At 71.7% G+C, this 54,946-nt stretch carries 50 protein-coding genes, 4 pseudogenes and 1 riboswitch (2 of these 55 cut by a window edge); of the genes and pseudogenes, 27 read left to right on the top strand and 27 right to left on the bottom strand.

The genetic code is table 11. The features are described 5' to 3' along the window. Positions 1 to 623 carry the 3' portion of a precorrin-4 C(11)-methyltransferase gene (gene cobM, locus ACFYU0_RS18205; protein WP_389302231.1) on the top strand. 127 nt of this gene lie to the left of the window's left edge, so 623 of the gene's 750 nt are visible here — the last part of the coding sequence; its start codon lies off the left edge, out of view; it ends in the stop codon at positions 621 to 623. Between the two features lie 46 nt (positions 624 to 669). Here cobM and ACFYU0_RS18200 read toward each other — a convergent pair whose 3' ends face one another. Continuing rightward, positions 670 to 1,791 (bottom strand): cobalt-precorrin-5B (C(1))-methyltransferase, encoded by a 1,122-nt coding sequence (locus ACFYU0_RS18200; RefSeq protein WP_389302229.1) that lies wholly within the window; start codon positions 1,789 to 1,791, stop codon positions 670 to 672. A gap of 72 nt (positions 1,792 to 1,863) precedes the next feature. On the opposite strand from ACFYU0_RS18200, the gene ACFYU0_RS18195 reads away from it, so the two are divergent. Continuing rightward, positions 1,864 to 2,631 carry a cobalt-precorrin-6A reductase gene (locus ACFYU0_RS18195; protein WP_389302786.1) on the top strand — a complete coding sequence of 256 codons (768 nt, stop codon included), beginning with the start codon at positions 1,864 to 1,866 and terminating at the stop codon, positions 2,629 to 2,631. A gap of 110 nt (positions 2,632 to 2,741) precedes the next feature. Further along, positions 2,742 to 3,905 (top strand): HoxN/HupN/NixA family nickel/cobalt transporter, encoded by a 1,164-nt coding sequence (locus ACFYU0_RS18190; RefSeq protein WP_389302227.1) that lies wholly within the window; start codon positions 2,742 to 2,744, stop codon positions 3,903 to 3,905. A gap of 41 nt (positions 3,906 to 3,946) precedes the next feature. Here ACFYU0_RS18190 and ACFYU0_RS18185 read toward each other — a convergent pair whose 3' ends face one another. From ACFYU0_RS18185 to cobG, 3 genes are read right to left on the bottom strand one after another with little or no spacing between them, the layout of a single operon-like run. Next, positions 3,947 to 5,434 (bottom strand): precorrin-2 C(20)-methyltransferase, encoded by a 1,488-nt coding sequence (locus ACFYU0_RS18185; protein WP_389302224.1) that lies wholly within the window; start codon positions 5,432 to 5,434, stop codon positions 3,947 to 3,949. After that, entirely contained in the window at positions 5,431 to 6,072 is a 642-nt protein-coding gene (locus tag ACFYU0_RS18180) for a precorrin-8X methylmutase (protein ID WP_389302221.1), read from the bottom strand. Before ACFYU0_RS18180 ends, ACFYU0_RS18185 begins: the two co-directional genes overlap by 4 nt. Then, positions 6,065 to 7,336, bottom strand: a complete 1,272-nt coding sequence (cobG, locus tag ACFYU0_RS18175; protein WP_389302218.1) for a precorrin-3B synthase — start codon at positions 7,334 to 7,336, stop codon at positions 6,065 to 6,067. The genes ACFYU0_RS18180 and cobG overlap by 8 nt, the downstream gene beginning before the upstream one ends. A 66-nt stretch (positions 7,337 to 7,402) precedes the next feature. Next, a riboswitch (cobalamin riboswitch) is annotated at positions 7,403 to 7,551 on the top strand. Positions 7,552 to 7,579: 28 nt separating this feature from the next. Between cobG and cobN the strand changes: the two genes are divergently transcribed. After that, the gene (cobN, locus tag ACFYU0_RS18170) at positions 7,580 to 11,176 is read left to right on the top strand and encodes a cobaltochelatase subunit CobN (RefSeq protein WP_389302215.1); all 3,597 of its coding nucleotides are present in this window, start codon (positions 7,580 to 7,582) and stop codon (positions 11,174 to 11,176) included. A gap of 167 nt (positions 11,177 to 11,343) precedes the next feature. On the opposite strand, the gene ACFYU0_RS18165 is transcribed toward cobN, so the two are convergent. Continuing rightward, positions 11,344 to 11,787: a Fur family transcriptional regulator gene (locus ACFYU0_RS18165; RefSeq protein WP_389302782.1), complete on the bottom strand. Its 444-nt coding sequence runs from the start codon at positions 11,785 to 11,787 to the stop codon at positions 11,344 to 11,346. A 180-nt stretch (positions 11,788 to 11,967) separates the two neighbouring features. Between ACFYU0_RS18165 and ACFYU0_RS18160 the strand changes: the two genes are divergently transcribed. Next, positions 11,968 to 12,615: a superoxide dismutase gene (locus ACFYU0_RS18160; protein ID WP_389302212.1), complete on the top strand. Its 648-nt coding sequence runs from the start codon at positions 11,968 to 11,970 to the stop codon at positions 12,613 to 12,615. Between the two features lie 368 nt (positions 12,616 to 12,983). On the opposite strand, the gene ACFYU0_RS18155 is transcribed toward ACFYU0_RS18160, so the two are convergent. From ACFYU0_RS18155 to ACFYU0_RS18135, 5 genes and pseudogenes are all read right to left on the bottom strand, one after another. Beyond that, a complete protein-coding gene (locus tag ACFYU0_RS18155; RefSeq protein ID WP_389302209.1) occupies positions 12,984 to 14,363 on the bottom strand; it encodes a sensor histidine kinase in 1,380 nt (459 codons plus the stop codon). Beyond that, positions 14,360 to 15,021: pseudogene (locus ACFYU0_RS18150) on the bottom strand (response regulator transcription factor). Before ACFYU0_RS18150 ends, ACFYU0_RS18155 begins: the two are co-directional and overlap by 4 nt. Next, positions 14,975 to 15,787, bottom strand: a complete 813-nt coding sequence (locus ACFYU0_RS18145) for a phosphatase PAP2 family protein (protein ID WP_389302206.1) — start codon at positions 15,785 to 15,787, stop codon at positions 14,975 to 14,977. Before ACFYU0_RS18145 ends, ACFYU0_RS18150 begins: the two are co-directional and overlap by 47 nt. After that, positions 15,784 to 16,389, bottom strand: a complete 606-nt coding sequence (locus tag ACFYU0_RS18140; protein ID WP_389302202.1) for a phosphatase PAP2 family protein — start codon at positions 16,387 to 16,389, stop codon at positions 15,784 to 15,786. The genes ACFYU0_RS18145 and ACFYU0_RS18140 overlap by 4 nt, the downstream gene beginning before the upstream one ends. Further along, positions 16,386 to 17,054, bottom strand: coding sequence for a DedA family protein (locus tag ACFYU0_RS18135; RefSeq protein ID WP_061915605.1), 669 nt, complete (start codon positions 17,052 to 17,054; stop codon positions 16,386 to 16,388). Before ACFYU0_RS18135 ends, ACFYU0_RS18140 begins: the two co-directional genes overlap by 4 nt. A 131-nt stretch (positions 17,055 to 17,185) precedes the next feature. On the opposite strand from ACFYU0_RS18135, the gene ACFYU0_RS18130 reads away from it, so the two are divergent. The 6 genes from ACFYU0_RS18130 (at position 17,186) to ACFYU0_RS18105 (ending at position 23,171) form a co-directional block, all read left to right on the top strand. After that, entirely contained in the window at positions 17,186 to 17,557 is a 372-nt protein-coding gene (locus tag ACFYU0_RS18130; RefSeq protein WP_189923322.1) for a BlaI/MecI/CopY family transcriptional regulator, read from the top strand. Further along, positions 17,554 to 18,483 (top strand): M56 family metallopeptidase, encoded by a 930-nt coding sequence (locus ACFYU0_RS18125; protein ID WP_389302197.1) that lies wholly within the window; start codon positions 17,554 to 17,556, stop codon positions 18,481 to 18,483. The genes ACFYU0_RS18130 and ACFYU0_RS18125 overlap by 4 nt, the downstream gene beginning before the upstream one ends. A 940-nt stretch (positions 18,484 to 19,423) precedes the next feature. Continuing rightward, complete coding sequence (locus tag ACFYU0_RS18120) at positions 19,424 to 20,362, top strand: ABC transporter ATP-binding protein (RefSeq protein ID WP_389302195.1); 939 nt, start codon at positions 19,424 to 19,426, stop codon at positions 20,360 to 20,362. Next, positions 20,359 to 21,198, top strand: coding sequence for an ABC transporter permease (locus ACFYU0_RS18115; RefSeq protein WP_389302192.1), 840 nt, complete (start codon positions 20,359 to 20,361; stop codon positions 21,196 to 21,198). Before ACFYU0_RS18120 ends, ACFYU0_RS18115 begins: the two co-directional genes overlap by 4 nt. 27 nt (positions 21,199 to 21,225) lie before the next feature. Then, complete coding sequence (locus tag ACFYU0_RS18110) at positions 21,226 to 22,506, top strand: sensor histidine kinase (RefSeq protein WP_389302190.1); 1,281 nt, start codon at positions 21,226 to 21,228, stop codon at positions 22,504 to 22,506. Beyond that, positions 22,503 to 23,171 (top strand): response regulator, encoded by a 669-nt coding sequence (locus ACFYU0_RS18105; protein WP_389302188.1) that lies wholly within the window; start codon positions 22,503 to 22,505, stop codon positions 23,169 to 23,171. Before ACFYU0_RS18110 ends, ACFYU0_RS18105 begins: the two co-directional genes overlap by 4 nt. A 63-nt stretch (positions 23,172 to 23,234) precedes the next feature. Here ACFYU0_RS18105 and ACFYU0_RS18100 read toward each other — a convergent pair whose 3' ends face one another. The 5 genes from ACFYU0_RS18100 to ACFYU0_RS18080 are packed head-to-tail and all read right to left on the bottom strand — an operon-like array spanning position 23,235 to position 28,688. Continuing rightward, positions 23,235 to 23,963 carry a response regulator transcription factor gene (locus ACFYU0_RS18100; protein WP_389302185.1) on the bottom strand — a complete coding sequence of 243 codons (729 nt, stop codon included), beginning with the start codon at positions 23,961 to 23,963 and terminating at the stop codon, positions 23,235 to 23,237. A gap of 52 nt (positions 23,964 to 24,015) precedes the next feature. Continuing rightward, positions 24,016 to 26,658, bottom strand: a complete 2,643-nt coding sequence (locus ACFYU0_RS18095) for an FtsX-like permease family protein (RefSeq protein ID WP_389302182.1) — start codon at positions 26,656 to 26,658, stop codon at positions 24,016 to 24,018. Continuing rightward, positions 26,655 to 27,344 carry an ABC transporter ATP-binding protein gene (locus ACFYU0_RS18090; protein WP_389302179.1) on the bottom strand — a complete coding sequence of 230 codons (690 nt, stop codon included), beginning with the start codon at positions 27,342 to 27,344 and terminating at the stop codon, positions 26,655 to 26,657. The genes ACFYU0_RS18095 and ACFYU0_RS18090 overlap by 4 nt, the downstream gene beginning before the upstream one ends. Beyond that, positions 27,331 to 28,062 (bottom strand): ABC transporter ATP-binding protein, encoded by a 732-nt coding sequence (locus tag ACFYU0_RS18085; RefSeq protein ID WP_389302177.1) that lies wholly within the window; start codon positions 28,060 to 28,062, stop codon positions 27,331 to 27,333. The genes ACFYU0_RS18090 and ACFYU0_RS18085 overlap by 14 nt, the downstream gene beginning before the upstream one ends. Positions 28,063 to 28,067: 5 nt before the next feature. Then, positions 28,068 to 28,688 (bottom strand): hypothetical protein, encoded by a 621-nt coding sequence (locus ACFYU0_RS18080; protein ID WP_389302175.1) that lies wholly within the window; start codon positions 28,686 to 28,688, stop codon positions 28,068 to 28,070. A gap of 158 nt (positions 28,689 to 28,846) precedes the next feature. On the opposite strand from ACFYU0_RS18080, the gene ACFYU0_RS18075 reads away from it, so the two are divergent. Next, positions 28,847 to 30,166, top strand: a complete 1,320-nt coding sequence (locus ACFYU0_RS18075) for a histidine kinase dimerization/phospho-acceptor domain-containing protein (RefSeq protein ID WP_389302173.1) — start codon at positions 28,847 to 28,849, stop codon at positions 30,164 to 30,166. A gap of 7 nt (positions 30,167 to 30,173) precedes the next feature. Here ACFYU0_RS18075 and ACFYU0_RS18070 read toward each other — a convergent pair whose 3' ends face one another. After that, entirely contained in the window at positions 30,174 to 31,208 is a 1,035-nt protein-coding gene (locus ACFYU0_RS18070) for a sodium-dependent transporter (RefSeq protein WP_389302172.1), read from the bottom strand. 92 nt (positions 31,209 to 31,300) lie between these two features. Here ACFYU0_RS18070 and ACFYU0_RS18065 point away from each other — a divergent pair, with 92 nt between their 5' ends. The 4 genes from ACFYU0_RS18065 to ACFYU0_RS18050 all read left to right on the top strand — a co-directional run bounded on the left by ACFYU0_RS18065 (position 31,301) and on the right by ACFYU0_RS18050 (position 33,960). Further along, the gene (locus tag ACFYU0_RS18065; RefSeq protein WP_389302169.1) at positions 31,301 to 32,140 is read left to right on the top strand and encodes a hypothetical protein; all 840 of its coding nucleotides are present in this window, start codon (positions 31,301 to 31,303) and stop codon (positions 32,138 to 32,140) included. A 156-nt stretch (positions 32,141 to 32,296) separates the two neighbouring features. Next, positions 32,297 to 33,226 (top strand): hypothetical protein, encoded by a 930-nt coding sequence (locus ACFYU0_RS18060; RefSeq protein WP_355073590.1) that lies wholly within the window; start codon positions 32,297 to 32,299, stop codon positions 33,224 to 33,226. A gap of 157 nt (positions 33,227 to 33,383) precedes the next feature. Then, positions 33,384 to 33,524, top strand: coding sequence for a hypothetical protein (locus ACFYU0_RS18055; RefSeq protein WP_355073588.1), 141 nt, complete (start codon positions 33,384 to 33,386; stop codon positions 33,522 to 33,524). A 34-nt stretch (positions 33,525 to 33,558) separates the two neighbouring features. Beyond that, positions 33,559 to 33,960, top strand: a complete 402-nt coding sequence (locus ACFYU0_RS18050; RefSeq protein ID WP_389302166.1) for a hypothetical protein — start codon at positions 33,559 to 33,561, stop codon at positions 33,958 to 33,960. Positions 33,961 to 34,080: 120 nt separating this feature from the next. Here the strand turns inward: ACFYU0_RS18050 and efeB are convergent, their stop codons facing one another. Together efeB and efeU are read right to left on the bottom strand one after the other, a co-directional pair. After that, the gene (gene efeB, locus ACFYU0_RS18045; RefSeq protein WP_389302779.1) at positions 34,081 to 35,364 is read right to left on the bottom strand and encodes an iron uptake transporter deferrochelatase/peroxidase subunit; all 1,284 of its coding nucleotides are present in this window, start codon (positions 35,362 to 35,364) and stop codon (positions 34,081 to 34,083) included. A gap of 56 nt (positions 35,365 to 35,420) precedes the next feature. Then, complete coding sequence (gene efeU / locus ACFYU0_RS18040) at positions 35,421 to 37,451, bottom strand: iron uptake transporter permease EfeU (RefSeq protein ID WP_389302163.1); 2,031 nt, start codon at positions 37,449 to 37,451, stop codon at positions 35,421 to 35,423. Positions 37,452 to 37,712: 261 nt separating this feature from the next. On the opposite strand from efeU, the gene ACFYU0_RS18035 reads away from it, so the two are divergent. The 4 genes and pseudogenes from ACFYU0_RS18035 to ACFYU0_RS18020 form a co-directional block, all read left to right on the top strand. Then, positions 37,713 to 38,366, top strand: coding sequence for a response regulator transcription factor (locus tag ACFYU0_RS18035; protein ID WP_389302160.1), 654 nt, complete (start codon positions 37,713 to 37,715; stop codon positions 38,364 to 38,366). Continuing rightward, entirely contained in the window at positions 38,357 to 39,625 is a 1,269-nt protein-coding gene (locus ACFYU0_RS18030; protein ID WP_389302157.1) for a sensor histidine kinase, read from the top strand. The genes ACFYU0_RS18035 and ACFYU0_RS18030 overlap by 10 nt, the downstream gene beginning before the upstream one ends. A 38-nt stretch (positions 39,626 to 39,663) precedes the next feature. Then, positions 39,664 to 40,935, top strand: a complete 1,272-nt coding sequence (locus ACFYU0_RS18025; protein WP_355073578.1) for a hypothetical protein — start codon at positions 39,664 to 39,666, stop codon at positions 40,933 to 40,935. Positions 40,936 to 41,061: 126 nt separating this feature from the next. Further along, positions 41,062 to 41,178: pseudogene (locus tag ACFYU0_RS18020) on the top strand (carbonic anhydrase); the annotation flags it as partial. A gap of 343 nt (positions 41,179 to 41,521) precedes the next feature. Here the strand turns inward: ACFYU0_RS18020 and ACFYU0_RS18015 are convergent. Continuing rightward, positions 41,522 to 41,680, bottom strand: a pseudogene (locus ACFYU0_RS18015) (Sua5 family C-terminal domain-containing protein); the annotation flags it as partial. 761 nt (positions 41,681 to 42,441) lie between these two features. Between ACFYU0_RS18015 and ACFYU0_RS18010 the strand changes: the two are divergent. The 3 genes and pseudogenes from ACFYU0_RS18010 to ACFYU0_RS18000 all read left to right on the top strand — a co-directional run. Beyond that, positions 42,442 to 42,687, top strand: a pseudogene (locus ACFYU0_RS18010) (DUF302 domain-containing protein); the annotation flags it as partial. A 94-nt stretch (positions 42,688 to 42,781) separates the two neighbouring features. Beyond that, the gene (locus ACFYU0_RS18005; RefSeq protein WP_389302154.1) at positions 42,782 to 43,204 is read left to right on the top strand and encodes a DUF6153 family protein; all 423 of its coding nucleotides are present in this window, start codon (positions 42,782 to 42,784) and stop codon (positions 43,202 to 43,204) included. Positions 43,205 to 43,309: 105 nt separating this feature from the next. Then, entirely contained in the window at positions 43,310 to 43,978 is a 669-nt protein-coding gene (locus ACFYU0_RS18000; protein ID WP_389302151.1) for a DUF305 domain-containing protein, read from the top strand. A 119-nt stretch (positions 43,979 to 44,097) separates the two neighbouring features. Here ACFYU0_RS18000 and ACFYU0_RS17995 read toward each other — a convergent pair whose 3' ends face one another. Next, positions 44,098 to 44,964 (bottom strand): class I SAM-dependent methyltransferase, encoded by an 867-nt coding sequence (locus tag ACFYU0_RS17995; protein ID WP_389302149.1) that lies wholly within the window; start codon positions 44,962 to 44,964, stop codon positions 44,098 to 44,100. A 135-nt stretch (positions 44,965 to 45,099) separates the two neighbouring features. On the opposite strand from ACFYU0_RS17995, the gene ACFYU0_RS17990 reads away from it, so the two are divergent. After that, positions 45,100 to 45,696, top strand: a complete 597-nt coding sequence (locus ACFYU0_RS17990; RefSeq protein WP_389302146.1) for a TetR/AcrR family transcriptional regulator — start codon at positions 45,100 to 45,102, stop codon at positions 45,694 to 45,696. A 109-nt stretch (positions 45,697 to 45,805) separates the two neighbouring features. On the opposite strand, the gene ACFYU0_RS17985 is transcribed toward ACFYU0_RS17990, so the two are convergent. The 6 genes from ACFYU0_RS17985 to ACFYU0_RS17960 form a co-directional block, all read right to left on the bottom strand. Beyond that, entirely contained in the window at positions 45,806 to 46,042 is a 237-nt protein-coding gene (locus ACFYU0_RS17985; protein ID WP_389302144.1) for a hypothetical protein, read from the bottom strand. A 548-nt stretch (positions 46,043 to 46,590) separates the two neighbouring features. Further along, complete coding sequence (locus tag ACFYU0_RS17980) at positions 46,591 to 47,262, bottom strand: ABC transporter ATP-binding protein (protein WP_389302142.1); 672 nt, start codon at positions 47,260 to 47,262, stop codon at positions 46,591 to 46,593. Beyond that, the gene (locus ACFYU0_RS17975; RefSeq protein WP_389302141.1) at positions 47,255 to 48,220 is read right to left on the bottom strand and encodes an ABC transporter ATP-binding protein; all 966 of its coding nucleotides are present in this window, start codon (positions 48,218 to 48,220) and stop codon (positions 47,255 to 47,257) included. The genes ACFYU0_RS17980 and ACFYU0_RS17975 overlap by 8 nt, the downstream gene beginning before the upstream one ends. Beyond that, a complete protein-coding gene (locus ACFYU0_RS17970) occupies positions 48,217 to 49,104 on the bottom strand; it encodes an ABC transporter permease (protein ID WP_389302138.1) in 888 nt (295 codons plus the stop codon). The genes ACFYU0_RS17975 and ACFYU0_RS17970 overlap by 4 nt, the downstream gene beginning before the upstream one ends. Next, a complete protein-coding gene (locus ACFYU0_RS17965) occupies positions 49,094 to 50,062 on the bottom strand; it encodes an ABC transporter permease (RefSeq protein ID WP_389302136.1) in 969 nt (322 codons plus the stop codon). The genes ACFYU0_RS17970 and ACFYU0_RS17965 overlap by 11 nt, the downstream gene beginning before the upstream one ends. Before the next feature lie 23 nt (positions 50,063 to 50,085). Then, on the bottom strand, positions 50,086 to 51,669 hold the full coding sequence (locus ACFYU0_RS17960) for an ABC transporter substrate-binding protein (RefSeq protein ID WP_389302133.1): 1,584 nt from the start codon (positions 51,667 to 51,669) through the stop codon (positions 50,086 to 50,088). Between the two features lie 152 nt (positions 51,670 to 51,821). On the opposite strand from ACFYU0_RS17960, the gene ACFYU0_RS17955 reads away from it, so the two are divergent. Further along, entirely contained in the window at positions 51,822 to 51,971 is a 150-nt protein-coding gene (locus ACFYU0_RS17955) for a hypothetical protein (RefSeq protein WP_389302131.1), read from the top strand. A 305-nt stretch (positions 51,972 to 52,276) separates the two neighbouring features. Then, a complete protein-coding gene (locus ACFYU0_RS17950) occupies positions 52,277 to 53,251 on the top strand; it encodes an L-threonylcarbamoyladenylate synthase (protein ID WP_389302128.1) in 975 nt (324 codons plus the stop codon). Positions 53,252 to 53,357: 106 nt separating this feature from the next. On the opposite strand, the gene ACFYU0_RS17945 is transcribed toward ACFYU0_RS17950, so the two are convergent. After that, entirely contained in the window at positions 53,358 to 53,999 is a 642-nt protein-coding gene (locus tag ACFYU0_RS17945) for a carbonic anhydrase (RefSeq protein WP_389302125.1), read from the bottom strand. 656 nt (positions 54,000 to 54,655) lie between these two features. Between ACFYU0_RS17945 and ACFYU0_RS17940 the strand changes: the two genes are divergently transcribed. Next, positions 54,656 to 54,946: the 5' portion of an IS110 family transposase gene (locus ACFYU0_RS17940; protein ID WP_389302122.1), read on the top strand. 807 nt of this gene lie beyond the right edge of the window; 291 of the gene's 1,098 nt are visible here — the first part of the coding sequence; it begins with the start codon at positions 54,656 to 54,658; the stop codon falls past the right edge of the window.

The following is a 54,946-nucleotide window of genomic DNA, read 5'->3' as shown; positions in this document are numbered from 1 at the left end:
CCGAATGCCCGCCGGACGCACGCCTGGTGGACACCGCGCAGCTCAACCTCGATCAGATCACCGCCGAGTTGGTCCGCGCCCACGAGGAAGGCCATGACGTCGCCCGGCTGCACTCGGGCGACCCGTCGGTGTTCAGCGCGGTCGCCGAGCAGATGCGGCGGCTCGACGCGGCCGGTGTGCCGTACGAGGTGGTGCCGGGCGTGCCCGCCTTCGCCGCGGCCGCCGCCGCGCTGAAGCGGGAGCTGACCGTGCCGACCGTCGGCCAGACCGTCATCCTCACCCGCGTCGCCAACCGCGCCACCGCCATGCCGGAGGGCGAGGACCTGGCCACCCTCGGCCGCAGCGGTGCGCTGATCGTGCTGCACCTGGCCGCCAAGTACGTGGACCGCGTGGTGGAGGAACTCCTCCCGCACTACGGCGCCGACTGCCCCGCCGCCGTGGTCGCCCTGGCCAGCCGACCCGACGAGCTGATCCTGCGCGGCACTCTCGACGACATCGCCGCCCAGGTGAAGGCCGCCGGTGTGCTGCGCACCGCGGTCATCATGGTGGGCCGCACGCTGGGCGCCGAGCAGTTCCGCGACAGCCACCTGTACTCGCCGGAGCGGGAGCGGCACGCGTGCTGAGTCGGTCCCTGACGGTCACGCGGTGACGGCCGTTCCCGCTCGGCCGTCAGCGGACCGCGCTGCGCCCCACGACCGCCCCCGCCCGGTCGATGCAGATCACGTCGACCGCGACGGGCGCCCCGCGCAGGACGGCCAGGGCCTCGTCGCGGGCGGCCACGGCGACCAGGTCACCGAGCGGTACTCCCGCGGCCCCGCACAACTGGAGCGCGGCCAGGCCGGTGTTGGCGTTCGCGACCTCTGCGGTGAGGGTCTCGTCCGCGCCGCCCCGGCGGGCGAGTTCCGCGAGGAAGCCCTTGTCGACCTGGGAGCGTGCGGAGTGCAGGTCAAGGTGGCCGGCCGCGAGTTTCGACAGTTTGGCGAAGCCGCCGCAGATCGTGAGGCGGTCGACGGGGTGCCGGCGTACGTACTTCAGGACCGCGCCCGCGAAGTCGCCCATGTCGAGCAGCGCGTCCTCGGGGAGGCCGTAGACCGCGGTGACGGTCTTCTCCGAGGTCGAGCCGGTGCAGCCCGCCACGTGTGTGCGTCCGGCCGCCCGGGCCACGTCGACCCCGCGCCGGATGGAGTCGATCCATGCCGAGCACGAGTACGGGACCACGATGCCGGTCGTGCCGAGGATGGACAGCCCGCCGAGGATGCCGAGGCGGGGGTTCCAGGTGGAGCGGGCGATCTCCTCGCCGTGGTCGACGGAGATCGTGATCTCGACGTCGCCTCCGTCGCCGTGGGCCCGGGCGACGGACGCGACGTGGTCGCGCATCATCTGCCGGGGGACGGGATTGACGGCCGGTTCGCCGACCGGGAGGGGCAGCCCTGGGCGGGTGATGGTGCCGACGCCGGGCCCGGCCCTGAAGACGACGCCCGAGCCTGCGGGCAGGCGCCGCACGGTGGCTCGTACCAGCGCGCCGTGGGTGACGTCGGGGTCGTCACCCGCGTCCTTCACTATGCCCGCCATCGCGAAGGAACCGGTCAGCTCCTCGGCGGCGAGTGCGAACGCCGGGGTCTGCCCCTTGGGCAGGGTGATCGTCACCGGATCGGGAAAGTCGCCGGTCAGCAGTGCCGTGTACGCGGCGGTGGCCGCGCCGGTCGCGCAGGCGCCGGTGGTCCAGCCGGGGCGCAGGCCGGTGTGCTTCAGTTGGGCGCTGCGGCCGCCCTTCGCCTCGCTGCTGCTCATACCTCACTACTTGGTGGAACTACTCGGTGGAACTACTCGGTGGAACTACTCGATGAACGGGACGGAATCGCCGTGCACGTGCTGATCCTCGGGGGAACGACCGAGGCCCGCCACCTCGCCGAGATCCTTGCCGCCGAAGAGCCGGATGTGAAGGTGACCTCCTCCCTGGCCGGCCGGGTGGCCGCGCCACGGCTGCCACCGGGTGAGGTGCGCATCGGCGGGTTCGGCGGCGCCGACGGGCTCGCACAGTGGCTGGGAGCGCACCACGTGGACGCGCTCATCGACGCCACCCACCCCTTCGCCGGAACGATCAGCTTCAACGCGGCCGCGGCCGCCGCCACCGCCCATGTTCCCCTGCTCGCCCTGCGCCGCCCCGGCTGGGTCCCCGTCGAGGGCGACCGGTGGCATGAGGCCGGCTCGCTGGAGGACGCCGCGCGGCTGCTGCCCGCGCTCGGGCGGCGCGTGTTCCTGACCACCGGACGCATGGGCCTGGCCGCCTTCGCGGACCTGGACGAGCTGTGGTTCCTCGTGCGGTCCGTGGACGCCCCCGAGCCCCCGCACCCGACCCGCATGGAAGCGCTGCTCGACCGCGGCCCCTTCTCCCTCGACGGGGAGCGCGAGCTGTTGCGCCGCCACCACATCGACGTGATCGTGACGAAGGACAGCGGAGGAGCGGCCACCGCGCCGAAGCTGGTGGCTGCCCGGGAGGCGGGGCTGCCGGTGGTCGTGGTGCGTCGGCCGCCTGTCCCGGACGGCGTTCCGGTCGTGCCTGATCCCGGGCAGGCGGTCCGCTGGATGCGGGAGCGCGTTGAGCTGGCGACTTTTCCAGTGAGTGACTGAATCCTGACCCTGGCTTTACTGCGGCCCTCTTGTTGTTGCAACCTATTGGCAGAAACTTGGAAGGCGCGGCTGAAAACAGTCGCTCGCCAAGCAGTAAGGCTCGCGTCTCCATGACCACCGCTCCTGATTCCGCTTCTCCCCGCCCTGCCCCTCCAGGCACCGGCCGCGGCATCTCGTGGCACCGCATCCGCACCTCGATGACCCGCAAGGAATGGGCCAGCGCCGGTGGGATGGCCGCCTTCATCCTGGCTCTGCACGTCATCGGCTGGTTCACGCTCGTGGTGATCGTCGCCCCCGAGCACTACAGCCTGGGCACCAAGACCTTCGGCATAGGCATCGGCATCACCGCCTACACGCTCGGCATGCGGCACGCTTTTGACGCCGACCACATCGCCGCGATCGACAACACCACCCGCAAGTTGATGAACGAGGGGCAGCGCCCACTGTCCGTCGGCTTCTGGTTCTCCCTCGGCCACTCCACCATCGTCTTCGCCCTCGCCTTCCTGCTCTCCCTGGGCGTGAAGGCGCTGGCCGGGCCGGTCGAGAACGACAACTCCTCGCTGCACGACATCACCGGCTGGATCGGTACGACCGTCTCCGGGACGTTCCTCTACGTCATCGCGATCATCAACATCGTGATCATGGCCGGTATCTGGAAGGTCTTCCGGGACATGCGCTCCGGCCACTTCGACGAGGCCGCCCTGGAGGAGCAGCTCAACAACCGCGGCTTCATGAACCGCATCCTGGGCCGCCTGATGAAGTCGATCACCAAGCCGTGGCAGATGTACCCCCTGGGTGTCCTGTTCGGTCTCGGCTTCGACACCGCCACCGAGATCGCCCTCCTCGTCCTCGCCGGTTCGGGCGCCGCCTCCGGCCTGCCCTGGTACGCCATCCTCTGCCTGCCGATCCTGTTCGCGGCCGGCATGTCGCTGCTGGACACCATCGACGGCTCGTTCATGAACTTCGCCTACGGCTGGGCGTTCTCCAAGCCGGTCCGGAAGGTCTACTACAACCTCACCATCACCGGCCTGTCCGTCGCCGTCGCACTGATCATCGGCACCGTCGAGCTGCTGGGTTTGATCGCCGAGAAGGCCGATCTGCACGGCGCCTTCTGGGACTGGGTCTCCGGGCTCGACCTCAACATCATCGGTTACGTCATCGTCGGCCTGTTCTTCGCCACCTGGGCGGTCGCCCTGCTGGTGTGGAAGGTCGGCCGCATCGAGGAGAAGTGGACGGCGGGCCTGGCCCAGCCCGCGGAGCAGGGCGCCGAGTAGTGCCGGATGCGGCGCCTCTGCCACAGAGGCGCCGCACACGCTCACGCCTCCGGATACCGACGCGGCGTCCAGACGATCTGCTCGCCGTCCCCGCGCCGTACGACCTGTGTCTGTGAGGAGCCGACCAGCAGAATGGTGCGCATGTCGACTTCGGCCGGATCCAGGTCGGCCAGCCGGACGATCCGGACCCGCTCGCCGGAGCCGCCGACGTCCCGCGCGACCACGACCGGCGTGTCCGGCGCCCGGTGCTCCAGCAGCAGCTCCCGCGCCTTGCCCACCTGCCAGGTACGGCTGCGCGAGCCCGGGTTGTACAGGGCCAGCACCAGATCCGCCGAGGCCGCCGCGCACAGCCGCTCGGCGATGACGTCCCAGGGCTTGAGGCGGTCGGAGAGGGAGATGGTCGCGTAGTCGTGGCCGAGGGGAGCGCCGGCCCGGGCCGCTGCCGCGTTGGCGGCGGTCACCCCCGGCAGCACCCGCACCGGCACGTTCTTGTACTCCTCCTGCGAGGCGGCTTCCAGCACGGCGGTGGCCATCGCGAAGATCCCGGGGTCACCCCCGGACACCACGGCCACCTTCCGTCCCCGCTGGGCGAGCTGGAGCGCGAACTCGGCGCGCTCGGCCTCGACGCGGTTGTCCGATCCGTGGCGGCGCTGGCCCTGCCGTACGGGGACGCGGTCCAGGTAGGTCGTATAGCCGACCAGGTCGTCGGCGGCGGCCAGCGCGCCACGCGACTCCGGCGTCAGCCACAACGGGCCGGCCGGACCGGTACCGACGACCACGACCTCACCCCGCTCGCGCACGACCGGCCCGGCGTCGACCTGGCTGGGCAGCACGGCGACCGAGAAGTACGGCACCGACTCCGCCTCGACGGCGGCCAGTTCGGCGAGCCGCTCCCCGGACATGGTGGCCCTTTCGACGTAGCGGGCCCGGTCCAGCTTCCCCGCACCGTCCAGTGCCCGCCGCACCTTCGGGAACGTCCGGCCCAGCTTCATGACCACCGCGGCGTCCGTCGCGGCCAGGCGTGCCGTCAGCTCCTCCTCGGGCAGCGTGCCCGGCAGGATCGTCAGCACCTCCTCGCCCTCCGCCAGCGGGGCACCCAGCCTCGCCGCGGCCGCGCTCACGGACGTCACGCCGGGGATCACCTCGGTGTCGTACCGGTCGGCCAGCCGCTTGTGCATGTGCATGTAGGAGCCGTAGAACAGCGGGTCGCCCTCAGCGAGCACCGCGACCGTACGGCCGGCGTCCAGGTGCGCGGCGAGCCGGGCGGATGCTTCGGCGTAGAACTCCTCCATAGCGCCCTTGTAGCCGCCCGGGTGGTCGGTGGTCTCGGTGGTGACCGGATAGACCAGCGGCTCCTCGATGTGGTCGGACCGGATGTGTTTGCCGGCGATCGAGCGCGCGATCGACCGGCCGTGGCGGGCGCTGTGGTACGCGACCACGTCCGCCTCGGCGATGACCTCCACCGCGCGTACGGTCATCAGGGACGGGTCCCCGGGGCCGAGCCCCACCCCGTACAGCTTCCCGCTCACTCTTCCTCGCTCGCGATCGCGTTGAGGGCGGCCGCGGCGATGGCGCTGCCGCCCCGACGGCCACGGACCACCAGGTGCTCAAGTCCGGACGGGTGCTCCGCCAGGGCGTCCTTGGACTCGGCGGCGCCCACGAAGCCCACGGGTACACCGATCACGGCCGCCGGACGGGGCGCACCCTCCTCGACCATCTCCAGGAGCCGGAAGAGGGCGGTGGGTGCGTTGCCGACGGCGACCACCGCACCCTCCAGCCTCTCGCGCCACAGCTCCAGCGCGGCGGCGCTGCGCGTGGTGCCCAGCTCCGCGGCCAGTTCCGGTACGGAAGGGTCGGACAGCGTGCAGATCACGTCGTTGCCGGCCGGAAGCCGCTTGCGGGTCACGCCACTGGCCACCATCTGCACGTCACAGAAGATCGGTGCTCCGGCACGCAGGGCCTCGCGGGCGCGGGCCACCACGGCGGGTGTGTAGGCCAGGTCCCGGACGAGGTCGACCATCCCACAGGCGTGGATCATCCGCACCGCGACCTGGCTGACGTCGGCGGGCAGGCCCGCGAGGTCCGCCTCCGCGCGAATCGTGGCAAAGGACCGGCGGTAGATGGCCGCGCCGTCCTTCTCGTACTCGAACACCGTGCTCCTAGTCATCCGTGTCGTCCGTGCGGGCCGCCGCGAGGGCGGTCGCGAGCTGCGAAGGGTCGTCGATGGTGGTGGCGGGGGCTGGGCGTCCGTCTCGTACGACGGAGATCCGGTACCCGCCGGCCTCGGTGGCGACGACGTCGACGTGGTCGCCGCGCGGCCGGCCGCAGCGCCGCTCACAGCCGGAGAAGTACGCCGGGAGCTCGCCGCCGGGGGCGAGAGCCGCCGCCGCGTCCGTACGGATGTCTGTGCGCGACTTGACGCAGCCGGGCCGTCCGGTGCAGGCGCCGACGCCGAGCCAGGGGGAGGCGGGGTCGGTGATCAGTCCGGCGGTGGTGAGGGCGGCGAGGCGGTCGGCGGTGACGGTGGGAAGGACCACGCCCCGCCAGGGGGTCAGGCGTGCCTCGGAGGATGCGACAGCCGTCAACTGCGTCCACTGGGCGGCGGTGATACGACCCAGCGGGGCAAGGACGGACAGTCCCGTTCCACCGTCGGGGTTCTCGACGACGCCCGGTCGCGGCGGCACTCCGACGGGCCACGAGGGTGCGACCGCGGCTCGCCCCTGTGGAAGGCGCGCCAACACCTCACCCATCAAGTCATCGGCTGCTTCGCCGAGTTCGGCAACCCGCCACGCGCGGCCCCGACTTGACTCCAGGAAGACTTCCGCAGCCAGGACAGCTGCTGCGGGCGCGTCCTCGGCGCTGACGAGGGCGACGCGATCGGACTCTCCGATCCACAGCCACGCATCCCCGTCCGGCGTCGCCCGTACCGTCACGTCGGCTCCCAGACCGGCCACGTCCCCGCGCCCGTCGTCGAGGGCGAAGAGGAACCGCCCGGACAGCCCGGCCGCCGTCTCGCTCGCGCAGATCAGCTCGTCCAGCGCCGGCAGCCACGGCCGTACGTCGGCGAACCCGTGCCCGTCGAGGCCGGACAGTGGCGATGCGACGACGTTACGAATCCGCTCGTGCCGCCACGACGGAAGCAGCCCGGCTGCACTCAGCCGCTCCGCCAACTCGCCACCGTAGTCGGCATGAAGCCCACGCAGCTGCACGTTACCCCGTGAGGTCAGATGCAGCTCCCCGTCGCCCAACTCGCGTGCCGCACGCCCGAGTGCCCTGGCCTGATCGACGCGGAGCACGCCCCCGGGAATCCGTACCCGCGCCAACGCGCCGTCGTCTGCCGGGTGCAGCCGCAACGCGCCCGGACAGGCGTCACCGCGGTCCCGGAAGACCGCTGCGGCCTGGGACGACAGAAGTACGGGAGCCGTGGACATGGCGGCGAGCATACCGACGATCCGACCAAACGTATGCCCCGTACCTCTTCAGTGCCCCTTACTATGCTCCTCGGTGGATCATCCGGTCCGCCTTCGCCGCAGACGGCGACAGGGGAGGAAGCCCGGTGCGACTCCGGCGCGGTCCCGCCACTGTGAGCCTGTCCCTCAAGGGGCCGGGTGAGCCAGGAACTCCCGCCGTCCTGAACCGCCCGGGGCGCGGACCCCGAGGAAGGCCGACCGCGCATGATCCTTCTCCTGTCGACGTCCGACACCGACCTGCTCAGCGCCCGCGCGGCCGACGGCCCGGTCGCCTATCGCTTCGCCAATCCGGCCCGCCTGCACCTCGACGACCTTCCCGCCCTCCTCGACGGCGTGGACCTGATCGTCGTACGCCTCCTCGGCGGCATCCGCGCCTGGCAGGACGGCCTCGACCTGCTGCTGGCCGACGGCCGCCCGGTGATCGTCCTGACTGGCGAACAGGCCCCCGACGCCCAGCTGATGGCCGCCTCCACCGTCCCCGTCGGCATCGCCGCCGAGGCCCACGCCTACCTCGCCCACGGCGGCCCCGCCAACCTGGAGCAGCTCGCCCGCTTCCTCTCCGACACGGTCCTGCTCACCGGCCACGGCTTCGAGGCACCGGCCCCCGCACCCACATGGGGCCCACTGCAACGGTCGGCACCCAGCGGCGAACCGAACTTCCCCACCGTGGCGGTGCTCTACTACCGGGCCCACCACATGAGCGGCAACACCGCCTTCGTGCACACGCTCTGCGACGCCATCGAGGAAGCCGGCGGACGACCGCTCCCGCTGTACGTGGCCTCCCTGCGCGCCCCCGAGTCCGACCTGATCGCCGAACTCCGGGCCGCCGACGCCATCGTCACCACGGTCCTGGCGGCCGGAGGCACCAAGCCGGCCGAGGCATCGGCCGGCGGCGACGACGAGTCCTGGGACGCGGGCGCGCTCACCTCGCTCGACGTCGCCATCCTCCAGGCCCTGTGCCTGACCGGGTCCCGCACCACCTGGGAGGAGAACGACGAGGGCGTCTCCCCGCTGGACGCGGCCAGCCAGATCGCGGTCCCCGAGTTCGACGGCCGCCTGATCACCGTGCCGTTCTCCTTCAAGGAGATCGACGCCGACGGCCTCCCGGCCTACGTCGCCGATCCCGAGCGTGCGGCCCGGGTCGCCGGAATCGCCGTACGCCACGCCCGCCTCCGCCACATCCCGCCGGCCCGGAAGCGCCTGGCCCTCGTCCTGTCGGCGTACCCCACCAAGCACTCCCGGATCGGCAACGCGGTCGGCCTGGACACTCCCGCCAGCGCCGTAGCCCTGCTCAGGCGCCTTCGCGACGAGGGGTACGACTTCGGCTCGGACACGCACATCCCCGGCCTGGCCTCCGGTGACGGTGACGAACTGATCCGCGCGCTCATCGAGGCGGGCGGTCACGACCAGGACTGGCTCACCGAGGAACAGCTGGCCCGCAACCCGGTCCGTATCCCGGCCGCCGACTACCGGCGCTGGTTCGCCACGCTCCCCAAGGAACTGCGGACGGCGGTGGAGGAGCACTGGGGGCCGGCGCCGGGCGAGATGTTCGTCGACCGCAGTCGCAACCGGGAGGGCGACATCGTCCTCGCGGCCCTGCGCTTCGGCAATCTGCTCATTCTGATCCAGCCCCCGCGCGGCTTCGGCGAGAACCCCATCGCCATCTACCACGACCCGGACCTCCCGCCCTCCCACCACTACCTGGCTGCCTACCGCTGGATCGCCGCCCCGCAGACGGAGGGCGGCTTCGGCGCCGACGCGATGATCCACCTCGGCAAGCACGGCAACCTGGAGTGGCTGCCCGGCAAGAACGCCGGCCTGTCCGCCGCCTGTGCCCCGGACGCGGCCCTCGGCGACCTGCCCCTGATCTACCCCTTCCTGGTCAACGACCCCGGCGAGGGCACGCAGGCCAAGCGCCGCGTCCACGCCACCCTCGTCGACCACCTCGTCCCGCCCATGGCCCGCGCCGACTCCTACGGCGACATCGCGCGCCTGGAGCAACTCCTCGACGAGTACGCGCAGATCTCCTCGATGGACCCGGCCAAGCTGCCCGCCATCCGCGCCCAGATCTGGACCCTCATCCAGGCGGCGAAGCTGGACCACGACCTCGGCTTGGACGACCGCCCCGACGACGACGGCTTCGACGACTTCCTCCTCCACGTCGACGGCTGGCTCTGCGAGGTCAAGGACGCCCAGATCCGCGACGGCCTCCACGTCCTCGGTGCCCCGCCCACCGGCGCCGACCGCGTCAACCTCGTCCTCGCCATCCTCCGCGCCCGCCAGATCTGGGGCGGCGCCAAGGTCCTTCCCGGCCTGCGCGAAGCCCTCGGCCTGGACGAGTCCGCCGCGACCCGCACGAGCGCAGACGCCGCCGAAGAGCAGGCCCGCGCCCTGGTCCAGGCAATGGAGGACGCGGACTGGGACCCAGCCGCCGTACCCACCGAGCACGGCGAACAGGTCCGCGCCGTACTGGACTTCGCAGCCCGCGAAGTCGTCCCGCGCCTGGCGGCGACCACCGCCGAACTCGACCACACCGTCCACGCACTGGCCGGAGGCTTCGTCCCGGCGGGTCCTTCCGGCTCCCCGTTGCGCGGCCTGGTCAACGTCCTGCCGACAGGGCGCAACTTCTACTCCGTCGACCCCAAGGCCGTCCCGTCCCGCCTCGCCTGGGAAACCGGTCAGGCCCTCGCCGGCTCACTCCTGGAGCGCTACCGCACCGACAACGGCGACTGGCCCACCTCCGTCGGCCTGTCCCTGTGGGGCACCAGCGCCATGCGCACCGCCGGCGACGACGTGGCCGAAGCCCTCGCCCTGCTCGGCATCCGCCCCGTCTGGGACGACGCCTCGCGCCGTGTGACCGGCCTGGAGCCCATCCCGTACGAGGAGCTGGGCCGGCCCCGTATCGACGTCACCCTGCGCATCTCGGGCTTCTTCCGCGACGCCTTCCCGCACACCATCGGCCTCCTGGACGACGCCGTGCGCCTGGCCGCCTCCCTGGACGAACCGGCCGAGACCAACCACGTCCGCACCCACGTACAGGCCGACCTGGCGGCCCATGGCGACGAACGCCGCGCCACCACCCGCATCTTCGGCTCCCGCCCCGGAACGTACGGCGCCGGCCTGCTCCAGCTCATCGACTCGCGCGACTGGCGCACCGACGCCGACCTCGCCGAGGTCTACACCGTCTGGGGCGGCTACGCCTACGGCCGCGAACTCGACGGCCGCCCGGCCCGCGAGGAGATGGAGACGGCCTACAAGCGGATCGCGGTCGCGGCCAAGAACACCGACACCCGCGAGCACGACATCGCCGACTCCGACGACTACTTCCAGTACCACGGCGGCATGGTGGCCACCGTCCGGGCCCTGCGCGGCACCGCGCCGGAGGCGTACATCGGTGACTCCACCCGCCCCGAGACGGTCCGCACCCGCACCCTGGTGGAGGAGACCTCCCGCGTCTTCCGCGCCCGCGTCGTCAACCCCAAGTGGATCGAGGCCATGCGTCGCCACGGCTACAAGGGCGCCTTCGAACTCGCCGCGACGGTCGACTACTTGTTCGGCTACGACGCCACGACCGGCGTGGTCGCCGACTGGATGTACGACAAGCTCACGGAGACGTACGTCCTGGACCCGGTCAACCGGGAGTTCCTCCAGCAGGCGAATCCCTGGGCCCTGCACGGCATTGCGGAGCGGCTGCTGGAGGCGGAGTCGCGGGGGATGTGGGCGAAGCCCGATCCGGCGGTCCTGGACGAACTGCGGCAGGTGTACCTGGAGACGGAGGGCAACCTGGAGGGCGACGAGTGAGCCCTGACCTTATTGCGAACGACTCGCAATAAGGTCTAGATTCGACGAAGGTCGGCCGGCTGGGGTGCTGAAGCGGTACCCCGCCGTCGGCTGGGTGTGGGGCGTCGTCATGCCTTTGACAGCGTCCGTTCCGACGGCGGCGCCCCGCACCCGTGACGGAGGCTCACTTACTCGCTGCACTGCGCACACCGGCCGTAAAGCAGCAGCGAGCCCGTTGTACCGGCGCGCAGTCCGGTCAGCTCGGTGATCCGCTCCACGGCTTCACTCACGTGGGCGATCGCAACATCCTGGACGCGACCGCACTCCTCGCACACGGCGTGATGGTGGGGTTCGGAACTGACGCCGTAGCGCTTGGGGCCCGGGCCGTGCACGGCGTGCGCCAGACCCGCCTCCGTGAAGGTCTCCAGAGTCCGGTAGACGGTCGCCTGATCGAACGGCAGACCCATCTCCTGGAGTTCAGCACAGACTTCGGCGGTGGACAGATGCTGCCCCGACGCGGACAGCAGCCTCAAAGTGCACAGCCTGCTTGCCGTGCAGCGCAGGTCGTGGCGTCGCAGCAGTACCGAGTGGTCCGGTGCCGCCGCGCCGTGCTGTGCCGACGGCGGGGTCATGGTCACGTGTCTGCCTTCCTTGCCGTCGTCGAGAAGTCCGGATCGCGGACAGCCGTCACTCGGCCGGCGGCGCGACATGGGGGAGGGGAGTCCTAGGTCCAACGCATGATCGCAAGGTACCGTTCTTACTGCTAGCGTGCACCTGCATACGACTCGCAATAACGTCGGAGGACGTTGGACATGGCGCTTTACACGCTCCCGGAACTTCCGTACGACTACTCGGCGCTCGCCCCGGTCATCAGCCCGGAGATCATCGAGCTGCACCACGACAAGCACCACGCGGCGTACGTGAAGGGTGCGAACGACACCCTGGAGCAGCTGGCCGAGGCGCGGGACAAGGAGTCGTGGGGCTCGATCAACGGCCTGGAGAAGAACCTGGCCTTCCACCTCTCCGGCCACATCCTGCACAGCATCTACTGGCAGAACATGACCGGCCCGAAGGACGGCGGCGGCGAGCCGCTCGCCCAGGACGGCGTGGGTGACCTGGCCGACGCGATCACTGAGTCCTTCGGCTCCTTCGGAGGCTTCAAGGCCCAGCTGACCAAGGCCGCCGCCACCACGCAGGGTTCCGGCTGGGGCGTGCTCGCCTACGAGCCGCTGAGCGGCCGCCTCATCGTCGAGCAGGTCTACGACCACCAGGGCAACGTCGGCCAGGGCTCCACCCCGATCCTGGTCTTCGACGCCTGGGAGCACGCCTTCTACCTCCAGTACAAGAACCAGAAGGTGGACTTCATCGAGGCGATGTGGGCCGTCGTCAACTGGCAGGACGTTGCCAAGCGCTACGCCGCCGCCAAGGAGCGCGGCGACAGCCTGCTGCTCAAGCCGTGACGCCGTAGCCACACAGATGTCCTGCTCGTGATCGTCTTCTCACCTTTCACCGGGCAGGCGCACACAGAAGGGCCTCCGCGAGCGCACTGCTTGCGGGGGCCCTTCCGTGCCGTGGCGGGATACCGGCAGGGCTTGGACTGGACGTCCGGGGACAGTGCGGGCCCCCGGCGCGGCGACGCCCGGGGCGTGCACCGTCGCCGCCTGGATGGCCCTGGGCCACGGCCGGGGCGGGCTCGCGCTGGGCTGGGGTCGGTCACGCTGTCCTGGACGGTGGCGATCCTCGGCTTCGTCGGCTACCTGGCCGTCTCCCGAAAGGGCGTCCAGCGACGTCACGCCGTGATACGCGGGTCGCGCCGAGTGAGGCGTGGTCACCTGGCAGGCAGGCTGACCACGAACCGTGCCCCGGGGGTGTGACCGGGGTCGTACGTCACCTCGCCGCCGGCGGAGCGGGCCAGACGTCGCGCCAGCGGCAGGCCCAGGCCCGCTCCGCCGTGTCCGTCGCCGGGATCCGCGCGCCGGCCGGGCTCGAAGAGCTGTCCGGCGAACGGGGGCGGCACGCCGGGCCCGTCGTCGATGACTTCGACGCGCACGCCGTCGGGTGCGCGACGGGCGCGGACGGCGATCTCGGAGCGGGCGTAGCGGCAGGCGTTGGTCAGAAGCGGGCTGACGATGCGTTCCAGGAGGGCGGGTGGGACTCCGGCTTCCAGCGGCGGGCCGTCAACGGCGACCGTCAAGTGACCCGAGGAGTCGAGGACGTCGGTGAGGCGTCGCAGCGTGGGGAGGACCTCGGCGGTGCCGGGAGCGGTGAGTGTGCCGCCGTGGGCGTCGTCGAGGAGGGTGTCGCAGATGGTGCGCATGGACTGGGCGGCTTCCGCGATGACCTTGTGGGCGGCGTGGGTCTGGTCGGCGGTGCGGGGGTGGGTCCGCCACCAGTCGAGTTCGGCGATGATCCGGCTCAGGGGTGTGCGCAGCTCGTGCGACAGTTCCCCGGTGAGTAGCCGCTCGTGGCGCAGGAGGGTGCGGATACGGTCCAGTATGGCGTCCAGCGAGGTGCCGAGGCGCGCTAGTTCGGCCGGGTGCCGCGTATGGCCGAAGCGTTCTGCGGAGGCGACGGCGCTCCACTGGGTGGCCTGGTCGGTCATTCTGCGGACCGGGCGCAGCGCGCGGCCTACCGCCAGCCGGGTCAGGGCGTAGGTGCAGGCGAGCATCATGACGTCCAGCGCGAGCGATCCCAGAAGCAGGGTGGCGGCCGAACTCCGGTAGGGGGAGAGGTCGAGCGCGGTGACCACCAGGGCCCCGCTCTTGACCCCGGACACCGGCTGCGAGCACAGCCGGAGAGGGCCGTCCACGTCGGCGGTGACGCACCGCCGCCCGCCGCGCCCGGCGAGGGCGTCGGCGACACGGGTGAGGCGGCCGGCGTTCGACGGCTCTTCCAGCAGGCGTCCGCCGGCGTAGATCCACACGTTGGTGTCGAGGAGGGCGTCGTCGGAGGTCTCGACGACTCGTACGGTCGTGCCGGCGGTGTCGATGGTCGTCGCGACGGCGGCGGCGCGGGTGCGCAGTTCGGCGTCCGCCTGGTGCTGGAGGCGGTGCTGGGCCACGGCGTTGAAGGCGACGGTGAGGACCAGCATCAGCAGCGCGGCCGTGGTGAGAGCCACGAGGGAGAGCCGGCCGCGCAGCGTGCGGGGCGCCAGACGGTGGAGGAAGACGGTCACGACGGGCCGCAGCCGATGGCGGGTGCCGTTCATGACAGCCGGTGGCCGATCCCGCGTGCCGTGCCGATGGTCCGCTCGCTGCCTGCCGCGCGCAGCTTGCGTCGCAGGCGGCTCAGATACTGGTCGAGGGTGTTGTCGTGGACCTGGGCGCCCTCCGGCCAGGCCGCCCGGACCAGCTCGCGACGGCGCACGATGCCGCCGGAAGCCGCCATGAGCGCCGCCAGGAGACGGAACTCGGTCGGTGTCAGGTCGACTTGGGTACCTCGGACGCTGACCACGTGCCCGACCGCGTCCAGTGCCAGGTCTCCCGCCGTGGCGGCAGGCGGTGATGCGGTCCGTTTGAGGGCTGCCCGCAGGCGGGCCGCGAGTTCGGTGAGGTGGAACGGCTTGGGCAGGTAGTCGTCGCCTCCGGCCGAGAACCCGGACAGCCGGTCGCTCAGCCGGTGGTGGGCGGTCAGGAAGATGACGGGGGAGAGGAAGCCGTTCGCGCGCATGGCCGTGCACACGTCCCGTCCGTCGCGTCCGGCAGCCCGATGTCGAGCACGGCGGCACAGATGTCGGCAGTGGCAAGCCTCAGGGCGGTGGCACCGTCCGTTGCGGGTACGGGGTCGAAGTCCTCGTCGCGCAGTCCGCGCATCAGCACGTCACGCAGGGCGTGATCGTCCTCGACGACCAGGATCGTCCGGCGCATGGCCCTCCCTCTGCTCTCCTGCTACGTCCGTCTGTTCCGGTGCCGTGTGCGTTTCGGTACCTGCTGTGCTGCCCGTCGGTTCTGCCGTCCCGCGTGCCGAGTCCGTGTCCGTCGCGCCGGGGGTCCATCGGTCGGGCAGCCAGCGGGCCACGGCGCTCAGGCACAGGCCGAGCCACCCCAGGGCGAACAGCCAGCCGCCGACGACGTCGGTGAACCAGTGCACTCCGAGGTAGACGCGGGTCAGGCCGACCGAAGCGCTCCAGCCGCCGATGACCAGGGTGAGCGGGGTCGTGCCGCGCGGGCCACGCACGCGGACAGCGATGATCAGCAGCCCCGCGGTGAGGGCCGCCGTGGTGGTGTGACCGGACGGGAACGCCCATCCCGAGGCGTGCGTCGCCCAGTCCGTCAGGGGTGGCCGCGGCCGGGTGACGAGTGCCATCACCGCGTACCGCAGCGCCTGGCCCGCACCGAGGCAGCCCAGGCAGAGCGCGACGGCGAGCGCGCGCTGTCGTGAGGTGCGCCCCGCGACGAGCGCGGCCAGCACCGCCAGCGAGTACGGGATGACACCGGTCCCGGTGTCGGTCAGTCCGCGGGCGAGCGCCGCCGCCACGTCGGGCCGGTGGCCGACGGACCACGAGAGGAGGTCGGCGTCCGCGAACATCGGTGTGCCGTCGTGGCCCACCACGACCATGGTCAGCACGCCGAAGGCCGTCCACGCTCCGAGCCCGCAGCTGCCGGCCAGTTCGGCGGCCTCGCCGCGCTTCACGACACCACCAGCAGTGGACGCAGACGGGTGGCCGCGAGCCGCAGACCTGCGGCCTCCGCACGCCCGCGCAGTGCCGACATGGCGAGCAGGGCGGCCACGGAGCCCACCACGACACCGGCCAGTACGTCGTGGGGGTAGTGGGCGCCCACCCAGACACGCGAGGCGGCCATCGCGCCGGCGGCCACCACGGCGACGGCGCCGAGTCGGCGGGAGACGAACAGCAGGGCGACGGCCGCCGCGGCGGCGATGGCCGCGTGGTTGCTGGGGAAGGACCAGTCGCCGGGCGCCGGACACGCCTCCAGCGTGGTCACCCCCAGGCTCTGGCAGGGCCGGTCCTCGCGCACCAGCAGCTTCAGCACCGCGTCCGCCCCGAAGGCCACGACCACGACGAACGGCACGGCGAGTGCCGTCACGGACGCGGTGGCGCCCACACGCCGGGCGTGCCACCAGCCGACGGCCATGAGCACCGCGAACACGACGAGCCCGTACGTCGACCAGGCCGACACCGTGTCGTCCAGCCAGACGGGGGAGCGCCGGGCGAGGTTCACCACGTCGGTGTAGGCCGGGCCGTCGACCGGCGAGCCGTCAAGGGCGATGATCATCCGCGTGCCTCCTTCGCCTTCGCGTCCCGGCGCGAGCGGTAGACCTCGGAGGCGACAGGAATCAGCGACAGGCCCACGATCACCGCGACCATCGGCAGCAGATAGCGGTCCACGTTCGGCACGGAGGAACCCAGCGCGTAGCCCGCCAGGGTGAGCCCCAGGCTCCACACCAGACCGCCGGTCACCTGCCAGACGGTGAACGTCCGCACCGGCACCCGCAGGGCGCCCGCCATCGGGTTCAGGACCGTGCGCACCACCGGAACGAAGCGGGCCAGGATGATCGCCTTCGCGTACCCGTAGCGTTCCAGCAGCTCCTCCGCGCGTCTCGCCCCCTCGTGCAGGCGGGCTGAGCGGCTGCGGGCGAGCAGGGTGCCGCCCGCTCGACGGCCCAGGAGGTACCCGCACTGCGAGCCGGCCAGCGCTCCCACCGCCGCGGCGACCAGGAGCGGGGCGAGCGACAGCTTCAGGCCGCTCCCGGCGGTGCCGGTGCACAGCAGACCGGCCGTGAACAGCAGGGAATCGCCAGGCAGGAAGAAGCCGATCAGCAGCCCCGTCTCGGCGAACAGCACCACGCCCACGCCCAGCACACCGAACGCGGACAGCAACGACCGCGCGTCGAGCACATTGACGGCGAGCTGCGACGATAGGTGTACGGCTGTGGTCATCGTCGGAGGCCCCTTCATCGTTCTTCCGGAGTGTCGGATGCGGCGAAACGCTGAAGCGAGGGCATCCGGCGACTGACTACAATCTTGTAGACGGTCTACTGAACTGTAGACGATGGGGGAGGGACGTTCCCATGACCGACGCGAGGGACGAGAGGCGGCCGGCAGGCGAGCTCGAGGCCGCCGTCATGGCCGCGCTGTGGGCCGCCGGGGCCCCGCTCACGCCAGGGCGGGTGCAGATCGAGCTCGGCTCCGGCCTGGCCCGGACGACGGTGGCGACGATACTGACCCGTCTGCACGAGAAGGGCGTCGTCGACCGGGAGCGGCAGGGCCGCGGCTACGCCTATTTCCCCGTGCAGGACGCGCCCGGCCTGACCGCCCGGCGCATGCACTCCGAACTCGACCGTGACACCGACCGGGAGACGGTCCTGGCCCGCTTCGTGGCCCAGCTCAGTCCCGGCGACGAGCAGCACCTGCGCCGGCTCCTGGAGGGTGAGGAGCGATGACCGCTCTGCTGCTCCTCCCGCTGATCCTGCCCTTCCTCGCGCCGACACTGGCCCGCCGAACCCTCGACCGACTGGCTCCCGCCACCGCGCTTTGGGTCCTCACCGCCTCTACCCTGGCGCTGGCGGGAGCCTGCGTCGCCGCTCTCGGCGCCCTCGTCCTGACCGGACTGCTCAAAGTCCCCGCCTTCGCCGTCCTCGGTGAACTCGTCCACCCCCTGCGGACCCCCTCGGACTACGTCGTCCTCCCCGCCGCCATGGCGGCCACGGGGGTGCTCAGCCTCGGCGTCTGGACTCTCGCACGTTCGGTCTTCCGGCAGACCCGCGCCTTCCAGACCGCCCGCAGGCAGGCCGACCGCCGTCCCGCCGCAGGTGATCTGTGCGTGATCGAATCGCCCGATCCGGACGCGTACGCCCTGCCCGGACGGCCCCATCGCATCGTCGTCACCACCGCCATGCTGCGCACTCTGGGACCTGCCGAGCGTGAGGCCCTTTTCGCCCATGAGCGCGCCCACAACCGGGCCGGGCACCACTACTTCCTGGCCGCCGCCGAACTCGCCGCCCACTGCCACCCCGCCCTGCGCGCCACCCGCGCCACCATCCGGTTCGCCGCCGAGCGGGCCGCCGACGAGTCCGCCGCGGAGGTCACCGGGGACCGGCGCCTGATCGCCACGGCCATCGCCCGCGCCGCCCTCGCCGGAAACGTCTTTCCCTCCACCCGACCGGACTTCGCGCCCGCGGCGACGACCGGACCGGTGCCGCAACGCGTCGCGGCGCTCCTCGCGCCCGCCCGGACCCGCCCGCGCACCACCCGCCGTACCGCGTTCCTTCTCGTGGCCTGCACGGTCCTGTCCGTCGCCGCCGGAGCGGCAGGCGTCGTCGACTTCCACCACGAGGTCGAGGTCGCCCAGGGCGAGGAGGCTCCCTGACCGGTTCGGTCCCGGAGGCCCACCGCCGGAGACGGGATCGGCCCGCCGCGTGATCATTCCCGGGCGAGGACCAGCTCCAGCAGCCGGAGCAGGTCGCCGGTCGCGTCGGCGGCGCCCAGTGCAGTGAGGGCGCCAAGCGCCAAAACCGTCCCCGCCCTGCGGCCACAGGTGTGGAGGGGGGCCCTGAGGGCGACTATACGGCGGGAGACCGCGCGGCCGGTGGAGCCGAATCCGTGCGGTGGCGCCGGCGGCCGGCTCGCGAGCGCTGCCCGGGCGAGGGCGCGGGCGGTCGACGCGCGGTCCGTGACCGCCGCTGCTGCCTGGAGTATCTCCTTGCCGGCGGCGCCGCCGTACTGCTTCCCACCCCGAGTGGTCCGGGCTTGCCGGGGTGCCGGCAGCCGCGGCCCTGTCGGCGGTCTTCGGCTACCGGCCGCTGGCGGCCTGGCTGCCATTGTTCCCCGGCCTGCTGGTGCCGGGGCCAGTGATCCGCCGCTCTGTCCTGTGATGCCGGCTGATGCCAACGGAATCCGAGGCTGCACGGCGCCCTGCCGGCCGCCCCCTGCCGTCCTGCGGCGCCTGGCGAGCGGTGCCCCAGCGCGAGTGCGGGCCCTCTGGTCCCGCATCCCCCCGCCGCACGTCATGACGAGCGCCTTCCCCGGGGCCCCTGTGCCACGCGGGTACTGGCCGACGCCGCGTCGGACGGCGAGGCCCCTGGTCGAGAAAGGGCCCGGTGCGCCGCAGGCGCTGGGAGGGCGCCCGCTGTGACGGCTGTGGGGCCGGCGAACACGGAAGCAGCGCAAGCGGCCACGTAGTACCGCGGTACTACGCGCCCGCCGCGGTTCAGCCTCCCGGTACCACCGGATCCGGGTGATTCGGCACCTAGCGTTGCCGGTGAGGCGTCCGAAGTGACGGACGCCGGAGCCCGACAGGGAGAACGCGAATGATCGACGCACGGCGGTTGACCAAGAGGTACGGCGAGAAGACGGCCGTCGACGGGCTGGACTTCGTGGTGAAGCCCGGCACGGTGACCGGCTTCCTGGGGCCCAACGGCGCGGGTAAATCCACGACCATGCGCATGATCGTCGGCCTTGACGCGCCGACCAGCGGTTCCGTCACCGTCAACGGCCACCACTACGCCCGCCACCAGGCTCCGCTGCAGGAGGTCGGCGCCCTCCTGGAGGCCAAGTCGATTCACCCGGGCCGCTCGGCGTACAACCACCTCAAAGCGCTCGCGCTCACCCACGGCATTCCCGGCAGCCGGGTCGACGAGGTCATCGGCCTCGCCGGGCTCGACAGCGTGGCGAAGAAGCGGGCCGGCGCCTTCTCCCTCGGGATGGGCCAGCGGCTGGGTATCGCGGCCGCGCTGCTGGGCGACCCGCAGACGGTGATGCTCGACGAGCCGGTCAACGGGCTGGACCCGGAAGGGGTGCTCTGGATCCGCAACCTCCTGAAACGACTCGCCGACGAGGGTCGGACGGTGTTCGTGTCCTCCCATCTGATGAGCGAGATGGCCCTGGTGGCGGACCACCTGATCATCGTGGGGCGCGGGCGGCTGCTGGCCGACACGACCGTGGCAGACCTGATCCGCCAGGCCGGCGGCGACACGGTGAAGGTCGTCACCCAGGACCCGGCCCGGCTGAGAGACGTACTCGCCGGGCCGGACGTCGACATCACCGGCCGGATCGGCTCCGAGGAGCTCCAGGTGACCGGGCTGACCGCCCGCGAGATCGGGTTTAAGGCCGCCGAGCACGGGATCGCGCTGTTCGAGCTGAGCGCGCGGAGCGTGTCACTGGAGGAGGCGTTCATGGACCTGACCAGGGATGCCGTGGAGTACCACGGCTCCACGACCGGCATCGACACCCTCGGGAGGCCCGCATGAGCACCCTCACCGCGACCGCGGAGGAACCCAGGACCACTCCCGCCCGCCCCGCCTACCGGGTGACCGGACGGCGCGTGCTCGCCTCCGAGTGGGCCAAGCTGTGGTCCCTGCGCTCGACCTGGATCACCCTGGGCCTCGGCCTGCTGTTCCTGGTGGCCTTCGGCCTGATCTCCGCGAGCCGCTACAAGTCGGGGATCGGCTCCGGCCACCTGGACCGGGACTTCGCCGATTCGACGGCCGTCAGCCTGTCCCTCTTCGGCACGAACTTCGCCCAGCTGGCCCTGGGCGTGCTCGGCGTGCTGGTCACGGCGGGGGAGTATTCGACCGGCATGATCCGTTCCACGCTCGCGGCGGTGCCCCGCCGGCTGCCCGTGCTGTGGTCCAAGGCTGCTGTCTTCGGACTGGTCGCACTGGTCGTGGGGACGGTGGGTGGGTTCGTCGCCTTCCTGTTCGGCAGTGGAATCGTCTCGGGCACGCCCGCGGCCATGAGCCTCTCGCACGCCGGTGTCCTGCGGAGTCTGCTGGGCGCCGGGCTCTACCTCGGCCTCGTCGGGGTGACCGGAACCGCGCTGGGCGCGCTGCTGCGGTCGGTGGCCGGGGGGATCTCGGTGCTGGTCGCCGCCCTGATGCTGATCCCGGGGCTGATCTCCCTGCTGCCGAGTTCCTGGCGGGACGACATAAGCCCCTATCTGCCGTCCAACGCGGGTGAGTCGATGTTCGCGCTGACCCACGACTCGACGACCCTGTCGCCGGGCGCCGGGCTGCTGGTCTTCCTGTGCTGGACGGCGCTGGCGCTGGGCGGCGCGGCGTACCGGCTCGCGCGCACCGACGTCTGACGCCCGCACCATGGGCAGGTGACGTCCGTGACCAACGATGACATCAGCGGGATGGGACCGCTGGTCGCCCGGCTGTCCCGGGGCGGCCAGCGGTTGCGGCAGGCCGACCGGACACATCCGTGGGTGCTGGACACCGCGGTCCTGATCGTGGTCTTCCTGATGTTCTGCCTGCCCGACCTGCTGCGCGGCGGTGTGGACGACGGCGACGGACCACGCCGCTTCCGGCTCGCCTTCACCGAGCTGCCCGTCGCGGGAATGCTGGCACTGCAGGCAGGACTGGTACTGCCCCTGCTGTGGCGGCGACGCAGGCCGATGGCGGCCTTCGGCGTCATCGCAGCGGTGTTCGTCCTCCAGTGGTCTCTGGGCGCGGCGCTGCGCGCGGACGTCGCCCTCTTCGTCGCCCTGTACAGCCTGGCCCTGCACGGTCGGCTGCGGCAGCTGCCGTGGGCCGGTGCGGTGATGGCCGGGGCCATGCTGCTGGTCGCGTTCCGCGCGTCCTCGGCCGTGTCCGTCTGGGACGCGCTGTTCTTCCTGCTGAGCACGGCGACCGCGGCCCTCGCGCTCGGCCTCGTGGTACGAATCCGCCGGGCCCAGCTCGCCGGACTGCGGGACCGGGCGACCCGGCTGGAGATCGAGCGCGACCAGCGCAGCAGACTCGCGGCCGCCACCGAACGCACCCGGGTAGCGCGCGAGATGCACGACATCGTCGGCCACAACCTGTCCGTCATCATCACGCTCGCCGACGCCGGCGCCTACGCCACCGACATCGCACCCGAACGGGGCAAGGAGGCCCTGCGGCTCATCGGCGACACCGGCCGGCAGGCCCTCGGCGAGCTGCGGCGCGTGCTCGGCGTACTGCGCGAGACCGGGGACGGCCCGGTCGGCGGGCCCGAGCTCAGCCCGCAGCCCGGCATCGCGGACATCGGCGCGCTGTGCGCCACGGTGCGCGCCGCCGGACTGGAGGTCGTCTACCGGACCTCCGGCGACGTCGAGGCCCTGGACGGCGGGGTCCAGCTGACGGTGTACCGGATCGTCCAGGAGGCCCTCACCAACACTATGAAGCACGCCGCCGACGACGCCCGGGTGCACCTGGCGGTCGTCGTGACGGGCACCCGGCTGAGCATCCGGGTCCAGGACACCGGCCCAGCCACACGGCCGGGCCCGCCGAACGAGGAAGGACACGGCCTGGTGGGCATGCGGGAGAGAGCGGCTCTGTACGGCGGAACCGTCAGTGTGGGACCCACGGACGGCGGAGGGTGGAGCGTCGAAGCCGTCCTCGACCTCACGCCCCGGGGCGGTGACCGGTGACCACCGTCCTCGTCGTGGACGACCAGCCGCTGCAGCGCTACGGCTTTCACCTGCTCCTGGACTCCGTCCCCGAGACCGACGTCGTCGGGGAGGCTGCCCACGGCGCGGAGGCCGTCCGTAAGGCCGCCGAACTGCGCCCGGACGTCGTCCTGATGGACGTCCGCATGCCCGGCATGGACGGCATCGAGGCCACCCGCCGCATCGTCGCCGCCGGCGGCCGCTCACGCGTCCTCGTGCTCACGACATTCGACCTCGACGAGTACGTCCACGCCGCGATCCGGGCCGGGGCCAGCGGCTTCCTCCTCAAGGACGCGCGCCCCGAGGAACTTCTCGCAGGCATCCGCGCCGTCGCCTCCGGTGACGCCGTGATCGCACCCGCCCTCACCCGCCGCCTCCTGGACGAGTTCGCCCAGTACGTCCCCTCCCACCGGGGGGACGCCGCCGAGGACCCGAGGCTCGGATCCCTCACCGACCGCGAACGGGAGATCCTCGTCGCCGTCGGCAAGGGCTGGACCAACGGCGAGATCGCCGCCCGGTTCGTGCTCTCCGAGTCCACCGTCAAGACCCACGTGGGCCGCGTCCTGGCCAAGATCGGAGCCCGCGACCGGATCCAGGCCGTGATCTTCGCCTACGACCACGGCCTCGCCCGGCCCAACGCCGACTGAACCCGATGAGCGGCGGCCGGGAAGACCGGCGGCCTGCTCGCTGCTGTCGCGCGGCGGGGCCCGTCAGAGTTCCAGGCGGTAGCCATGCCCGCGCAAGGTGCTGATGCGGGGCAGGACGGTGGGGCGGACCGAGGCGTCGGCGGCCTGCGCGAGGCGTCGGCGCAGCCCGGCCATGGTGACATCGAGGGTCTTGGTGGAGCCGAACCAGTTCTCGTCCCAGACCTCGGCCATCAGGGTCTCCCGGGAGACGGCCTCCCCTGAGTGCCGGGCCAGGACGGCGAGCAGGTCGAACTCCTTGGGACGCAGGTCGATGTCCACGTCGCGCAGCGTGCAGCGGCGGGCCACGACGTCGAGGACGAGGTCGGCCAGCCGGACGGGTTCCTGCGGCGGCGAGGCGACGACCCGGCGGCGCAGATGGGCGCGGAGCCGGGCGAGCAGCACGGTCAGACTGAAGGGCTTGACGAGGTAGTCGTCCGCCCCCGCGTCCAGCCCGGCGACTACGTCGATGTCGTCCGTGCGGGCTGTCAGGATGACGATCAGCAGGTCAGGGTGCCGGGCGCGCACGGCGCGCGCGACGTCCAGACCGTCCATGTCGGGCAGTCCCAGGTCGAGCAGCAGCACGTCGTACGGGGTCCGCGCGGCCTCGGTCAGCGCCGCGGAGCCCGTCCGGCTCCAGGTCGGTGCGTAGCCGTTGCCGCGCAGGCCGGTCTCCAGGTGGCGGCCGATGGTCTCGTCGTCCTCGACGATGAGGACGCGGTGACGGCTGGGGTCGGCGGTCGCGTGCGTGCGCATGCTGGACAGCGTAGGAGCGGGCGACGCGCGCGGCCCGTCCGCTCCCGTCCGCTCACAGGTCACGCAGCTCCTCGACGGCGGGCCGGCCGGCGCTGCGGATGCCGTTCAGCGCGGCCGCCAGTACGGCGACGACGGCCGCGCCCGCGGTCAGGGCCAGGTAGCCGCCCGGCACCGACAGGCTCGCGGGCGGTGGATCGAAGACGCCCGTCAGGACCTTCACGAGCATCTCGGACAGGGCCCAGCCGATGAGGGCGCCGCCCGCCAGGCCGCCGGCGGCCAGCAGCAGGGCCTCGGTGAGGACCATGCCGCGCAGTTGGCCGCTGCGAGCGCCCAGGACGGTGGCCACGGCGAAGGTACGGCGGCGCTCGGCGAGGCCCAGGGCGAGGACGAGCCCGCCCGCCCCGGCGGCCAGCAGCACCGCGAAGGCCAGCTCGATCCGGGTGAGTCCGGCCAGGTCGACGGAGGTCAGACTGGTGCCGACCGTGCCGCGCGTCTGCGTGAGGTCGGTGACCGCGGCGCCGGTTCCCAGCTGCTTGCGCAGATGTGCGGCGATCTGCTGCTGGTGGCTGCCGCCCGTGTCGAGGAGGAAGGCGCCGACCGCGTCGCTGCCGGTCGCCTTCGCGACGTAGGCGGCGTTGGCGACGAAGAAGCTGTCCTTCGGCGCGGTCGGGAACTCCTTGACGATCCCGGCGTAGTGGAAGGGCACGGTGCGCAGCGTTTTCGTGCGGGCGTCCTGGATCCGGAGGTTGACGGTGTCGCCGGGGGAGAGCTGGAAGTCGTGCACGGTCTCCGCGCTGACCAGCAGGTTGTCGGGGCGCTGGGCGAGCCGGTGCATCAGCTGACCGGCCGTGCCGCCCGAGAAGTAGGCGTCCTGGAGCGAGGTCGCCTTCGCGACGGTGGCGGGCCGGACGCCGTAGAGGTCCTGGAGGTCGGAGCCGACGTAGGCGTAGCGGTGCTGGAGGGGCTCGACGTGCCGGACGCCGGAGACCTTCAGCGTGTCGGCCGCGCTCGCCCGGACCTGTGCGCCGGGCGGTTCGGTGACGGTGACGTCCGCGCCGTTGGTGAGGCGGGCGTCGACCTCGGACTGCTGACGGTAGGTGGAGTTGAAGACGGCCGTGGAGATCGCGAACGACACGGTGAGGGCGAGCAGTACCACGGAGCGGGCCAGCGGCCGCCGGCGGCGGGACAGCACGGCCGCCGTGGTCGTGGCGAGGGTCGCGGTCAGCGGCCGGGCGAGGCGGGCCAGGGCCGGCCGGCCGTGGGCGAGGACCAGCAGGGTCAGCCGCCACAGCAGCAGGGCCGCGCCCAGCCACAGCAGGGCCGGGCCGAGGAACGCCCAGTAGGAGACGGAAACGCTGGGCACGCCCTCCGGGGCGAGGACGAGGGCGTACTGGTTGCCGGAGGAGGCGCGGAAGACCAGCCAGGAGCCGGTCAGCAGCGCGAAGTCCAGGCCGTACCGGAGCCACCAGGGCGAACGCGACCCGCGCGGCTCCCGCCTGGTGTCGGCGACGGTCACCGTGCGCAGATCCCGCAGGGCGGGCACGAGCACGGCGGCGGCGGCCACGGCCACGCCGAGGACGAACGCGACGGCGTACCAGAGGGCCCAGGTGCCCGCGCCCGCGCCGAAGGAGGCGGCGCCGAAGGCGAGGCGGCCGGTCAGCGCGGCGAGCCCGAGACCCGCGAGGCCGCCGACGGCGCCTACCAGTGCGGCCTCCAGGCCGGCGAGCGCGGTGATCTGACGGGGACGCAGCCCGCGCAGCCGCAGCAGGCCCTGTTCCCGGCGGCGCCGTTCGCCGCCGGCCGAGGCGACCGCCACGGTCAGGGCGGCGGCCAGGACGGCGCCGGGGACGCCGAGGAAGAGGAAGAGGATCTGGGCGTAGAGGGCGTCCTGACGGGCGGAGTCGAGGGCCGCGCCGAGGTTGTTGCCGACGAGCGCGGAGCCGGCCGACTTGGCCTCCAGGTGGTGTGCGGCGCCGGTGACCGAGGTGAAGGCGGCGGCCGGGTCGGCCGGCAGTTTCGCGTCGCGGGCCACGTGGATCTGGGTGGTGACGTCGGTGGCTCCCCGGGTGAGGGAGGCGAACCGGGCGGCGGGCAGGAGGACGACGTTGTCCGGGGGAGCGGTCGGCTGGGACTGCGTGGGCGCGCCGACCTTCTGGAACAGCGAGTCGGCCTGGGGCAGGTCGACCACGCCGTCCACCCGCACCTGCCGCAGTCCGGCGCCGGGCAGCCGTACGCCGATGGTGTCGCCGGGGGCGGCGTGCAGGTTGGAGGCGGTCTGCTGGGCGAGCAGGACGCCGGTGCCGGAGCCGGACAGCGTGCGCAGTTCGTCGGGGAACTGGCTGCGGTAGTCGGCCGGCAGGCCGAGCGCGACGCCGGGGCCGGTCGTCTGGGTGCTGCCTCCCACGGTGGCGGTGAAGCCGGTGGTGCGGGCGAAGCCGACGGGCAGTGCGGCCCGGGTGCCGCCGGCGGCCTGCACCAGCGACCGGACTGCGTTCGGGTCGGCGCCCGGCTGTACCTCGACCTGCCAGTCCACGGCGACCGAGCGGACCGCCCGTTGGGTCATGGTCGCCTTGGACGCGGTGAGGAAGGAGCCGAGCGCGGCGACCAGGGCGACGGCGAGGGCGATCCCGGCGACGGCGGCCAGGAGCCGTCCGATGCGGTGGCGGGCCAGGCCGCCCGCCCAGGCGGTGATCATGACAGGCTCCCTCGTGGGTCCGGCGCTTGCGCTGCCTCGGGTGCGAGCAGCCGGCCGTCGCGCATGCCCCGCCGAACGGTGAGCCGGGCGGCGACGGCGGGGTCGTGGGTGGTGACGGCGAGGGCCGCGCCCGTCCGGTCGGCCGCCGCGAGCAGGGCGTCCAGGACGCGGGCGCCGGTGGCGTGGTCGAGGCGGCCGGTGGGCTCGTCCGCGAGGATCAGCCGGGGCGCCTGCGCCAGCACCCGGGCCACGGCCACTCGCTGGGCCTGGCCGCCGGAGATCTCGTCGGGCAGCCGGTCGGCCAGCCCGGCCGCGCCGACCACGTCGAGCGCCTCGGCGACCGGACGGCGGGTCTCCTCCTGCGGATGTCCCGCCAGGAGGAGCGGCAGCGCGGTGTTCTCCGTGACGTCGAGGGCGGGGATGAGGCTGTCGGCCTGGAAGACGAGGCCGATGTCCCGGGGGGCGTGGAGTCCTGGCCGGGTGATCGTGCCGCTGGTGGGGCGTTCGAGCCCGGCCAGCAGATGGAGCAGGGACGACTTCCCCGACCCGGACGGTCCCACGATCGCCAGCCGGTCGCCGGAGCGAACGTCAAGGTCGGCGCCGTGCACAGCCACCACGGCGGTGGGGCCCCGGCCGAAGGTGAGGGCGACGCCCCGGCAGGAGACGAGCAGGTCAGCGCAGGACATGGCTGCTCTCCTTCGCCCGAGCGCTTCCCTCGCGTCCCTCGTGGGCCCGCCCGTCGTCCAGTGTGATCACTCGGTCGGCCCCCCGCACCGCTTCCGCGCTGTGCGTCACGATCAGCACCGCGCAACCGTCCGCCGCCCGGTCCCGGAGCATCCGCAGCACCAACTCCTCCGTCACACCGTCGAGTTCGCCGGTCGGCTCGTCGGCCAGCAGCACGGCGGGGGAGTTGGCCAGTGCGACGGCGAGCCCGGCCCGGGCCAGCTCACCGCCGGACAGCTGCCGCGGCAGCGCGCCCGCCCGCCGCCCGAGCCCCACCTGTTCCAGCAGCGTCCCGGCCCGCACGGCGGGACGGCCGCGCACCGCGTGCTGGGCGAGTCGGATGTTGTCGCGCACGGTCAGATGCGGCAGCAGGTTGCGGGACTGCAGAAGCACTCCCACATGACGCGCGCGCAGCCGAGCGCGTTCGGTCTCGGGCCGATGGCTGATGCGCACGCCCGCCACCCGGACCTCGCCGCCCGACGGCTCGTCGAGCCCGGCCAGGCACGCCAGCAGGGTCGACTTGCCCGCCCCCGACGGGCCGACGACGGCGACCGTCTCCCCCCGCCGCACCCGCAGTGACACTCCGCGCAGCGCGAGCGTCTCCTCCTCGCCGGCCCGGTAGAAGCGGTAGAGCTCCCGGGCGGCCAGCACCACGTCGTCGTCGGACGGTCCGGCGGGCATCGCACTCACCGCCACGCGAACGAGTCGCTGACGATCCGCCACGGGTCGACGTTGTCGGCGTTGACCGGGCCGGACAACGTCAGGTCCACCTCGTGGCCCTGCCGGTAGAAGGCGTACCGCTCGAACGCGTCGCGCACCACCTTGCCGGTGACCGGGTCCTTGGCCGAGTCGCCCTGGTAGGTGAGAAGGACGACGGGGCCCGCTTTACGGGTCACCTGCGACACCTTCGGCGATGCGAACTTCGGCACCGCCCCGCGCAGGTGAGGTACGACCGTGTCCTTGACGGAGGTGACGGTCGGGGCGGTGGAGGCGCCCGCCGTAGCGATGGTGACGCTGTTCAGCTTGTCCGTGAAGACGGTCGTACCGCCCTTGTCGGTGCGGGCCCAGCCCTCCGGTACCTTCACCGTGAACCCGGTGAAGCCGCCCGTGGGACGGTAGGCCACGAACACCTGGTTGTCGGGGATGTCCCCGGGCGGGTTCGACTCGGTGGGGGCCGGGTTCGCCCGCACCGGGGCCGTCGAACCCGGGCCGGAATGCGCCCCGGACGACGATCCGGAACACCCCGCGATCACCGCCGCGACCACCGTCACTGCGACGAGGCCGGCGGAGATACGTTTGTACGACATGCCACTGCCCTCCCGAGCTACTGCCGGGTTCTGCTCTGCTGCCATGTCACCGACGCTAGACAGCCGTCGGTTAACGCCCCGCACGCCGACGGTTAGACGACGGCAAAAGCGCGTGGCGGACCGCCCACGGACCGGTCGGGGGCCCGCAGGATGGGGGCATGAGACAGCGCGTGGTGCGAGTCGCCCTCACCGCCGCCCTGGTCGCCGTCGTCCTCCTCGCCGTCCCGCTGGCCCTGGCGATCAGGTCGTCCCTCTACGCCGACCAGCGCGACACCCTGGAACGGGCGGCCCTGTCCGGGGCGGTACGCGTCAGCCCGGACTACGCGACCGGCGACCCCGTGGAACTGCCCGCGCCACCGCCCGACGGCCGTCTCGGTCTGTACGACCCCTCGCTGCGCCTGCGGGCCGGCACCGGCCCCCATACCGGCGACCCGGCCGTGCGACGGGCGCTGGCCGCGGAGGTGGTGCGCGGTCGGTCGGGCGGCGACCTGGTCGTCGCGGTACCCGTCTCGCACGCCGAGCGGGTGATCGGCGTCGTACGGGCCTCCTCGCCCGCAGCCGCCGTACGCGACCGTGTCCTGATCGCCTGGGCGGTCCTCGCCGGGGTCTGCGCCCTCGCGCTGACCGTGGCCGTCCTCGTCGCCCGCAGGCAGGCGCGGGTGCTGGCGGCGCCGCTGGAGGACCTCTCCCGGCACTGCCGGGCCGTCACCGCCGGCGACCTGAGCGCCCGGGCCGCGTCCAGCAGCGTCGCCGAGATCGACCAGGTCGCGCGGACCCACAACGAGATGCTGCACAGCCTGACCGAACTCCTGCGCCACGAGCGCGACTTCACCGCCAACGCCTCCCACCAGCTACGCACCCCGCTCACCGGGCTGCAGCTCACCCTGGAGGCGGGGCTCGCCCAGGACGACGACGCCCGGCTGCGCCCCGCCCTCGAGGAGGCCCTGACCACCACGCGACGCCTGCACCGCACGGTGGAGGAGGTGCTGCGCCTGTCCCGCTTCCACGGCCTGCCGCGTCGGCCCGCACCGGACACGCCTGTGTCCCAGCTGCTGCGCGAGACCGAGGAGCGCTGGCACGGACTGTTCGCCCGCGACGGCAGACGCCTGGAGGCAGCGGCCCTTGAGACGGGGGACGACGTTCGCGTCCTCGGCGCTCCCGTCACCGAGATCCTCGGCGTCCTGCTGGAGAACGCGCGCGTTCACGGGCGCGGCACCGTGCGCCTCACGGCCCGCGACCTCGGGGAAGCCGTCGCCTTCGATGTGAGCGACGAGGGCGCGGTGGACGGCGAGGCGTCCCGGCTGTTCGACCGCGGCCGCACCGGCGCGGGGGAGGGCTCCGGCATCGGCCTGTCCCTCGCCCGCGACCTGGCCGTGTCACTGGGTGGCAGACTCTCCCTGACCGGCCGCCGTCCAGCCGCCTTCACCCTGCTCGTCCCCGTACGCCGCGAGGAGCCCGGCTCCGAGGGCGACGGCTGAGGAGGGTTCAGGCGCCTGCTGCGGTGGGAGCCGGTCGCAGCCGGGTGACGATCCGGTTCGCGGCAATCTTCTGCAGCAGCCCGTAGGCGAGGACCGGCAGCAGCAGGTGCGGTTTGTCGGGCAGGGACGTGGTGATCAGCACCGCGCTGGCGCTGCTGTTGTTCATGCCGCAGGCGAGCGTCAGCGACGAGGCGGTCCCCGCCTCCAGCCGCAGGAAGTGGGCGGCGACCCGGCCGAGGACGAAGGAGAGCAGGCAGACCAGGGCGGCCACGGCCAGGGCAGCGGCGAGCAGGAGCGGTCGTGGCCGGGTGAGGACGGATCCGAGGGCGCCGCTGGCGTTGACGTAGGTCAGGACCAGCGAACCGGCCACGGCCGACGGCGCCACCGTCGTGACCAGGCGGCCCAGCCATCGCGCGGACAGGACGAGTGCGCCCAGCAGGCCCGCCGCGCAGGGAAGGACCACGGCGGTGAGGGCGGATCCGTTTCCCGCCAGTCGTCCGGTGGTCGCAAGGGTGTGCGCGTAGCCGCCGCTGAGCAGCGGCGACAGCGTCGCCAGCAACACGGGGGTGGTCAGCGGGCTGAGGAGGGTGGAGGCCAGGACGAGGCCCACCATGGTGGGCTGATCGCCGTCACTCTTTTCGGTCCACACGGTCGCCCCGGCGGCGACGGGCATCGCCACGACGAGAATCATCGCGGTGAGCAGTCCGCTGCCGCCGTCGGCGTCCGGGGTGCGCCGCAGGAGCAGGGCGACGAGCGGCACGACCGCCAGGGGGATCGCCAGGTGCAGCACCAAGCCGGCGAACAGGGCCTTCGGATGACGCAGCAGCGCGCCCAGCGCACGGACGGGCACCTGGAGTCCGGCCGAGAACAGCACCAGGGACAACAGGAGCGGTGCGGTGTGCAGGGTCAGGTGCGCCGGAGGCAGGGGATGGGAACGGCGTAGCCACAGGCCGGGTCCGGGCAGGAACAGGGCGCAGGCATAGGACAGGACGACGGCGCGGCCGAGCCGGTGCCGCAGCCAGGACGCGGCGCTGCTGTGCATGGCCCCATCATGATCAGACCGGACGCGGCGGGCCGGGAAAGCCGCGCGGCAGTCAGGATGCGTTCAGGCAACCGCTGGCAGCGTCCTGTCCCATGGCCTACGAACTCTCCGGGACTCCCGAGGTCGAACCGGGCACGAGTGCCTCCGCTCGCCCGTCCCGCCGTCCGCACTGGAACAAGGTCCCCGAGGTCACCGCCTGCTTCTGGATCATCAAGGTGCTCTGCACGACGGTCGGCGAGACCGCTGCCGACCTGCTCGACGAGAAGGCAGGTCTGGGCCTGACCGGCGTGTCCGTGCTCATGAGCGCGCTGCTCGCGGTCGTCCTCGTCGTGCGGTTCCGCACCCAGGCGTACCGCGCGGGCGTGTACTGGCTCGCCGTCGCCCTCAGCAGCGTCGTCGGCACACTGATCAGCGACAACCTCACCGACGACATGGGCGTGCCGCTGGGGACGACCACCGCGGTGTTCGCCGTCCTTCTCGTCGTCGTGTTCGTCGTCTGGTACCGGCGCGAGCGCACCCTTTCCCTCCACAGCATCGACACCCCCAGCCGAGAGGCGTACTACTGGCTGGCCGTACTGTTCGCCTTCGCCCTCGGAACGGCGGGCGGCGATCTGGTCTCCGAGCGCGTGGACCTGGGCTACTGGCTCTCGGCAGTCCAATGCGCACTGGCCATCGCCGCCGTGGCGATCGCGCACTTCGCGCTGGACCTGGACGCGGTGTGGAGCTTTTGGATCGCCTGCATCCTCACCCGCCCGCTCGGAGCCTCGATCGGCGACTACCTGTCCCAGCCGACCGGCGACGGCGGCCTCGGGTTCGGCACCGTCGTCACGAGCGGGGTCTTCCTGGCCGTCATCCTCGGCCTGGTGGTGTACCTGGCGGTGACCCGCAAGGACGTTGCGGACCCCGCGCGCGTCGCCCGGCAGGCGGCCTGAACGGCTGGGAAGGTGTTCAGGAAGCGTTCAGGCGATCACCGACAAGATCGGATAACCACGGTTGGCCTGCGCGGTCGGCCCGTGTGTCGCAGGGCGCCCGTCCCCCTCGCGGAGACGGGCGCCCTTGCACACCCCCCACGAAGCGGAGTGTCCGACATGGAGAATCCCGAAGTCCACACCGACTTGGACGTCGCCGCCCTGCAGCAACGGGCCGCGGCCACGACCAGGTCGGTGATGAAGAAGCTGCCCGAGGTCACCCTCGCCTTCTGGATCATGAAGATCGCGGCGACGACCCTGGGCGAGACGGCCGGCGACCTGTTCGCCCAGACCCTGAAGCTCGGCTACTTCCTCACCACGATCGCCCTGTTCCTGCTCTTCGTGGTGACCCTGGTCGTCCAGCTGCGCTCCCGCCGCTACAACCCGTTCTTCTACTGGACGGTCATCCTGTCGACCAGCATGGCCGGCACCACGATGTCCGACTTCATGAACCGCGACGCCAGCGCCAAGTACCTCTCGAGCGGCGCCGATTCACTGGGCTGGGGACCGCAGGGCCTCGGTCTCGGATATCCGACGGGCGCAGCGATCCTGATCTCGCTCCTCATCGTCATCTTCGCCGTCTGGAAGCTGACCGGGATGACGTTCGTCATCCGTGACATCGTCAGCTTCCGCGGGGAGGCGCTGTTCTGGTCGGCGATCCTGGTCTCCAACACGCTCGGCACCTCGATGGGCGACTTCCTGTCCGACAGCTCGGGCCTCGGATACGCCGGCGGGGCGGCGCTGGTGACCGGCGTCCTGGTGGTGCTGGTGGCCCTGATGCGGGTGCCCGTCGTGCCGAACGTCCTCCTGTTCTGGATCGCCTTCGTGCTGACCCGCCCGCTCGGCGCGACAGCCGGCGACTTCCTGACCAAGCCGGTCGCCAAGGGCGGACTCGACCTCGGTACGGCGGGTTCGTCTGCCGTGCTGTTGGCCGTGCTGGTCGGTCTGACGGGTTACGCCCACGCTCAGGAGCGCCGCAGCCCTGCCCGGTCCGCGGCCCTGCCTCCGGAGACGGGCGGGCACGGCCGGGCCACCGAGCGGGACGGGTGAGCACGAACGACGTCAGCACCTCCGACGGGCGTGGGAGAGCGTCCTGCGCCCGCCTCCCCATCTGACTGCCGCCGCGTGTCGAGGGAAGATGCGCGTGCCGGATTCGTCCGGTGAAGAGGAGAGCGCCCCCAGGAGGTGGTCCGATGTCCGAGAGGCCATGTCCGGCCTGCCAGGCACGCGGCCCCCTCCCCGTGACCACGCCGACCACGGCCGCGGAGCATGGACGATCGCTGGCTACGTGCTGACCGCGGCCACCGTCCCGGTGCTCGGTCTGACCGGAGTGCTGTGGGTGGCCTGAACCCTGGTGATCACAGAGCGGGTCGCAAGGCCGGGTGCTCCCGGCCAGGCGCTGGCCACGGGCTGGCTGTACGACCGGTTCGGCGCAGGTCCTGGTCGTCCTGCCGCTGCTGTCCGCCGCCGTTCCGGCCCTGGCGTTCACCGACACGGTGGGGGTCGCCGTGGTGGGTGCGCTGGTGTGGGGCGCCGCGGTCGGGGTCCAGGAGTCCACGCTGCGTGCCACCGTCGCCGACCTCGTGGCCCCTGGCCGCCGGGCCACCGCGTACGGCGTCTTCGCCGGGATCATGGGAGGGGCCGCGTTGGCGGGCGGTGCCTTGGCCGGAGTGCTGTACGACGCCTCCCTCCCCCTTCTGATCGTTGTCGTCGTCGGCGCCCAGGCCGCCGCGCTGGTATTGCTGTGGGCCACCCGGGCCGTACGGTCCACCCCCGCCCACTGACTGGCGAGCGCGCGGGCACGCACCGGCGTTCTCGTCACCCCGCCGCTGAGCGGCCGGGCGCGGAGCGACAGGGACCTTCGAAAGCCGGCACGGCACGGCGACGGGCTTGAGGAATCCGTGTCAGCTCGTGAGCATCCCGCGGCCGAACCAGTCCTTGGAGTCGCGGACTCCGGGCAGGGCGAAGAAGTAGCCGCCGCCGGTGGGCGAGATGTAGTCGACGAGGGGTTCGTCGATCAGCCGGGTCTGGGTGGCCTCGAACTGGCGCTTGACGTCCTGCTGGTAGCAGCAGAAGACCAGGCCCATGTCGAGGTTGCCGACATCGTCGATCCCGCGGTCGTAGTTGTAGCCGCGGCGCAGGATGCGGGAGTCGTCCGTGGCGGCGGTGCGTGGGTTGGCGAGGCGGATGTGGGCGTCGAGGGGGATCGCGTTGCCGTGCGGATCCCTGGCGTAGTTGGGGACATCGGTCTCCTTGACGCCGTCGAGCGGGGCGCCGGTGTCCTTGCGGCGGCCGAACATCTTCTCCTGCTCGGTGAGGGAGACCCGGTCCCAGAACTCGACGAGCATGCGGATGATCCGTATGACCTGGTAGCTGCCGCCCCTGGCCCATGCGGGCTCGCCGGCGCCGCTCCCGACCCATATGAGGCGTTTGCTTTCTCGGGACGAAGTCACGTCCGGGTTGGCGATGCCGTCCTTGAAGCCGAGCAGGTTGCGCTGGGCGCCGCTGGGGCGGGGCGTGTTCTGGAAGCCGTCGATGCGCCACTTGATCTGCATGGCCCCACGGGTGTGCCGGGCGATGTCGCGCAAGGCGTGCAGGACGGTGTCCTGACGGTTGGCGCAGATCTGCAGGGACAGGTCGCCGTGGCACTCGGCGGGCTTGAGGTTGTCGTTGGGGAAGGTCCGCATGGGAGTCAGGCGGCGGGGCTTGGCCGTGGCGAGGCCGTAGCGGTCGTCGAAGAGGGACGCGCCGACGCCGACGGTGATGGTGAGACCGTCGGCGGGGACGGTCGGGCCGAGGATGCCGTTGTCGGAGGGCGGGGCGCCGACGCCGAGATCGGCGGGGATGCCGCCGGAGGTCAGGAAGCGGGCCCGGCTGGTGAGCGTCTTCAGCAACTCCACCAACTGCGCGCGGTCGTCGGCGATGACGGTGAAGGAGACGAAGGTGGCGGCGGCCGGTGCCGGGGTGATGATGCCGGCCTGGTGGAGGCCGTGGAAGGGCACTTCGGCGGCGTTCTCCGTCTGCGCGGCCGCCTGTGCGGTGCCACCGCCGCTCTCGGCGAGCGCGAGCCCGCCGCCGGCCAGAACCGCGCCGGCCGCTCCGGCGCCGAGGGCCGTCTTCACGAAGGAGCGGCGGTCGGCGCCGGCCGGGCAGCCACCCTGCGGGGCGGGGGTTTCGGCGGACGGCATGGGGGCGTTCCCTTCGGTGCGTGCGAGGTCGTCGATGCGGTGGTGTGCGGTGGTCATCAGGCGGACTTCCGGATCTCCAGCAGGTCCGGGACGGGGGAGAGGTCCTCCAGCAGCTGGCCGGTGGCCCCGTTGACGCGGGCGCGGGCGGTGACGCCGAGCTGTCCGACGGGGGTCCAGTGGCTGCCATGGTGGGCGGAGTCCAGGAGCTTCTGCAGTCGTGCGACGTCTGCGTCGACGGTCGGCAGTAGGTGCGGAGAGCGGCTGGTGAGCAGCGGCCTGAGGACGGTGAGCAGCTCGCGGGTGCCGGCGAGGTTGGCGTCGGCGGTGGCGAGGTTGGTGCCGCTGCCCTCGTCCGTGCCGCCGGTCAACTCGAACTGCAGTGTGTTCTCGAGGACCTCGTGGGCGCGCAGCGGCAGGTCGGACGGGTGGAAGTCCTGGTGCGGGAAGGCTTTCCGCAGGCCCGCGGCGTCGGCGGCCAGTCGCTGGGCCGGCGTGGTGAGCGAGGTGGCGGGCTCGCCGTGCCACAGACCGTACTCGATGCGGTGGAAGCCGGTGAAATCCTTGTCGTGCACGCCGTCCGGCAGTCCGTCGGCCCTTCCGTCGATCTTCTGGTCGAAGTCCTCGAAGGTGCCGTAGGCGGCGCCGAGGGAGGCATAGGTGCGGTGCGCGGTGAGCCAGTCGGTGCGGGCCTTGCCGAGGTGGTTGTGCCTGATGTCGTCGGCCAGGGTGCGGGTCTGGGGCACGAGAGCGGCCAGGCCCTCGTCAACGTACGTCCGGTACTGCGCGAGCGGGCCGGAGAGGTCGTGTTCCGAGACCGGGACGACCGCCTTCGCAGCTCCGCCACCGGTGACGCGGACGGCCTCGGAGGTGACCGCGGTGCCGCCGCTGGGTACGCACCGCCAGGCGTATGCGCCGCCGGCGACAGTGGCGACCAGGGCGCGGGTGGTGCCGGGTGCCAGGCCCTCGATCTCGCCGTAGACGGCGTTCGTGGCCGGGTCGATGAGGTACACCTCGGCAGTCTTGTCGCCGGTGTTGTGCATCTGGAAGGTCTGCCGGCCGGGCCTCGGCGCGGTGAAACCCTCGCCGCAGTCCTTCTCCGAGACGGCGACGGTCTGGGCGGCGGCAGGCTTGGGACGGCCGAAGGCGACGGCGAGGCCGGCGAGGAGCGCGGGGACGGTGACGACGGCGACGGGAACCACCCAGGCAGGGCGGCGCCGCGCGGGCGTCGGGGCGTTCGGGGCCGGTGCCGCCTTGCCGGAGGCAGGCTTCGGCGCCGTGGCGCGCAGGCCGCGCACGAACAGCGTCATGACCACGGCGAGATAGCCGGCGTAACCGAAGACCTGCAGCCAGGTCATGGCCGGCGTCAGGTTGAACACGCCCTGCACCAGCGTGCTGTACCAGGAGCCGGCGTCGATACTGCCGCTCAGGTCGACGGCGTACGCCGCTTTGCCGGGCAGCACTCCACCCTCTTGCAGGTCGCGCAGCCCGTAACCGAGAACGCCGGCCGCGATCACGATCAGGACCGCGCCGGTGGCGGTGAAGAACTTCGTCAGGTTGATCTTCAGGACCCGCCGGTACAAGCCCCAGCACAGGGCGGCCGAAAGGATCAGCCCGATGGCGGCACCGGTCAGAGGGCCGGAGGACTCGCCGGCTGCCTGGGCCGTGGTCCACAGGAACAGCGCGGTCTCCAGACCCTCCCGGCCCACGGCGAGGAAGGAGGTGAGGATCAGCACACCCGAGCCCATGGCCAGGGCTCCGGTGACCTTCTCCTTTATCTCACCGGACAGACTGCGGGCCGAGCGGCGCATCCAGAACACCATGGCGGTGACGAACGCGACCGCGATCACGCTGAGAGTGCCGCCGAATGCTTCCTGCGCGGTCGCCGACAGGGAGGCCGCGGTGAAGGTGAGGACCGCGCCGAAACTCATGGCGAGCGTGATCGCCGCGAGTACGCCCGTCCATACCTGCGGCAGCCGGGAGCGGGCATCCGCCCGCACAAGGGTCGCGACGAGTATGGAGACGATGAGTCCCGCTTCGAGCCCCTCCCGCAGCCCGATCAGGAAACTCGGAAACGCGTCATCCCACATGCGACCCTCCCCGGGCGGCCTCCGTACGGGCAGCACCCATTAGCGTAGGCAACCCTAACCAAGGCTGGACCATCATGACTACAGACCTGTAGTCAAATGGTCATAGGGCAGTAATGCAGGGGTAAAACCCGGGAGCTGTGTGGCCATACGGTTCTATGCGGTCGCCCCGCGCATGAGGCCACAAACAGTGGCCCGCTCCCCACCCTCAGCGGCTGACCAGGGAAGATGGAGAACTGGGACGGGAGTATCTAGGGTCAGCGCGTGGCTTTCATCATGGTGTGCGAAGACGACGCGGCGGTCCGCGGGGTCCTCAAGCGCGCCCTGGAGCACGACGGGCACACCGTCTCCGTCGCCGACACGGCCGACAGCCTGCTGCGGCAGCTCGAACCGGCGCCCCACCTGGTCGTCCTGGATCTCGGGCTCCCGGACGCCGACGGCCGAGACGTCTGCCTGGCCCTGCGTGCTCGCGGCGTCGACGCACCGGTGTTGATGCTCACCGCCCTGGACGGCCTGCAGCACAAGGTGGGCGGCTTCGAGGCCGGCGCCGACGACTACGTGACCAAACCCTTCGACATTCCGGAACTGCTGCTCCGTGTCCGGGCGCTGCTGCGCCGGGCCACCGTGGCGCCCGCACCGCGCGAGGTCGTCCTCGATCCGGCGAAGCACGTGGTGACCTACGATGCGGTGAGCATGAGCCTGACCCCGACCGAGTTCCGGCTGCTGGGCCGCCTGATCGCCTCGCAGGGCGACGCGGTACGCCGCCACGCCCTCATCGCCGCCGGCTGGCCGCACGGGGCGCAGGTCAGCGACAACACCCTCGATTCCTATGTGCGCCGGCTGCGGGCGAAGCTCGGTTCGCTGGGTGTGGCCGAGCGTCTGGCGACCGTCCGTGGCGTGGGCTACCGATGGCAGTGACGGGATTCCGTAAGCGGGTCGTCGCGCTCACCGTGCTGATCGCCACCGCCGTGGTCGCGATCCTGGTCGTGGTCTCGCACGTGCTGCTGAGCCGGGTGACGGACGCCGACGCCCACGACCTGGCGCGTACGCGCGCCGAGGCGGTGGCGGCGAACGTCACAGCCAAAGGCGGCCGTGTCGTACTGGCGGAGAACGGCAGCGAGGCGCTCGACGAGGTCGCCTGGGTGTATGCCGACGGCCGCCTGATCGACGGAAACGTCCCGCCGAGCCTGGTCGATCGAGTCGAGGAGCTCGCGGACTCGGGGCGCTCGCAGACCGCGTCGGCCGGCGATCACCTCCTGTACGCGCGGGAGGTCCCGATGGACGGCCACCACATCATGGTGATCGCCCGGGTGGACCTCACGCCCTACGAGACGTCCGAGCAGCGCAGCCTGACCTTGTCCCTGATACTGGGCGGCCTCACGATCCTGCTCGCCGGCGGTGTCGCACACCTCGTGGTGCGCCGCGCGCTGCGGGTCGTGCACGAGATGGCCGCCCTCGCCGACGACTGGGGCCGGCACGAGCCCGGGCGCCGCTTCGACCTCGGCGTCCCCCGCGACGAGTTCGGGGAATTGGGGCGGACCCTGGACCACCTCCTGGAGCGCGTCGACAACGCGCTGGCGGACGAGCGCCGGCTCACCGACGAGATCGCCCACGAGCTGCGGACACCGCTCACGGTCCTGCGGGCCGAGGCGCAGTTGGCGCAGCTGTCCGGGGAGCCGGTGCCGGCGGAGGCGGTGCTGAGCGAGGTCGACCGCCTTGATACGGCGATCACGACGCTTCTGCACGCCGCCCGCGCACGGACGGACAAGGGGACCCGGTGCGACCTGCGCTCCGCCGCACGGCAGGCGATCGCCGGCCGTGCGGTCGAGGTCGCCTTCCCCGCGAAGGTCGAGGTCGCCGTGGCGGCCGACGTCGCCGTGTCGCTGCTGGCACCCCTGCTGGACAACGGCCTGCGGCATGCGAAGTCCCGGGTGTGGATCACCGCGCGCCACCAGGGAGAGGCCATCGTGGTCGATGTCCTGGACGACGGCCCCGGATTCGATCCCGCGGACGTCGACCGGGTCTTCGAAGCGGGGGTGACCGGCGGCGACGGGTACGGGCTGGGGCTGCCGGTGGTGAGGCGCATCGCCGCCTCGGCCGGTGTGGAGGTCCGCGCGATCGCGGACGGCCGTGGTCACGTCGAGATGACACTCCCGGCCGCCCGTGCAGCCGCGTAGTCAGGTTATGTGCAGATTCCCCGCGTCAACCTCCCTGCATGACAACGACAACGGAAGCACCCGCGCGCAGTGGGCGTCTCATGCTCAACAAGGTTCCCGAGGTCACCATCTGGTTCTGGGTGATCAAAATCTTGTGCACGACCGTCGGTGAGAGCTTCGCCGACTGGATCAACATGAAGCTGGGCGTCGGCCTGGTGAACACCGCCTGGATCTTCACCGCGGTGTTCGTGGTGGTCCTGGCCGTCCAGCTGCGGCTTAAGCGGTACGTTCCGTTCCCCTACTGGCTGACCGTCGTCGTTGTCAGCGTCACGGGCACCCTGTACACCGACATCCTGACCGACCAGCTCAACGTGCCGCTGTGGATCAGTTCCGCGGTCTTCTCGGTGCTGCTCGCGGCGGTCTTCGGCGTCTGGTGGGCGCGGGAGCGCACGTTGTCGATCCACTCGGTCACCACGCTGCCGCGTGAGTCGTTCTACTGGCTCGCCGTTCTCGTCACCTTCGCGCTCGGCACCGCGACCGGCGACTGGACCCTGGAACTGACCGGCTGGAGCCCGGGCGTCTCCGTGTTGCTGCCGCTCGGCCTCATCGCGGCGATCACGCTGCTGTGGAAGTTCGGCGCTAACCCGGTGCTGTCTTTCTGGCTCGCCTACATCCTGACCCGCCCGCTGGGCGCGAACATCGGCGACTGGCTCGCCTCCCCGAAGGTCGCTCAGCCGGGCGAGCCGACCGGTCTCGACCTGGGCACCTTCACCACCAGCCTGATCTTCCTCGGCCTGATCCTGGCGACCGTGGTCTACCTGACGGTGACGCGCTCCGATGTGACCGAGACCCACGAGGCCGCCCACGTCGCACACACCACCGGCGACCCCCGCAAGGAGCGCGTCGCGCTGGCCGGCTTCGGACTGCTCGCCGTCGCCACCACGGGGCTGCTGGTCTGGGCCCACGGCCAGCCGCACGTCGGCCCGGCGCCGGAGGAGGACAACACCTCCGCCGTCCAGATGGCTCCCGGCCAGGCGGTGAAGAAGTTCCCGCCCGCCAAGGTCGCCGCGCTGAAGACCCTCGCCTCGACCTCGCTCAAGGACGCACGCTCGGGGAACGAGACCGGGGCCCACGCGGCCGCCCAGAAGCTGCGTGACCTGTGGGACGCCGACCAGGCATCGCTGCAGCCGCTGGACAACACCGGCTGGACCTCCATCGACGCCCAGATGGACAAAATGCTCAAGACGTTCGGCATCGACCACTCGAACCCGCCGATGTCGCCCGCGCAGCAGGAGAAGGAGCTGACCACCCTCCTGACGGACATGGGGTGAGACCGCACAACGCGCGGCCGGCCCACCCGGCCGGGCAGGCTCAGAGTGCCGAGGCAGCGCAGAGAACCGCGTTTCCTCGGCGCACGCCGGAAAGCCTCGGACACCGCAATGCGGCCGTAGCCTCGCGAGAAGGTCGCCGCCGACCAGGCCGCCGTGGTGGGCCTGTGCTACCGCCTGGCTGACGGCAGTGCACAGCTCATCGCTTCCCGCGGCCTCGACGCGGCGGTCCCCGCCGCGTCCTGACGGCCCCCGACGGAGCCGCGCCGTGGCTGCTCAGCGGGAGTTTGCCGTGGTCGGAGAACTCCCGTATACGTGGATGAGGAACCCATCGGGTTCGTCGCATGATCACCCGTGGAAGGCAGTCATGGCTCACGGAGGCGACCGCGCGCCCAGCGCCGTCCCTCGCGCCGACCCGGCGCGGGCCGCGGGCTGTGACGTGTGCCGGGGATGGGGAACGGTTGTCACCGACGAGGGGCGGCACGAGCTGTGTCCGGCCTGCCAGACCACTGGGTGCTCAGTCGAATCACCCACGAATCCGCCCGGCCCCCGTGCCCGCTGAGCAGTAAGAGCGTGCTGTCTGTGTTGTTCACGCGATGGGCCGGGGTCCAGCGGCGCGGCGGAGCCGCTTGGTGACCGCCAGTCCCAGCCTCTCCTCCACCGGCAAGGGCGCGATGACGAGATCGCACCCTTGCTGGTCGAGTTCTCGCAGGAACTCGTACAGCCCGCGCGCACAGGCGGCCAGCGAACCGGACCTACACCGCCGGCGTGATCTCCCTTGTCCTCGGCCTGGCGGGAGGCGCAGTGCTTCCCCTCACTACCGGGCCGCTCCTGCGCTGAAGGCGTGGTGGTCAACTTTTCCCGCCCTCGCCGGTCGCGGTCTGGGCCAAGAACGTCCCTACCGAGTCGTTCGGCGCCGGGTCTCAGGGGCGAGAGAGTGCCCTGCCCCTGCCGCTCCCTGGAGCTGCGGGGGTCTGTCAATCCCCTCGCCGTGTGGAGATGATCTATGCGGCCAGTTCCTCGGTGACGATGCTCGGTGGTCCCGCTCGCTCTGACGACCCGGCCGACCTGCCGGTACTCCGGGCCCTCTGCGCGAGTCCGTGAGACGGTGAAGCCGCACCGGAGCACTTCGGTGCGGCTTCACCGTGAGATCGAACGCGCTGGCGCGCATGATGCGGTCGGCGACTCGTGCGGTCCGTGTGTCTGTGACTCTCTCGGATGCCTGATTTGCGATCGCACCCGCTCATGCGCCTTACAGTCCTTGGCCTGGTCATCAGTCACGGCAAGCACCGTTACGGGGTGCGCCAGGGTGCCGACGGGTTCACGGCGCCATACAGCTTCCGGCCCATAAGCGGCTCCACACCCAGCGGCGCTTCCCGGTCCAAGGTGACCGGGAGGGCACCCACTCCGGCAACCCGTTGAGGTCAAGCCTTCCAGCTACCGCGACGGCGCATCATGGCGAACGCACTGCCGCCGCCGGCGAGGATCAGCATGGCCCCGGCCGTCGCCCAGGACATGGAGGACTACGTCATTCTCGGCGCCTGCAACCCGCCACTCGCCCATCAGGCTCTGGAGGCAGACCGCACCATCGGCCTGCTGCTGCCGTGCAACGTGGTCGTCCGCGCCGACGGCGACCACACCGTCGTACAGGCCCTCGACCCGCAGACGATGGTGGCCCTGAGCGGATTCGACGCGCTCCGGCCAGTCGTCGATGAGGCCACCCGCCGCCTCGACGCCGCACTCGCCTCGCTCACGGGGACCCTTGCGGAAGGGGGACGACGATGTGGGATGAGCCACTCGGCGGAGGGTTCGTCAGCTGCGGGTCGATCGACCCTCATACGATGACTTCATGATGTCCAGCTCTCGCCCCAGCGCCGGGGTGAGAGGTGTGCGCTGGACGTGGCTGGTCATGGCCCTAGTGGCGGGAGTGCTGGGGATGCATGCCCTGGCACCTTCCGGTATGCCGGCTTCGGGCCAGCATGACGCGATGATGTCGGTGGGGTCACGAGGCCATTACGCGACGCTCGCGCATGAGGTGGATGGAGACTGCCGGCACCTCTCGGACGCGGACGACGGTGGCATGGTCATGGACCACGCCGGAGGCACCTGTGCGGCGGGCGGTACGTCCACTTCCTACCTCCCGCCCGCTCTGACACCCGCTCCGACGGCAGGCGTCGAACGAGCGGCGACCGCCCGCAGCGGCCCGGCCGCCGGCACGGTCGACGGGCGCGCCCCGCCTGATCTGTCCGAGTTGCAGCTCCTGCGGATCTAGAGGCGTCCGCACGCCACCCTCCCGACGAGGGCGGTGTGCTCCGGCCTGCCTGCATCCGCTTTCTCCCGCGCCTGGGCGCGGGCACTTCAAGGAGCTGAACCACACATGGCATCTCGCCGTTCCCTCGTCCGCCGTGCCGCATCGCTGGCGACCGCCGCCACCGCCGCGACCGTGCTGGCCGCCTGCGGCAGCAGCAGCGACTCCTCCTCCTCCGCGTCCCCGGCGCCAGGGCACTCGGGCCACGACATGGGGGCCATGCACCCCTCGGGCACCGCCTCCGCGGGCGGCCACGACCCGCAGGACGTGTCGTTCGCCCAGGGGATGATCCCGCACCACCGGCAGGCCGTGGCCATGGCCGACCTGGCTGCCTCGCGGGCGAAGTCCCCGCAGGTGAAGGACCTGGCCGCGAAGATCAAGCAGGCGCAGGACCCGGAGATCAACACCATGTCTGGCTGGCTGAAGGCGTGGGGCGAGAAGGTCCCGGGCGTCGGCAAGTCCGGCATGGACAGCATGCCGGGCATGGACCACTCCGCCTCCTCGATGCCAGGCATGATGTCGGACGAGGACATGGGCAAGCTGAAGGGCCTGTCCGGTGACGCCTTCGACAAGGCGTTCCTGCAGATGATGACCAGCCACCACCAGGGTGCGATCGAGATGGCGAAGACCGAACAGGCCAAGGGCGCCTACGCTCCCGCCAAGACGATGGCCAAGTCGATCGTCACCTCGCAGTCGGCCGAGATCACCGAGATGAACAAGATGCTCAGCAAGCAGTAGATCCCTCAGCCGGCCGGGACTCGGGGCAGCCGTCGAACGGCCGCCCCGAGTCCCGCGGGCAGCAGTGCGGCGGCGATCCGGTCCGGCGTCGGCCGCGTGCCGCACCGACAGGGCGAGTGTCAGCGCCCGTCCGACGGATCGGCCGGGCGCTCCGCCGTGACCAGCCACGACGTGCTGCGCAGCCGGACCGTGCCGTCCGCCGCCTCGTGGTCGCGCAGATGGTCCGTCAGGGTGCGGCGGACACGAGCCTGCGCGGTCTGGTCGGCCTGGTCCAGCAGATGGCGGCCGGGTCCGGTCCCCAGCAGGAACTGTGCAGCGCCCTCGGCCCCGCGTCCCCAGACCCCGTACGCCTCCACCTGCTTGATCGTGATGTCGGTGAGTCCCGCCCGGGTGAGGACGTCGCGGATGCGGTCCGTGGCGGCGAGCGAGAACATGCCGGGCAGCCCGGGCTGTCCGAAGTCGCCGACGGGCAGGAGATCGCGCAGTGACGTGAGCGCCGCCACCCACTCGTTGAGCGGGGCATCGGCAGGGCAGACGAACGCCAGACGCCCGCCGGGCCGCAGTGCCCTGGCGACGTTGCCGAAAGCCGCCACGGGGTCGGCGAAGAACATCACTCCGTAGCGGCTGATCGCCGCGTCGAACCCGCCCGCCTCGAAGGGGTACGCCTGCGCGTCGCCCTGTGTGAAGGAGACGTTGGCGACGCCCTCCCGAGCCGCTCGCGCCCGGGCCTCGGCCAGCATCGGGCCGGACAGGTCGAGACCCAGCGCGCGCCCTCGGGGCGCCCGGAGCGCGGCGCGGCGGGTGGTCTGCCCGGAGCCGCAACCGAGGTCGAGGGTCCGGTGGTCCCAGGTGATTCCGGCGGCGTCGAGGAGCGGCTCGTCGAAGCCCTCGTTCACGGCATTCCAGCGGTCCTGGTTGCGGGCCCAGTGGACTCCTTCGGAGCCGTTCCACGCTTGTGCCTGCTCGGTGTTGACGATGTCCGGCACGGGGCCTCCTGCGGTGGAAGACAGAGAATGGGCGTACGCCCAAACAGTATGGGCGACTGCCCAAACTGGCAATCCCCGCTACGATCCGGTGGATGCGCCCCAGGGCGCACGGAGGCGGAACGGAAGAAGGAGCCCATGTCACCGCGCGGAGTGGCGACGCCTGACGTCCGGGAACGGCTGTTCGCGGCCGCCGAGCGTGTCGTGGAGAGGGACGGGCCCGGCGCGCTCACCAGCCGGTCGATCACCACCGAGGCGGGCTGCGCCAAGGGACTGCTGCACGCACACTTCGCGGGACTGGACGAGTTCGTGGCCGAGCTCTGCCTCGACCGGTTCGCGCGGACGGCGGCGAAGGCGCAGGAACTCCCGGGGCTCGCCGGCCAGGGCACGGTGGCACGGAACCTCGAGGCCGTCGCCCTCGCACTGTTCGACTCCGGCGGTCCCGCCATCTCGGGCCTGGCCATGACGCGCCCCGCTGCCGCGCTGCGCATCCGCGAGGCACTGGAAGGCGGGGCCCCCGGCTTCACGGCGATCCAGGAGGCCATCACCGGCTACCTGAAGGCCGAGCAGGAACTCGGCCGGGTGCCGGAGAACGTCGATCCGTGCACGGTGGCGCTCGCGGTCGTCGGCACCGCCCACCACCTCCTGATGACGAGCTGGCCGGGCACGCCTGACCCACGGCCCATGATGACGCGGCTGGTGACGGCGTTCGTCGACAGCTCGAGCAGGTCGTAGACGACCGGACCGAGCATCTCGTGCCCTGCGGTTCAGCAGGCTGTAGTCGGCGGCGACGGTCTCAACGGACCTCGTTAACTCGGTCACAGCCGGGCAACGTCGTCACGGGTCAGCGGTGCCCGTCGTCGCTCATGCCCCGCATCATCAGTGCCATCATGGCCAGACAGGCGAACGCGGCGAACAGCCAGCCGATGCTGACGATGCTGGTGGCGACCAGTACGACCGCGACGATGATCATCGGGACGCAGCAGGCGATCATCATCCATCTGTGACCGCCGTGCCCCTCCTGGTGCTCGCCAGGGCAGGACGGCTGCGGTGCGGGGTGGTGTCGCTGGTGGCTGCTCATCATTCACCTCCGCATGGACTTGGGTGTGTAGCCGAGTTTGACGTACAGCGGGCAGTGCCCCAGCGCACCGGTGACCAGGTCGAGGCCGGCGGCGATCAGCAGTGCCTCCATTCGCCCGTACCGCGGTGGTGTTCACGCCCGAGCGGCCCGGTACCTACGGCTTCATGTGTGGAATGAACATGATTCACGGCACAGGAGGAGGACACCCCGTGCAGCGCCCGGCTCGTCGTTCCCTCCCTCGGCGTCGATGCCGAACTGCGCTACTTTCGGCAAGACAGTGATGAGGTGGCTGACGTACCTGCCGGGCGGCACGAGTTCTCCAGCGGGACTGGCATGATGCACGGCCGATCGTGGCACGCGGTCTTGGCGGCCTGGTCCATGTGGACACGGGCCTCGGGGTTGTCGAGCATCGCCCTGTAGTGTCCCTCGCTCTCCCACTGGGCGTAGTTGACCACCCGCTTGCCGTCGAGGGAGGCGTGGAAGTTGGCGCAGACGAAGCCGGGTCGGCGTGCGCGACGGCGCGCTTGATGGTCGTGGACTGCATCCGTTTACTCCTGGACCTCTGCGGCGGTCAGTTTCTTCCAGTGGACGGTGCGATCGCACCAGCGGTCCAGGAGCACCTGGTCGTGGCCGACGGCCAGCAGTCCGGCGCCGGTGGCGGTGCGGTACTCCTCGACGGCTGCCACCAGCGCGGCGGCGGTGGAGGCATCCAGCATCGCGGTCATCTCGTCGCAGATCAGCCAGCGCGGACGCAGGACGAGAGCGCGTGCGAGGCAGGCGCGTTGGAGTTGGCCGTCGCTGACCTCGTGGGGGCGGCGGTCCATAAGGTCGGGTGTGAGGCCGACGGCCGGAGCCAAATCGGCCAGGCGCTCTGGAATTTCGTCGCGGCGGCCGGTGGCGCGCAGGGGCTCGGCGATCAGGTCGGTGAGCCGCAGCCGGGGGTCGGCGGAGAGACGGGGCTGCTGGAAGACCACGCCGATGGCGGTGCGCTGGGTGCGTGGGGCACGGTAGCGCCAGCCGCGTACGGGTTCACCGTCGAGGGTTACGGTGCCGGCCTCGGGGCGGTGGAGCAGAGCCGCGACCCGGGCGAGGGTGGACTTGCCGCAGCCACTGGGCCCCAGCAGGCCGACGCTCTCGCCGGGGGCGAGGGCCAGGGTGGCGTTGCGGACGACGGGGGCTCCTCTGCCGTATCCGGCGGTGATGTCGTGCAGTTCAAGCACGGAGGTCCTCCGGTACGTGCGGGTGGTGGCAGGCGATGCCGTCGGCCTGCTGGGGCAGTGCGGTGCAGGCGTGGGTGGCCCGCTCGCAGCGTGGGGCGAAGGCGCAGCCGTCGGGAAGATTGCCGAGTTCGGGCGGCATGCCGGGGATCGGGGTGAAGGCGCGGTGGGGGAGGGCCTGGAGGAGACCTCGGCTGTAGGGGTGGCGGGGACCGGGGGCGCCGAAGAAGGCTTTCGCTTCGGCGAGTTCGACGATCCGGCCCGCGTACATCACGGCCACGCGATCGGCGATGCGCTCGGCGGCGGCCAGGTCGTGGGTGATCACGAGCAGGCCCCGATGGCCGGTGTCGGCGTGGCGGCGCAGTTCGTCCACGGTGTGGTCGACCAGGTCGCGGTCGAGGCCGGTGGTGGGTTCGTCGGCCAGGAGCAGGGGTGCGTCGCCGACGAGGGCGAGGGCGGTGGCGGCGCGCTGGGCCAGGCCGCCGGAGAGTTCGTGCGGGTGGCGGTCGAGGTGGCCGGCAGGAAAGGCGGCGCGTTCTGCGGCTGCCTCGGCCGCGGATCGTACGGCTGCCCGCCCTCGCGCGTGGGTCAACGCGGCCACGGTTTCTTCCAGCTGGGAGCGGACGGTGCGCACGGGCGTGAGGTGCGCGGCGGGGCTCTGCGGGATGAAGCCGATCAGGCGGCCCCGTACCGTTCGCGCCAGCGTGCGTTCGTCGGCGGCGAGCAGGTCGAGGTCGCCGAGGCGGGCCTGGCCCGCGGCCTGGGCGTTGGCGGGCAGCAGACCGAGCAGGGCGGAGGCGAGGACCGATTTGCCGCAGCCGCTCTCGCCGATCAGGGCGAGACACTCGCCGGGCGCCACGTCGAAGTGCGCGTCGGTGACGGCGGCGATCCGCCGTCCGCCCGGCATGAGGAAGCGCACGGACAGCCCGCGTACCGAGAGGACCGGGGTTCGGGCGGTCACAGCATCAGCTCCGATCGGCGGCGGGGGTTGATCCGTTCCCGCCAGGCTCCGGCGAGCCCGGCGATGGCGAGGGTGGGGATGATGATGAACAGGCCGGGGAAGAGGGTGGGCCACCACTGCCCGGCGAGCAGCGAGCCCCGCGCGCCCTGGATGAGGTTGCCCAGGCTGGCCAGGTGGGTGGGCAGGCCGAGGCCGAGGAAGGACAGCGCGGACTCGTGCCACATGGCGTGCGGCACCATCAGGACGGCGGCCAGCGCGGCCTGGGGCAGCACGGCGGGCAGCAGATGCCGTACCGCCACCCGCCACCGGGAGGCGCCACCGGAGACGGCTGCGTCGATGTAGGGGCGGGCGCGCAGGGACAGCACCTCGGCGCGGACGATCCGGGCGGTGGACAGCCAGTGGGTGAGCGCCACCGACACGACCACCGGCCACACCCCAGGCCGGAACATGGCCACGATGAAGATGCCCAGCAGCAGGTGCGGCACGGAGGAGAACGTGTCGACGACCCGCATGAGACCGCGGTCGGCCCAGCCGCCCAGCGCCCCGGCGATCGCCCCGACGGCCGTGCCGATCACCGTCGCCGTGAGCGCTGCCGCCACCCCGACCAGGAGGGACACCCGCAGGCCGTAGACGCAGCGCAGGAGTAGATCCCGGCCGAGATCGTCGGTGCCGAATGGGTGCGACCAACTCGGCGGCAGCAGTTTCGAGGACAGGTCGACGGCCTGCTGGTCGAGGTGGACCAGGGGCGGGACGAGGAGCACGGCCAGTACGATTGCGGCCACCAAGACGACGGAGACGCGTACGCGTACCGCCCGAGTGGAGCGGCGGCTGGTGCCGTAGGACCGCCAGGCGGGATCCGCCGTGGCCGTGGGTTCACATGTCACTGAACTTCACCCTCGGGTCGAACAGGCCGTACAGCAGGTCGGCGAGGAGGTTGCCGACGAGCACCGCGGCGGTGGCGAGCGTGGTGAGCGCGGCGAGCAGCGGGAAGTCGACGGCGGTGGCCGCCTCCACGGTGGCCGCCGCGATGCCCGGCCAGCTGAAGACGCTCTCCACCAGCAGGGCACCGGTGATGAGTTCGGGCACCCGGGAGCCGACCAGGGTGAGGACCGGCAGCAGGCCGGAACGCAGGGCATGGCCGAGCAGGACCGTTCGCTCGCTCAACCCCCGGGCGCGGGCGCCGCGTACAGGGTCCTCGGCGAGTGCGTCGCCGACGCCCTGACGGACGTACAGGGTGAACCAGGGCAGCTGGGAGACGGCGAGCACCCCGGCCGGCAGCACGAGGTGACTGGCTACCTGATGGGCTGTGACCTGCTCGCTCGCGGTGTCGGTCAGACCGCCCGCCGGGAGCACGCCGAGCTGGAGGGCGAACAGCCAGACGGCCAGGAGGGCCAGCCAGAAGACCGGCGCCGCCTCCAGCGAGTAAGCCACCGAGGTGATCACCCGGTCGAGCGCGGATCCAGGACGGCGGGCGGCCAGCACACCCAGCACCGTGCCCGCCAGCACGGCCACCACGAACGCGACCGCGCACAACAGCGAGGACCAGACGAGGCGTTCGCCGATGACGTCGGCCACCGGCTGTCTCAGCACGCTGGACTGGCCGAGGTCGCCCGTGAGGGCCGCGGTCAGCCAGTGCCACCAGCGGGAGGTGAACGGCTGGTCCACGCCCAGGTTCCCGCGCAGCCGCTCCAGCGTTTCGGCGTCGGCGCCAAGGGCGGCCGTGCCGGCGTATGCCTTGACCGGGTCGAAGGGTGAGGCGGCGGCGATCGCGAAGACGCCGAAGGTCACGACGAGCAGGATCGGGACGGCAAACAGCAGCCGCCGCCCCGCCAGTCGTGCCATCGCTCCCCAGGGAAGGGAGGGCCTCACTTCTTCGGCTGCCAGGCTTCGAGGTTCCACCACGGGCCGGAGGCGAAGCCGTGCTCGTGCGGCTCGACCTGCGTGGTCAGGCCCTCCCAGCGGTCGGCGAGGACGTACACGTGGTCGATGTGGGTGAGGAAGGTGTAGCCGGGGTTCTTCACCAGTTCGCGCTGCAGGCTGTCGTAGGCGGCCTTGCGGGCCGTCGTGTCCGAGCTGTGGCGGCCAGTGTCGAGAGCCTTGTCCACGACCGGGTCGTCGTAGCGGGCCATGTTGTTGAAGCCGTCGCCGGCAAGGGAGGAGTGCAGCAGCGTGTAGAGGCCGTAGTCCGGGTCGCCGCTGCTGCCGAAGCCGGCCAGGACCGCGTCCGTCTTCATCCGCGGCTCGATCACCTCCCAGGTGGCGCTCTCCACCTTCACCTCGATACCGGCCTTCTTGGCGTCGGAGGCGTAGGCGAGGGCGTGGTCCTGGCGGACCTTGTCCCCGGAGGGGTAGAGGAGGGTGAACGAGGCCCGCTGCCCGTCCTTGGCACGGATGCCGCCCTCGCCGCTCTTCCAGCCCGCCTCGTCCAGGATGCGCCTGGCCTTGGTGAGGTCCTGCTTGCGCTCGATGCCCTTGGCGAACCAGGGGTCGTCGACCGGCAGCGGCCCGTACGCCGGACGCCCGGCGCCGTCGAGGATCTTGTCGACCATGGCCTGCCGGTCCACGGCCGCGTCCAGGGCCTGGCGGATGGCGTGGTCGCCGGTGACCTTGTTCTCCTGAGGAAGGGTGACCGTGCGGAAGTCGTACGTCTTCGCGTCGTAGGTCTTCTTCGCCTTGTCGTTCTTGAAGGTGGCGGCGAGGTTGGGCGGCAGGATCGCGCCGTCGAGGTCGCCGGACCGCAGCCGGGTGGCCCGCACGTCGTCGTCCTCGATGATCGCCATGGTCACTTTCTTCACCTTCGGTGCACCGCCCCAGTAGTTGGGGTTGGCCTTGAAGGTGAGCTTCTCGCCCTTGCTCCAGGAGGCGAGCAGATAGGGGCCGGTGCCGATCGGCTTGGTGTTGAAGGAGCCGGTGTTGGGGTCCTGCTTGGCCGCGACGTGTTCGGGGACGATGGGCAGCACCGTACGCCCGGCGAAGGGGGCGTACGGGTATTTGAGGGTGAAGACCACCTTGTCGTCACCCGCTGCCCGCACGTCCTTGATGGCGTCCAGTTCGCTGCGGTTGGTGTTGTTGGTCTTCGCGTCGAGGATCGTGTCGTACGTGAAGACGACGTCGGCGGAGGTCAGCGGCTTGCCGTCGGAGAACTTCACGCCGTCGCGCAGGGTGTAGGTGTAGGTGAGGCCGTCGGCGGCGACCTCGGGCAGGGCTTTCGCCAGCGCCGGTCTCAACTTCAAGCCGGCGTCCCGGGCCAGCAGACCGTCGAAGATCTTCGAGTTGCCGTCCTTGCCGTAGCCGAGCAGCGGGCTGAGCGTGTCCGGCTCGGAGGCCACGCCGATCACGACGGAGTCGGCCGCCTCGCCGCCTCCCGTGCCGTTGCCGGGGGCCGAGCAGGCGGCGACACCCGTGAGTATCGCCGCAGCGGCGGCTGTCCGTATCCGTCGGACCGTCATGGACCTCACACCCTTATTGCTGATCAATAGCTGTTGCATGCTAGTCGCAATAAGGGCTACCCGGGTCGGTGGGCGGACAGTCCGCCGCGGTGTCACGCCGTGGACACCTCCCGGCGCACCTCCCGGTGCTGCATGCGCCGGATCCGGGCCGGGTGAGTCAGCACGGGCTGGAGCTGGTCATGGCCGCCTGCTCGCACTTCGAGGTGCACCGCGAGCCGGTCGGCAAGCGGATGATGGCGGCGGTGATGCCGGCCGACGATGCCCTCGGAGACACGGCCGGCCGCCCGGGCCGACGACGCTGACCAGGAGAAGAGGGTGACGCGGCCGGTTGACGCTCCGGTGACCGATCGGCCCGGGGAGCGTTGGGCTGGGCAGGGCGCGTGCACCGGTGTCCAGAGGTCCCCGGCTTGGTTCCTGCTGTCGCGCCGGGGCCATGGCAGACGTCCCTTGGCCGTCACCGACCCGGTAACCGGCCGAGGGACGTCGCGGATCAGGCGGCTTCGTCGTGCCCCCTGCAGCTGGTGTATGCGCTGTAGGACTGCCGGTCCGGGTCGGCGATCGGCGAGAGGCACGACGCTGTAGACGTGGTGGGAGGATTACTCGGGTGATGGCAAGAACCGCTGATATCGAGCAGGCAGTCGAGGTGCTGCGCACCGGCGGCCTGGTGGCCCTCCCGACCGAAACCGTCTACGGTCTGGGCGCCGACGCCGAAGATCCGGCCGCCGTTGCGCGCATCTTCCAAGTCAAAGGGCGCCCGCCGTCCCATCCGCTGATCGTCCACATCGGCGGCGCGGAACACCTGGACGACTGGGTCCAGGAGGTGCCCGCCACCGCGCGCCTGCTGGCCGAGCACTTCTGGCCGGGACCGCTGACGCTGGTCCTGCGGCGCGGCCGACGGGTGCCGCTCGAAGCGACCGGCGGATTGGAGACGGTGGCCGTGCGCGTCCCCGACCACCCCGTGGCGCTGGCGCTGCTGTCGGCCTTCGGTGGCGGTGTCACCGCTCCATCCGCCAACCGCTTCGGCTCGGTCAGCCCCACCACCGCGGACCATGTCCGGGCGGAGCTCGGTGATGCCGTCGACTTCGTGCTGGACGGCGGCCCCTGCGAGGTGGGTGTCGAGTCGACCATCGTCGACGCCACGGGCGACATCCCGAGCATCCTGCGGCCCGGCGGGGTGACCCGCGAGGACCTCGAAGCGGTGCTGAAGTGCCCGATCACGGTCCCTTCGACGAGCCAGGTCCGGGTGCCGGGCCAGCATCCGTCGCACTACGCGCCCCGGGCGCGGGTCGTCCTCATCGAACCGGAGAAGGTCGTCGCCGAAGCGGAGCTCGCCCAGGAGCTGGGCCACCAGGTCGGCGTCTTCCTTCCGCCCTCCCTCACCGACGCCCCCGTGAAGGTGCACGCCGTGGTGGCCCTTCCCGCCTCGACGGCAGCCTACGCGCGCGGGCTGTACGGGTTCCTGCGCGAACTCGACCAGCGAGGGTGCGACCTCATCATCGCGTCCCTGCCGACGGAGGAGGGGCTGGGACTGGCGATCGCCAACCGGCTCCGCCGCGCCGCCGGGCCCCGGCCCACGGTGTGACCAGCACCCACGCCGCTCGGTGTTCCCGTCGGCGCGACCAATCCTGACGGCGCCCGTGGAGTCCCTTCCGGCCGCGGCACATTCCCGGGCAGCCGCGGCCGGGTGGTCAGGAAGCGGTGGCGACGTGCGTGTCGAGGCCGCGGGCCGCGACGAGCTGCGCGCTGCCGTCGGCCAGCCGGTAGCACAGGCCCACCACGGCGGCCTGGCCGGCGGCCACCTTCTCGGCGAGGACGCGAGAGCGGTCCAGTAGCAGGTCGACGGTGTGCCTTACGTGCTCGGCGAGGACCTCCTGTGGCTCCACCCGTCCGGCGGCTCGCGCCGCCAGCACGCTGGGGGTCACCCGCTCGACGACATCCCGGATGTAGCCGGCCGGGGCCATGCCGTCCTCCAGCGCGGCGCACGCCGCGCCGACCGCGCCGCAGGAGTCATGGCCGAGCACCACGACCAGCGGGCAGTCCAGCACGTCAACGCCGTACTCGATGCTGCCCAGCACTTCCGCCCCCACCACGTGGCCGGCGGTGCGCACCACGAACAGGTCGCCCAGGCCGCGGTCAAAGATGATCTCGGCGGCCAGCCGGGAGTCGGAACACCCGAACAGCACGGCGAAGGGCTGCTGGCCCGGGGCGATCTCGGCGCGGCGGGTGGCGTCCTGGTTCGGGTGCTCGGGGGCGTTGGTGACGAAGCGCTGGTTACCGGCCAGCAGCAGTTCGAACGCTTCCGAGGGCGTCGGAGTGGGGATATCGCTCATGGCCTGCAGCCTACGAGACGGCACCAGCCGTCGCACCGCCTGATCGCCTCGGTCGTCGCCGGGGCGGCCGATCCCGGCGCCTTGGGCATCATCCCCGGCCGCGACGCCAGGGCGGCCTCGGCCCGGGTCCCCGGCACCACCCAGTCGCCACGCCTCCTGCGGCCAGCTGCCGTAACGCCTGGTTCGACTCCGGCTGGCTTCACCGGACGAGTTCGCTGCGACCAGGGACCGTTCAGGACTGCCCTGAGTTCGTGCCGTGGCCGAGGAAGGGCAACCGGTAGGGCGGGGGGCAGTGGCCGGCCGTCAATGCCGGTCATTAGTGGGCGACTAGCCAAACCATCGTCAGCCTGCCCAGGCCAGGTTGAGCGCTGGTTCGGAAGAAGCCATCCGACAGTGATCGAGTCATGCCGTTGTGCCGACAGCAATGGGACGGTTACGCAGTGCCGTCCCGGGCGGGGGTCTGACTCATGAGATCTATGACCGAAGTGTCCAGTCACGGACCTGTCGACTGCCGTTGCGGGATGCTGCCTGCCACCGAGCCACAGGGCGTGTCCCTATAGGGGCCTTGCCGAGTTTCAGGCGCCATCACGGTTCAGACCGCCCGAGCAGGCCGGTGTCATTCACCCGGCACGTCACCACGCGGGAGGCGAACCACCATGACGATCAGACAGCGCAGCACCTCCTCGAGCACGGATCCTCCCGTGCGGAAAGAGGTCGTGCTGGGCGTGGACACGCACGGCGAGGTGCATGTCGCCGCCGTGATCTCCCCCCTGGGGGAAGTCCTGGGCAGCGCGTCCTTTCCGGCCACGGCGGCTGGCTATCGGCAGCTGCTCGTCTGGGCCCGCAGGCGGGGGACGGTGCGCCGGGCTGGCGTGGAGGGCACGGGCACCTTCGGCGCGGGCCTGTCCCGCTACCTGCTGGCCCAGTACGTCGAGGTATACGAGGTG

The organism is Streptomyces sp. NPDC003720 (assembly GCF_042875075.1).
GTDB lineage: Bacteria > Actinomycetota > Actinomycetes > Streptomycetales > Streptomycetaceae > Streptomyces.
The sequence above is the reverse complement of the archived record's forward strand: the minus strand, read 5'-3'. Positions and strand labels throughout refer to the sequence as shown.

Bases quoted from the DNA above. Each gene is read 5' to 3' on its own strand.
- ACFYU0_RS18155 (WP_389302209.1), bottom strand. From the start codon at position 14,363: ATGAACGGCACCCGCCATCGGCTGCGGCCCGTCGTGACCGTCTTCCTC.
- ACFYU0_RS18165 (WP_389302782.1), bottom strand. From the start codon at position 11,787: ATGACCCCGCCGTCGGCACAGCACGGCGCGGCGGCACCGGACCACTCG.
- ACFYU0_RS18200 (WP_389302229.1), bottom strand. From the start codon at position 1,791: ATGAGCAGCAGCGAGGCGAAGGGCGGCCGCAGCGCCCAACTGAAGCAC.
- ACFYU0_RS18160 (WP_389302212.1), top strand. From the start codon at position 11,968: ATGGCGCTTTACACGCTCCCGGAACTTCCGTACGACTACTCGGCGCTC.
- ACFYU0_RS18190 (WP_389302227.1), top strand. From the start codon at position 2,742: ATGACCACCGCTCCTGATTCCGCTTCTCCCCGCCCTGCCCCTCCAGGC.
- ACFYU0_RS18090 (WP_389302179.1), bottom strand. From the start codon at position 27,344: ATGTCCTGCGCTGACCTGCTCGTCTCCTGCCGGGGCGTCGCCCTCACC.
- ACFYU0_RS18055 (WP_355073588.1), top strand. From the start codon at position 33,384: ATGTCCGGCCTGCCAGGCACGCGGCCCCCTCCCCGTGACCACGCCGAC.
- ACFYU0_RS18100 (WP_389302185.1), bottom strand. From the start codon at position 23,963: ATGCGCACGCACGCGACCGCCGACCCCAGCCGTCACCGCGTCCTCATC.
- ACFYU0_RS18060 (WP_355073590.1), top strand. From the start codon at position 32,297: ATGGAGAATCCCGAAGTCCACACCGACTTGGACGTCGCCGCCCTGCAG.
- ACFYU0_RS17950 (WP_389302128.1), top strand. From the start codon at position 52,277: ATGGCAAGAACCGCTGATATCGAGCAGGCAGTCGAGGTGCTGCGCACC.
- ACFYU0_RS18075 (WP_389302173.1), top strand. From the start codon at position 28,847: ATGAGACAGCGCGTGGTGCGAGTCGCCCTCACCGCCGCCCTGGTCGCC.
- ACFYU0_RS18025 (WP_355073578.1), top strand. From the start codon at position 39,664: ATGACAACGACAACGGAAGCACCCGCGCGCAGTGGGCGTCTCATGCTC.
- ACFYU0_RS18135 (WP_061915605.1), bottom strand. From the start codon at position 17,054: ATGACCACAGCCGTACACCTATCGTCGCAGCTCGCCGTCAATGTGCTC.
- ACFYU0_RS18085 (WP_389302177.1), bottom strand. From the start codon at position 28,062: ATGCCCGCCGGACCGTCCGACGACGACGTGGTGCTGGCCGCCCGGGAG.
- ACFYU0_RS18095 (WP_389302182.1), bottom strand. From the start codon at position 26,658: ATGATCACCGCCTGGGCGGGCGGCCTGGCCCGCCACCGCATCGGACGG.
- cobN (WP_389302215.1), top strand. From the start codon at position 7,580: ATGATCCTTCTCCTGTCGACGTCCGACACCGACCTGCTCAGCGCCCGC.
- ACFYU0_RS17945 (WP_389302125.1), bottom strand. From the start codon at position 53,999: ATGAGCGATATCCCCACTCCGACGCCCTCGGAAGCGTTCGAACTGCTG.
- ACFYU0_RS17965 (WP_389302136.1), bottom strand. From the start codon at position 50,062: ATGGCACGACTGGCGGGGCGGCGGCTGCTGTTTGCCGTCCCGATCCTG.
- efeU (WP_389302163.1), bottom strand. From the start codon at position 37,451: ATGTGGGATGACGCGTTTCCGAGTTTCCTGATCGGGCTGCGGGAGGGG.
- efeB (WP_389302779.1), bottom strand. From the start codon at position 35,364: ATGCCGTCCGCCGAAACCCCCGCCCCGCAGGGTGGCTGCCCGGCCGGC.
- ACFYU0_RS18115 (WP_389302192.1), top strand. From the start codon at position 20,359: ATGAGCACCCTCACCGCGACCGCGGAGGAACCCAGGACCACTCCCGCC.
- ACFYU0_RS18130 (WP_189923322.1), top strand. From the start codon at position 17,186: ATGACCGACGCGAGGGACGAGAGGCGGCCGGCAGGCGAGCTCGAGGCC.
- ACFYU0_RS18065 (WP_389302169.1), top strand. From the start codon at position 31,301: ATGGCCTACGAACTCTCCGGGACTCCCGAGGTCGAACCGGGCACGAGT.
- ACFYU0_RS17985 (WP_389302144.1), bottom strand. From the start codon at position 46,042: ATGAGCAGCCACCAGCGACACCACCCCGCACCGCAGCCGTCCTGCCCT.
- ACFYU0_RS18125 (WP_389302197.1), top strand. From the start codon at position 17,554: ATGACCGCTCTGCTGCTCCTCCCGCTGATCCTGCCCTTCCTCGCGCCG.
- ACFYU0_RS18005 (WP_389302154.1), top strand. From the start codon at position 42,782: ATGATGTCCAGCTCTCGCCCCAGCGCCGGGGTGAGAGGTGTGCGCTGG.
- cobG (WP_389302218.1), bottom strand. From the start codon at position 7,336: ATGTCCACGGCTCCCGTACTTCTGTCGTCCCAGGCCGCAGCGGTCTTC.
- ACFYU0_RS18080 (WP_389302175.1), bottom strand. From the start codon at position 28,688: ATGTCGTACAAACGTATCTCCGCCGGCCTCGTCGCAGTGACGGTGGTC.
- ACFYU0_RS18120 (WP_389302195.1), top strand. From the start codon at position 19,424: ATGATCGACGCACGGCGGTTGACCAAGAGGTACGGCGAGAAGACGGCC.
- ACFYU0_RS18070 (WP_389302172.1), bottom strand. From the start codon at position 31,208: ATGCACAGCAGCGCCGCGTCCTGGCTGCGGCACCGGCTCGGCCGCGCC.
- ACFYU0_RS18180 (WP_389302221.1), bottom strand. From the start codon at position 6,072: ATGACTAGGAGCACGGTGTTCGAGTACGAGAAGGACGGCGCGGCCATC.
- ACFYU0_RS18000 (WP_389302151.1), top strand. From the start codon at position 43,310: ATGGCATCTCGCCGTTCCCTCGTCCGCCGTGCCGCATCGCTGGCGACC.
- ACFYU0_RS17990 (WP_389302146.1), top strand. From the start codon at position 45,100: ATGTCACCGCGCGGAGTGGCGACGCCTGACGTCCGGGAACGGCTGTTC.
- ACFYU0_RS18140 (WP_389302202.1), bottom strand. From the start codon at position 16,389: ATGATCATCGCCCTTGACGGCTCGCCGGTCGACGGCCCGGCCTACACC.
- ACFYU0_RS17960 (WP_389302133.1), bottom strand. From the start codon at position 51,669: ATGACGGTCCGACGGATACGGACAGCCGCCGCTGCGGCGATACTCACG.
- ACFYU0_RS18030 (WP_389302157.1), top strand. From the start codon at position 38,357: ATGGCAGTGACGGGATTCCGTAAGCGGGTCGTCGCGCTCACCGTGCTG.